The sequence below is a fragment of the Streptomyces sp. NPDC002088 genome, from assembly GCF_040296605.1.
GTDB lineage: Bacteria > Actinomycetota > Actinomycetes > Streptomycetales > Streptomycetaceae > Streptomyces.
In genome coordinates, this window is sequence record NZ_JBEOXO010000037.1 from 1 (window position 1) to 56,584 (window position 56,584).

The 56,584-nt window shown below is 70.7% G+C and carries 49 protein-coding genes, 1 tRNA gene and 1 rRNA gene (1 of these 51 cut by a window edge); 32 read left to right on the plus strand and 19 right to left on the minus strand.

The annotated features are described in order from the left end of the window. From rrf to ABT114_RS44360, 3 genes are all read left to right on the plus strand, one after another. A 5S ribosomal RNA gene (gene rrf / locus ABT114_RS44350) occupies positions 1-93 on the plus strand; the annotation flags it as partial. 114 nt (positions 94-207) lie between these two features. Further along, positions 208-870: a DegT/DnrJ/EryC1/StrS family aminotransferase gene (locus tag ABT114_RS44355; protein WP_351151399.1), complete on the plus strand. Its 663-nt coding sequence runs from the start codon at positions 208-210 to the stop codon at positions 868-870. A gap of 75 nt (positions 871-945) precedes the next feature. Then, a tRNA-Thr gene (locus tag ABT114_RS44360) sits at positions 946-1,021 on the plus strand. Positions 1,022-1,074: 53 nt separating this feature from the next. Here the strand turns inward: ABT114_RS44360 and ABT114_RS44365 are convergent. Further along, complete coding sequence (locus ABT114_RS44365) at positions 1,075-3,831, minus strand: SpoIIE family protein phosphatase (RefSeq protein ID WP_351151247.1); 2,757 nt, start codon at positions 3,829-3,831, stop codon at positions 1,075-1,077. A gap of 377 nt (positions 3,832-4,208) precedes the next feature. On the opposite strand from ABT114_RS44365, the gene ABT114_RS44370 reads away from it, so the two are divergent. From ABT114_RS44370 to ABT114_RS44415, 10 genes are all read left to right on the plus strand, one after another. Then, positions 4,209-9,680, plus strand: a complete 5,472-nt coding sequence (locus ABT114_RS44370; protein ID WP_351151250.1) for a HAMP domain-containing hybrid sensor histidine kinase/response regulator — start codon at positions 4,209-4,211, stop codon at positions 9,678-9,680. Between the two features lie 318 nt (positions 9,681-9,998). Further along, a complete protein-coding gene (locus ABT114_RS44375) occupies positions 9,999-10,682 on the plus strand; it encodes a response regulator (RefSeq protein ID WP_351151252.1) in 684 nt (227 codons plus the stop codon). 124 nt (positions 10,683-10,806) lie between these two features. Continuing rightward, positions 10,807-13,512, plus strand: a complete 2,706-nt coding sequence (locus ABT114_RS44380) for a DNA translocase FtsK (protein ID WP_351151254.1) — start codon at positions 10,807-10,809, stop codon at positions 13,510-13,512. Between the two features lie 266 nt (positions 13,513-13,778). Further along, positions 13,779-14,621 (plus strand): helix-turn-helix domain-containing protein, encoded by an 843-nt coding sequence (locus tag ABT114_RS44385; protein WP_351151257.1) that lies wholly within the window; start codon positions 13,779-13,781, stop codon positions 14,619-14,621. Positions 14,622-14,712: 91 nt separating this feature from the next. Further along, on the plus strand, positions 14,713-16,188 hold the full coding sequence (gene rimO / locus ABT114_RS44390; RefSeq protein WP_351151260.1) for a 30S ribosomal protein S12 methylthiotransferase RimO: 1,476 nt from the start codon (positions 14,713-14,715) through the stop codon (positions 16,186-16,188). Next, the gene (gene pgsA, locus ABT114_RS44395; RefSeq protein ID WP_351151263.1) at positions 16,185-16,940 is read left to right on the plus strand and encodes a CDP-diacylglycerol--glycerol-3-phosphate 3-phosphatidyltransferase; all 756 of its coding nucleotides are present in this window, start codon (positions 16,185-16,187) and stop codon (positions 16,938-16,940) included. The genes rimO and pgsA overlap by 4 nt, the downstream gene beginning before the upstream one ends. Continuing rightward, positions 16,937-17,482 (plus strand): CinA family protein, encoded by a 546-nt coding sequence (locus ABT114_RS44400; protein WP_351151266.1) that lies wholly within the window; start codon positions 16,937-16,939, stop codon positions 17,480-17,482. The genes pgsA and ABT114_RS44400 overlap by 4 nt, the downstream gene beginning before the upstream one ends. Positions 17,483-17,591: 109 nt before the next feature. Next, on the plus strand, positions 17,592-17,972 hold the full coding sequence (locus ABT114_RS44405) for a helix-turn-helix domain-containing protein (protein WP_351151269.1): 381 nt from the start codon (positions 17,592-17,594) through the stop codon (positions 17,970-17,972). Positions 17,973-18,167: 195 nt separating this feature from the next. Beyond that, positions 18,168-18,638 (plus strand): Dps family protein, encoded by a 471-nt coding sequence (locus ABT114_RS44410; protein WP_351151272.1) that lies wholly within the window; start codon positions 18,168-18,170, stop codon positions 18,636-18,638. 121 nt (positions 18,639-18,759) lie between these two features. Next, complete coding sequence (locus tag ABT114_RS44415) at positions 18,760-19,038, plus strand: hypothetical protein (protein ID WP_351151274.1); 279 nt, start codon at positions 18,760-18,762, stop codon at positions 19,036-19,038. Here the strand turns inward: ABT114_RS44415 and ABT114_RS44420 are convergent. From ABT114_RS44420 to ABT114_RS44430, 3 genes are all read right to left on the minus strand, one after another. After that, a complete protein-coding gene (locus ABT114_RS44420; protein ID WP_351151277.1) occupies positions 18,986-19,750 on the minus strand; it encodes an SDR family NAD(P)-dependent oxidoreductase in 765 nt (254 codons plus the stop codon). The two genes, ABT114_RS44415 and ABT114_RS44420, sit on opposite strands and share 53 nt — an antisense overlap. Before the next feature lie 32 nt (positions 19,751-19,782). Then, complete coding sequence (locus ABT114_RS44425; protein WP_351151279.1) at positions 19,783-20,625, minus strand: Fpg/Nei family DNA glycosylase; 843 nt, start codon at positions 20,623-20,625, stop codon at positions 19,783-19,785. 266 nt (positions 20,626-20,891) lie between these two features. Beyond that, the gene (locus ABT114_RS44430; RefSeq protein ID WP_351151281.1) at positions 20,892-25,880 is read right to left on the minus strand and encodes an ATP-dependent helicase; all 4,989 of its coding nucleotides are present in this window, start codon (positions 25,878-25,880) and stop codon (positions 20,892-20,894) included. A 108-nt stretch (positions 25,881-25,988) separates the two neighbouring features. Between ABT114_RS44430 and ABT114_RS44435 the strand changes: the two genes are divergently transcribed. From ABT114_RS44435 to ABT114_RS44445, 3 genes are read left to right on the plus strand one after another with little or no spacing between them, the layout of a single operon-like run. Further along, entirely contained in the window at positions 25,989-26,969 is a 981-nt protein-coding gene (locus ABT114_RS44435; protein ID WP_351151283.1) for an AraC family transcriptional regulator, read from the plus strand. Next, positions 26,870-27,616, plus strand: coding sequence for an AzlC family ABC transporter permease (locus ABT114_RS44440; RefSeq protein WP_351151286.1), 747 nt, complete (start codon positions 26,870-26,872; stop codon positions 27,614-27,616). The genes ABT114_RS44435 and ABT114_RS44440 overlap by 100 nt, the downstream gene beginning before the upstream one ends. Then, positions 27,613-27,921 (plus strand): AzlD domain-containing protein, encoded by a 309-nt coding sequence (locus tag ABT114_RS44445; RefSeq protein WP_351151289.1) that lies wholly within the window; start codon positions 27,613-27,615, stop codon positions 27,919-27,921. Before ABT114_RS44440 ends, ABT114_RS44445 begins: the two co-directional genes overlap by 4 nt. A 14-nt stretch (positions 27,922-27,935) precedes the next feature. Here the strand turns inward: ABT114_RS44445 and ABT114_RS44450 are convergent, their stop codons facing one another. Continuing rightward, positions 27,936-28,880, minus strand: a complete 945-nt coding sequence (locus ABT114_RS44450) for a hypothetical protein (protein ID WP_351151291.1) — start codon at positions 28,878-28,880, stop codon at positions 27,936-27,938. Positions 28,881-28,960: 80 nt separating this feature from the next. On the opposite strand from ABT114_RS44450, the gene ABT114_RS44455 reads away from it, so the two are divergent. Beyond that, entirely contained in the window at positions 28,961-29,152 is a 192-nt protein-coding gene (locus tag ABT114_RS44455) for a DUF3046 domain-containing protein (protein WP_351151294.1), read from the plus strand. A 60-nt stretch (positions 29,153-29,212) separates the two neighbouring features. Next, entirely contained in the window at positions 29,213-30,463 is a 1,251-nt protein-coding gene (locus ABT114_RS44460) for an AI-2E family transporter (RefSeq protein WP_351151297.1), read from the plus strand. Between the two features lie 95 nt (positions 30,464-30,558). On the opposite strand, the gene ABT114_RS44465 is transcribed toward ABT114_RS44460, so the two are convergent. After that, positions 30,559-31,383 (minus strand): hypothetical protein, encoded by an 825-nt coding sequence (locus ABT114_RS44465; protein WP_351151299.1) that lies wholly within the window; start codon positions 31,381-31,383, stop codon positions 30,559-30,561. 350 nt (positions 31,384-31,733) lie between these two features. Here ABT114_RS44465 and recA point away from each other — a divergent pair, with 350 nt between their 5' ends. Next, complete coding sequence (recA, locus tag ABT114_RS44470) at positions 31,734-32,867, plus strand: recombinase RecA (RefSeq protein WP_351151303.1); 1,134 nt, start codon at positions 31,734-31,736, stop codon at positions 32,865-32,867. Between the two features lie 3 nt (positions 32,868-32,870). After that, on the plus strand, positions 32,871-33,629 hold the full coding sequence (gene recX / locus ABT114_RS44475; RefSeq protein WP_351151306.1) for a recombination regulator RecX: 759 nt from the start codon (positions 32,871-32,873) through the stop codon (positions 33,627-33,629). A gap of 20 nt (positions 33,630-33,649) precedes the next feature. Here recX and ABT114_RS44480 read toward each other — a convergent pair whose 3' ends face one another. Beyond that, on the minus strand, positions 33,650-33,946 hold the full coding sequence (locus ABT114_RS44480; protein WP_351151309.1) for a hypothetical protein: 297 nt from the start codon (positions 33,944-33,946) through the stop codon (positions 33,650-33,652). 472 nt (positions 33,947-34,418) lie between these two features. Here ABT114_RS44480 and ABT114_RS44485 point away from each other — a divergent pair, with 472 nt between their 5' ends. Both ABT114_RS44485 and ABT114_RS44490 read left to right on the plus strand, forming a co-directional pair. Further along, entirely contained in the window at positions 34,419-36,971 is a 2,553-nt protein-coding gene (locus tag ABT114_RS44485; protein WP_351151312.1) for an FtsX-like permease family protein, read from the plus strand. 232 nt (positions 36,972-37,203) lie between these two features. Further along, the gene (locus tag ABT114_RS44490; RefSeq protein ID WP_351151315.1) at positions 37,204-38,175 is read left to right on the plus strand and encodes a sugar ABC transporter substrate-binding protein; all 972 of its coding nucleotides are present in this window, start codon (positions 37,204-37,206) and stop codon (positions 38,173-38,175) included. Between the two features lie 50 nt (positions 38,176-38,225). Here ABT114_RS44490 and ABT114_RS44495 read toward each other — a convergent pair whose 3' ends face one another. The 8 genes from ABT114_RS44495 to ABT114_RS44530 all read right to left on the minus strand — a co-directional run bounded on the left by ABT114_RS44495 (position 38,226) and on the right by ABT114_RS44530 (position 44,563). Continuing rightward, complete coding sequence (locus ABT114_RS44495; RefSeq protein ID WP_351151318.1) at positions 38,226-38,627, minus strand: rhodanese-like domain-containing protein; 402 nt, start codon at positions 38,625-38,627, stop codon at positions 38,226-38,228. After that, positions 38,624-39,160 carry a cupin domain-containing protein gene (locus tag ABT114_RS44500; protein WP_351151322.1) on the minus strand — a complete coding sequence of 179 codons (537 nt, stop codon included), beginning with the start codon at positions 39,158-39,160 and terminating at the stop codon, positions 38,624-38,626. Before ABT114_RS44500 ends, ABT114_RS44495 begins: the two co-directional genes overlap by 4 nt. 69 nt (positions 39,161-39,229) lie before the next feature. Beyond that, entirely contained in the window at positions 39,230-39,316 is an 87-nt protein-coding gene (locus ABT114_RS44505; RefSeq protein WP_351151402.1) for a putative leader peptide, read from the minus strand. Positions 39,317-39,395: 79 nt separating this feature from the next. Then, positions 39,396-40,997, minus strand: a complete 1,602-nt coding sequence (locus ABT114_RS44510; RefSeq protein ID WP_351151324.1) for an FAD-dependent monooxygenase — start codon at positions 40,995-40,997, stop codon at positions 39,396-39,398. Between the two features lie 175 nt (positions 40,998-41,172). Further along, positions 41,173-42,081: an amino acid ABC transporter permease gene (locus tag ABT114_RS44515; RefSeq protein WP_351151327.1), complete on the minus strand. Its 909-nt coding sequence runs from the start codon at positions 42,079-42,081 to the stop codon at positions 41,173-41,175. Beyond that, on the minus strand, positions 42,078-42,746 hold the full coding sequence (locus ABT114_RS44520; RefSeq protein ID WP_351151330.1) for an amino acid ABC transporter permease: 669 nt from the start codon (positions 42,744-42,746) through the stop codon (positions 42,078-42,080). The genes ABT114_RS44515 and ABT114_RS44520 overlap by 4 nt, the downstream gene beginning before the upstream one ends. Positions 42,747-42,863: 117 nt before the next feature. Continuing rightward, positions 42,864-43,706 (minus strand): glutamate ABC transporter substrate-binding protein, encoded by an 843-nt coding sequence (locus tag ABT114_RS44525; protein WP_351151333.1) that lies wholly within the window; start codon positions 43,704-43,706, stop codon positions 42,864-42,866. An 80-nt stretch (positions 43,707-43,786) separates the two neighbouring features. After that, complete coding sequence (locus ABT114_RS44530) at positions 43,787-44,563, minus strand: amino acid ABC transporter ATP-binding protein (protein WP_351151336.1); 777 nt, start codon at positions 44,561-44,563, stop codon at positions 43,787-43,789. Positions 44,564-44,892: 329 nt separating this feature from the next. Between ABT114_RS44530 and ABT114_RS44535 the strand changes: the two genes are divergently transcribed. Both ABT114_RS44535 and ABT114_RS44540 read left to right on the plus strand, forming a co-directional pair. After that, entirely contained in the window at positions 44,893-45,579 is a 687-nt protein-coding gene (locus ABT114_RS44535) for a response regulator transcription factor (protein ID WP_351151338.1), read from the plus strand. Positions 45,580-45,589: 10 nt separating this feature from the next. Beyond that, a complete protein-coding gene (locus ABT114_RS44540; RefSeq protein WP_351151341.1) occupies positions 45,590-46,996 on the plus strand; it encodes a sensor histidine kinase in 1,407 nt (468 codons plus the stop codon). Between the two features lie 203 nt (positions 46,997-47,199). Here the strand turns inward: ABT114_RS44540 and ABT114_RS44545 are convergent, their stop codons facing one another. Beyond that, positions 47,200-48,198, minus strand: coding sequence for a TAXI family TRAP transporter solute-binding subunit (locus tag ABT114_RS44545; protein WP_351151344.1), 999 nt, complete (start codon positions 48,196-48,198; stop codon positions 47,200-47,202). Positions 48,199-48,287: 89 nt separating this feature from the next. On the opposite strand from ABT114_RS44545, the gene ABT114_RS44550 reads away from it, so the two are divergent. Continuing rightward, the gene (locus ABT114_RS44550) at positions 48,288-48,728 is read left to right on the plus strand and encodes a pyrophosphohydrolase domain-containing protein (RefSeq protein ID WP_351151347.1); all 441 of its coding nucleotides are present in this window, start codon (positions 48,288-48,290) and stop codon (positions 48,726-48,728) included. A 123-nt stretch (positions 48,729-48,851) separates the two neighbouring features. Continuing rightward, positions 48,852-49,601 carry a PP2C family protein-serine/threonine phosphatase gene (locus ABT114_RS44555; RefSeq protein ID WP_351151350.1) on the plus strand — a complete coding sequence of 250 codons (750 nt, stop codon included), beginning with the start codon at positions 48,852-48,854 and terminating at the stop codon, positions 49,599-49,601. A 67-nt stretch (positions 49,602-49,668) separates the two neighbouring features. On the opposite strand, the gene ABT114_RS44560 is transcribed toward ABT114_RS44555, so the two are convergent. Next, positions 49,669-50,331, minus strand: a complete 663-nt coding sequence (locus ABT114_RS44560; protein WP_351151352.1) for a protein-L-isoaspartate O-methyltransferase family protein — start codon at positions 50,329-50,331, stop codon at positions 49,669-49,671. A gap of 114 nt (positions 50,332-50,445) precedes the next feature. On the opposite strand from ABT114_RS44560, the gene miaB reads away from it, so the two are divergent. Next, on the plus strand, positions 50,446-51,978 hold the full coding sequence (gene miaB / locus ABT114_RS44565) for a tRNA (N6-isopentenyl adenosine(37)-C2)-methylthiotransferase MiaB (protein WP_351151355.1): 1,533 nt from the start codon (positions 50,446-50,448) through the stop codon (positions 51,976-51,978). Positions 51,979-52,015: 37 nt separating this feature from the next. Then, complete coding sequence (locus tag ABT114_RS44570; RefSeq protein ID WP_351151357.1) at positions 52,016-52,729, plus strand: class III extradiol dioxygenase subunit B-like domain-containing protein; 714 nt, start codon at positions 52,016-52,018, stop codon at positions 52,727-52,729. Between the two features lie 199 nt (positions 52,730-52,928). Here the strand turns inward: ABT114_RS44570 and ABT114_RS44575 are convergent, their stop codons facing one another. Next, positions 52,929-53,198 (minus strand): antitoxin, encoded by a 270-nt coding sequence (locus ABT114_RS44575; RefSeq protein WP_351151360.1) that lies wholly within the window; start codon positions 53,196-53,198, stop codon positions 52,929-52,931. Between the two features lie 25 nt (positions 53,199-53,223). Next, positions 53,224-53,538, minus strand: a complete 315-nt coding sequence (locus ABT114_RS44580) for a hypothetical protein (RefSeq protein WP_351151362.1) — start codon at positions 53,536-53,538, stop codon at positions 53,224-53,226. Between the two features lie 183 nt (positions 53,539-53,721). Between ABT114_RS44580 and miaA the strand changes: the two genes are divergently transcribed. The 4 genes from miaA to ABT114_RS44600 all read left to right on the plus strand — a co-directional run. After that, entirely contained in the window at positions 53,722-54,660 is a 939-nt protein-coding gene (gene miaA / locus ABT114_RS44585; protein WP_351151365.1) for a tRNA (adenosine(37)-N6)-dimethylallyltransferase MiaA, read from the plus strand. A 108-nt stretch (positions 54,661-54,768) separates the two neighbouring features. After that, complete coding sequence (locus ABT114_RS44590; RefSeq protein WP_351151404.1) at positions 54,769-55,272, plus strand: hypothetical protein; 504 nt, start codon at positions 54,769-54,771, stop codon at positions 55,270-55,272. A 55-nt stretch (positions 55,273-55,327) separates the two neighbouring features. Then, positions 55,328-56,221, plus strand: a complete 894-nt coding sequence (dapF, locus tag ABT114_RS44595; protein WP_351151368.1) for a diaminopimelate epimerase — start codon at positions 55,328-55,330, stop codon at positions 56,219-56,221. Between the two features lie 298 nt (positions 56,222-56,519). Then, on the plus strand, positions 56,520-56,584 hold the start of the coding sequence (locus ABT114_RS44600) for a RelA/SpoT family protein (protein ID WP_351151407.1). The gene runs 2,221 nt beyond the window's last position; only the first 65 of its 2,286 coding nucleotides appear in the window; it begins with the start codon at positions 56,520-56,522; the stop codon falls past the right edge of the window.

Sequence of the window (56,584 nt, forward strand, 5' to 3'; positions counted from 1 at the left end):
ACGCCCGGTTACATTCCGAACCCGGAAGCTAAGCCTTACAGCGCCGATGGTACTGCAGGGGGGACCCTGTGGGAGAGTAGGACGCCGCCGAACAATTATTCAAAGGGTTGGATCCTGAACTTCGGTTCAGGGTCCAACCCTTTTTTGTTGAGCGTAACTTGAAGTTCATATTCCGCTACGAGCATCCACAGTATGGGTACTGCTGCAATGCTCAGGGCCGCCGGCATCGGAGTCGGTGACGAGGTCATCGTGCCGGCTTTCGGGAACGTGGAAGTTGCCGAAGCGGTGACCCTGGCCGGTGCGCTTCCGGTGTTCGCCGACATAGATGCGGTGACGTACTGCCTCGACGCGTGCGCTGTCGAGGCCTCCATAACTCCGCGGACGGCAGCCGTCGTTGCCGTACATCGCTTCGGCAGGCCGGCCGACATCGCGCGGCTGCACGGCGTCGGGCAGCGGCACGAACTGCTCGTGTTGGAGCAGGGCGAGTCCGAGGCGCCGTACGACGAGATCGCTCAGCGTCGGGAGCGGGCTGCCTATCTCGACGGGAGGCTGCGGGGGGTGCGGACGCCCGATGGTGGTGACGGGCATACATATCAGCAGTACGTGGTGCGGGTGCCGGGGAATGGTCGGCCCGACCGGGACGCCTTTGCGCGCGCCCTGCGGAGCAGGGGAGTTGACTGCCGGGTGCCGGTGAAGACGCCAGTGCACCGGTTGCCTGAGTTCCGGCGGTGTGTGTCACTGCCGGAGACGGAGCTGGCCGCCGACGAGACGCTCGCTCTGCCCGTGGAAGCGGCGCTGACGAAGCGGGACATGCAGCGGATCGTGTCCGCGTGCAATGCTCTCGGGGGGTTGCTCCAGCCCGCCTTCTGAGCGAGTTGGGAGCACGGGTCTGTTCGGGGTATGATCTATTCCGTTGCCGCGAGGGAAACCTCGAAAAGGCAACAGGCCCCTATAGCTCAGTCGGCAGAGCGTCTCCATGGTAAGGAGAAGGTCAACGGTTCGATTCCGTTTGGGGGCTCCACCAGAAAGGCCCCGCCCATTGGGCGGGGCCTTTTCCATGCCCTGGTCCTTGCCCTAGTCCGTGTGGAGGCCCGGGACCCGCATCGCCAGGATCGCCATGTCGTCCGACGGGGCGTCCGACGCGAAGCGTTCCACGGCGCGCATGATGCGGGCGGCGACCGCGCCGGCCGTCAGGCCCGTACAGGTCGTCAGGACGTCGGTGAGGCCGTCGTCGCCCAGCATGCGGGTGCCCTCGCGACGTTCGGTGACGCCGTCCGTGACGCACAGGAGGACGTCGCCCGGGTCGAGGGTGACCGTCTGCTCGTAGAGCTCCAGGTCCTCCATGACACCGAGGAGCGGCTGGGGTTCGGCGGCCGGCTCGACGGTGCCGTCCTGGCGCAGGCGGAGTGGGAGGGGGTGGCCGGCGCAGACCACCTTCAGCTCCGCGCTGCCGTCCTCCTGGGGGCGCATCTCGCCGTAGAGGAGGGTCAGGAAGCGGCTGCGGGCGCCTTCGTCGAGGATGGCTGAGTTCAGGCGCTCCAGTACCGCCGGGCCGCTGAGGCCCTCGCGGGCCAGCAGGCGCAGGGCGTGGCGGGCCAGGCCCGTGACCGCCGCCGCGTTCGGGCCCGTACCGCAGACGTCGCCGATGGCGAAACCGTACGCGCCGTCGCCGATCGGGAACAGGTCGTAGAAGTCGCCGCCGACCTCGTTGCCCTCGCCCGCCGCGCGGTAGATGACCTCGACCTCGACGCCCTCGATCGTCGGGAGTTCGGGCGGCAGGAGGCTGCGCTGGAGGGACTGGCTGATGGCCGTGCGCTCGGAGTAGAGGCGCGCGTTGTCCAGGGCCAGAGCAGCGCGGCGGCTCAAATCCTCGGCCAGTTCCAGGATTTCCTGGCGGAAGTGTTCGTCCGTCGGCTTGCCCAGCGTCAGCATGCCGATCACACGGTTGCGGGCGACCAGAGGGAGGACCACCGTCTCACCGCCGACCGCGGAGGCCGTGGCCAGGGTCGGGCCGATGCCCGACGCGACCTGGTGGATCGGGCCGCCGCTCAGGCCCAGGCTGCGCATGGAGCTGCGCAGGGCTGCCTGGTGGGCCACCTCGCCGGGGGCCGTCCAGACGCGGGCGCCCGGGGTGGGTACCGGGTCCGGCGGCGGGATCTTGGAGAGGAGCGACTTGATGCCGTCGATCAGCTCCTCGTCCTCGTGCAGGACGTAGGACAGATACGGGTCCGAAGCCTGGTCGGCGATGGTGTAGACGGCACACCAGGTGGCCAGCGTCGGGACCGTCATCTGGGCCATCAGGGCCAGGGTCTGGTCGCGGTCCAGGGTGCCGGCCAGGAGGTCGGAGGCCTCCACGAGGAAGCTCAAGGAGCCTCGGCGCAGGCGTTCCAGTTCGCCCAGGCGGGCTGATTCCACCGCCAGGGCGATGCGGTCCGCGGCGAACTGGAGGCGCAGCGCCTCCTCGTTGGAGTATCTGCCGGGGGCCTCCGCGGCGACGCCGAGCGAGCCCGTGAGGCGGCCCTCGACCTTCAGCGGGACCGTCACGACCGAGCGCATGCCGGTCGCGTTCAGGAGCGGGACGGCGCCGGGAACGGCCGCGAGGTCCTCGTGGACGGCGGGCATGCGGGCCGAGCCGTAGCGGCCGGGACCCGCCTCGACGGGGACGCGGGCGAAGCGCTGACGGGCGGAGGGCAGGCCGGTGGAGGCGCGGACCTCCAACTCCGTTTCGTCGTCGGTGGCGAGGAGCAGGAAGGCGGAGTCGCCGTCGAGCATGTCGCGTGCGCGTTCGACCGTGCGCTGGAGGAGGCCGTCGAGGTCGTCCGGGGCCGGGGAGCCGATGAACACCTCGAAGGGGTCGGCGCTCTGGGCGTCGGAGGAGGTGCCCGGGTCGGAGGCGGGGACGCGCAACGGCGTCTGGAGGACCGCGCGTTCGTGGTCGCGGACGAGGAGGCAGACCGTGGAGGGATCGCCGCCGGTGTCGCGGACGCGGAGGTGGGAGGCGTAGACCGGGGTCACGCGGCCGTTGGCGCCGCGGAGGCCGTAACTGCCCTCCCAGCGCGAGAGCTGGAGGGCTTCCGCGATGCCCGTGCTCGTGCCGGGGGTGTGCGGCCAGGCGGCGAGGTCGGTGAGGGGCTTGCCGGTGACCTGGTCGGCGGCGTAGCCGAAGAGCTCCTCGGCGTCCTCGTTCCACGCGGAGATGGCGCCGGTGCGGTCGATCTGGACGACCGCGACGCGGACGCGGCCGTCGGCGAGCGGCAGGAGGTCGGCGGGCAGTGCAGGGCCGGCGGCGCGGGTGCCCACCGGGCGCTCGGGGAGTACGAGTTGGAACCAGACGTTCTTGTGAGTGGGCGTGTACTCGACGCCCCAGCGGCCGGCCAGGGCCGCGCACAGTTGGAGGCCGCGGCCGCCCTCACGGTCGGGGCTGCCCATGTTGACGGCGGTGCCCTGGAGCGGGATCTCCCGCTCGGGGTAGCGGTCGGAGACCTCGATGCGTGCGCCGTCGTCGCTCCGTAGACACAGGACGTCCGCGGACGTGCCCGCGTGGACCACGGCGTTGGTCACCAGTTCGCTGGTGAGGACCACGGCGTCGTCGACGATGTCGGCGAAGCCCCAGCCCTGGAGGGTGTCACGGACGAAGGAGCGGGCGGTTGCTACGGATCGCCCGACGGGCTCGAAACTGGCGGCCGCGCGCGCGGTGATCACAGAACTCCTCGACCGGTCGTCGACATGCAGGGCTCCCGGGCCGACCGGCTCGCGCTGGGCCTGCAACGGCAGGCCGTCCGTCGGCCGGGGGTCCGGGGGCTGTTCCCCAGGGATCAGTCCGGTGGTCATGTGTGCGGCCGCCCCTCCGATGCCCGCTCGTACTCGTGCCACCGCCCAGGCCGGACGCACCGGCACGGCTGGACAGCCGCATGCAAGGTTACTTACCTTCCTCGCCCGTGCGGATGCCGGTCGGCAGTGTTTCCATCCGGAGGGTGTGCGGACGATGTGCGAAGCTGCCGAACTGTTATGGCCTGGTTCGGCAAGGGTGAAACACTGGGCAAGCTTCTGGTGAAGGTACGGGCAGGCTGAGTGTGTTCCGCGCACGGTGGGCAGCAGCCAGTGGTGTGGCCTGATGACATCGGGCAGAAATAGGCAGCATTAACCGGTACACCGAACAGGAGTACCGGGGCACAGCAGTAACGGTCGACCCCTGCGGGAGGGACACAGTGGAGTCTGGCGCAGCGACGCGGGCCACGAAGACGCGCGCGAAAGGCGGACAGTCCCTGAACAACCAGGGCAAAGGGCGCAATGGCACCACCGCGGTGGACACGGCTGCCCTGAACCGGCTGCTGGCCGCTCTCGTGTCCATGCGGGACGGGAATTTCCGTAAGCGGCTCACGGTGTCCGGGGACGGCGTGATGTCGGAGATCGCGGCGGTCTTCAACGAGGTCGCCGACCGTAATCTGCATCTGACGGGCGAGCTGTCGCGTGTGCGGCGCATGGTGGGGCGTGAGGGCAAGCTCACGGAGCGGCTGGAGACGGGCGCCTGTGAGGGCTCCTGGGTGACGGCGATCGACAACTCCAACGCGCTCGTGGACGATCTCGTACGGCCCGTCTCCGAGGTCGGCCGGGTGCTGTCGGCGGTGGCGGAGGGTGATCTGTCGCCGCGTATGGACCTGCGGACGCAGGGGCCGGACGGGCCCGGGCATCCGCTGCGCGGGGAGTTCCTGAAGGTCGGGCGGACCGTCAACAACCTGGTCGACCAGCTGTCGACGTTCACCGACGAGGTCACGCGGGTGGCCAGCGAGGTGGGCACGGAGGGCAAGCTGGGCGGGCAGGCCCAGGTGCGCGGAATGTCCGGTTCCTGGAAGGACCTGACAGATTCCGTCAACACGATGGCGTACCGGCTGACGGCCCAGGTGCGGGACATCGCCCTGGTGACGACGGCGGTCGCCAAGGGTGATCTGTCGCGGAAGGTCACGGTTCACGTGGCCGGCGAGATGCTGGAGCTGAAGAACACCGTCAACACGATGGTGGACCAGCTCTCCGCCTTCTCCTCCGAGGTGACCCGAGTCGCCCGTGAGGTGGGCACCGAGGGCATCCTGGGCGGTCAGGCGCGGGTGTCAGGCGTCGACGGTGTGTGGAAGGAACTCACCGATTCGGTGAACGGCATGGCCGGCAACCTCACGGCCCAGGTGCGCAACATCGCGGAGGTGACCACGGCGGTCGCCAGCGGTGACCTGTCGCGGAAGGTGACCGTGCAGGCGCGCGGCGAGGTCGCCAAGCTCGCCGACACGATCAACCAGATGACCGAGACGCTGCGGATCTTCGCGGACGAGGTCACGCGCGTGGCCAACGAGGTCGGTGCCGAGGGCCGGCTCGGCGGGCAGGCGAACGTGCCGGGTGCCGCGGGCACCTGGAAGGACCTGACGGACTCCGTCAACACCGTCTTCCGGAACCTGACCACGCAGGTCCGTGACATCGCCGCCGTGACGACGGCCGTGGCCAGTGGTGACCTGTCCCGCAAGGTCACGGTCGACGTGGCCGGCGAGATGCTGGAGCTGAAGAACACCGTCAACGGAATGGTGGACCAGCTGTCCGCCTTCGGCGCCGAGGTCACGCGCGTCGCCCGGGAGATCGGCAACGAGGGCGAACTGGGCGGTCAGGCCCAGGTTCCCGGAGTCGCGGGCGACTGGAAGGACCTCACCGACTCCGTCAACACGGCGTTCCGCAATCTCACCGGACAGGTGAGGAACATCGCCCAGGTGACGACGGCGGTCGCCAACGGTGACCTGTCCCAGAAGGTCACGGTGGACGTGGCCGGCGAGATGCTCCAGCTGAAGAACACCGTGAACACGATGGTGGACCAGCTGTCGTCGTTCGCCGACCAGGTCATTCAGATGGGTCGGGAGGTGGGTACGGAGGGCCGCCTCGGTGGGCAGGCGCAGGTACCCGGTGTGTCCGGTACGTGGAAGGAGCTCACTGACTCCGTCAACTCCATCACCGGCAACCTGACGGCCCAGGTGCGGCAGATCGCCCAGGTCACGACCGCTGTGGCGCGCGGTGACCTGTCGCAGAAGATCACGGTGGACGCGCGCGGCGAGATCCTCGAGCTGAAGATCACCATCAACACCATGGTCGACCAGTTGTCCGCCTTCGCCGACCAGGTCACCAAGGTGGCCCGCGAGGTGGGTACGGACGGCCGGCTCGGCGGTCAGGCGCAGGTGCCCGGTGTTGCCGGTGTGTGGCGCGACCTGACCGACTCGGTGAACGGCATGGCCGGCAACCTGACGGCCCAGGTGCGCAACATCGCACAGGTCGCCACGGCTGTGGCGCGCGGTGACCTGTCGCAGAAGATCACCGTGGACGCGCGCGGCGAGATCCTCGAGCTGAAGAACACCCTGAACACGATGGTGGACCAGCTGTCGTCGTTCGCCCAGGAGGTCACGCGCGTGGCCCGCGAGGTGGGCACCGAGGGCATGCTGGGCGGTCAGGCGGAGGTGCAGGGCGTCGCGGGCACCTGGAAGGACCTCACGCAGTCCGTGAACTTCATGGCGAACAACCTGACCATCCAGGTCCGCAACATCGCCGAGGTCACCACCGCGGTCGCCAAGGGCGACCTGTCGAAGAAGATCACCGTCGACGCCAAGGGCGAGATCCTCGAACTCGTCACCACCGTCAACACGATGGTCGACCAGCTGTCGTCCTTCGCCGAGCAGGTGACCCGGGTGGCCCGCGAGGTGGGCACCGAGGGCATCCTGGGCGGCCAGGCGCACGTGCAGGGCGCCACGGGCATCTGGAAGGACCTCAGCGACAACGTCAACCTGATGGCCAAGAACCTGACCATGCAGGTGCGCAACATCTCCCAGGTGGCCGCGGCCGTCGCCAACGGTGACCTGACGCGGACGGTGACGATCGAGGCGCGCGGCGAGGTCCAGCAGCTCGCCGACACCTTCAACACCATGGTGAAGACGCTGAGTTCGTTCGCCGAGCAGGTCACCAAGGTGGCCCGCGAGGTGGGCACGGACGGCATCCTGGGCGGTCAGGCGCATGTGCCGGGGGTGGCGGGCACCTGGAAGGACCTCACCGATTCGGTGAACGGCATGGCGTCCAACCTGACCGGGCAGGTGCGCAACATCGCCATGGTCACGACGGCCATTGCCAAGGGCGACCTGACGAAGAAGATCGACATCGACGCGCGCGGCGAGATCCTGGAGCTGAAGACCACCATCAACACGATGGTCGACCAGCTGTCCTCCTTCGCCGAGGAGGTCACGCGCGTGGCCCGCGAGGTGGGTACGGAGGGCCAGCTGGGCGGCCAGGCACGCGTGCGTGACGTCGACGGCACCTGGCGCGACCTCACCGAGTCGGTGAACGAGATGGCCGGGAACCTGACCCGGCAGGTGCGTGCCATCGCGCGTGTGGCGACCGCGGTGACCCGCGGCGACCTGAACCTGAAGATCGACGTGGATGCCTCCGGCGAGATCGAGGAGCTCCAGGACTCGGTCAACAAGATGATCGCCAACCTGCGCGACACCACGATCGCCAACAAGGAGCAGGACTGGCTCAAGGGCAACCTCGCCCGTATCTCCGCGCTGATGCAGGGCCGCCGCGACCTCGAGGACGTCGCCTCGCTGATCATGAGTGAGCTGACCCCGGTGGTCTCCGCGCAGCACGGCGCGTTCTTCGTCGCCCTGCCGCTGGTCGACGGCAGGGACGGGGGCGACGGCATGGACGACCGGTACGAGCTGCGCATGCTGGGCTCGTACGGCTACTCGATGGGCTCCATGCCTACGTCGTTCGGACCGGGCGAGGCCCTCGTCGGCACGGCGGCGGAGGAGAAGCGCACGATCCTCGTGGAGAACGCCCCGAGCGGCTATCTGAAGATCTCCTCCGGGCTCGGCGAGGCGCCGCCCGCGCAGGTGATCGTGCTGCCGGTGCTCTTCGAGGGCACCGTGCTCGGCATCATCGAGCTGGCATCGTTCACGCCGTTCACGCAGATCCAGAAGGACTTCCTCAACCAGATCGCGGAGATGATCGCGACCAGCGTCAACACCATCTCCGTCAACACCAAGACGGAGCAGCTGCTGAAGCAGTCGCAGGAGCTGACCGAGCAACTGCGTGAGCGGTCGGCCGAGTTGGAGCAGCGACAGAAGGCCCTCCAGGCGTCCAACGCCGAACTGGAGGAGAAGGCCGAGCTGCTGGCCCGGCAGAACCGCGACATCGAGGTGAAGAACACCGAGATCGAGGAGGCGCGGCAGGTCCTGGAGGAGCGCGCCGAGCAGCTCGCCGTGTCGATGCGATACAAGAGCGAGTTCCTCGCCAACATGTCGCACGAGCTGCGTACGCCGCTGAACTCGCTGCTGATCCTGGCCAAGCTGCTCGCCGACAACGCCGAGGGCAACCTCTCCCCGAAGCAGGTCGAGTTCGCCGAGACGATCCACGGGGCCGGTTCCGACCTGCTTCAGCTGATCAACGACATCCTCGACCTGTCGAAGGTCGAGGCGGGCAAGATGGACGTCTCCCCGACGCGCATCGCGCTCGTCCAGCTCGTCGACTACGTGGAGGCCACTTTCCGGCCGCTGACCGCGGAGAAGGGCCTCGACCTGTCCGTACGGGTGTCGCCGGAGCTGCCCGCCACGCTGCACACGGACGAGCAGCGGCTGCTTCAGGTGCTGCGCAACCTGCTGTCCAACGCGGTGAAGTTCACCGACTCCGGGTCGGTCGAGCTGGTGATCAGGCCCGCGCGCGCGGACGTGCCGGTGGCGATCCGGGAGCAGTTGCTGGAGACCGGTTCGCTCACCGATGCGGACGCGCCGCTGATCGCGTTCTCCGTGACCGACACGGGCATCGGGATCGCGGCCGGCAAGATGCGGGTGATCTTCGAGGCGTTCAAGCAGGCGGACGGTACGACGAGCCGTAAGTACGGCGGCACGGGCCTGGGCCTGTCCATCTCGCGGGAGATCGCCCAGCTGCTCGGCGGCGAGATCCACGCGCAGAGCGAGCCCGGACGCGGCTCGACCTTCACGCTGTACCTGCCGCTGCACCCGAGCGAGCTGCCCCCGCACGGCTACCAGCAGCCGGTGCCGGCGCTGGAGGCGGGCGAACTGTTGGCGTCGGAGGCGGACCTGTCGGGGCTCTCCGAGGTGGAGATCGAGACGCCGGCCGAGGTGAAGTCGTACCGGGAGACGCAGAACGGTCCGGCCGCGCTCTTCCGGCGCCGCCGCAGGGGCGCGCCCGCCGTCGAGCAGCGCAACGGACATCTGGAGCAGTGGCAGGTCGAGCAGGCGGCGGAACCGCGACCGGACCACGACTTCCGGTTCGGCGGCGACAAGGTGCTCATCGTCGACGACGACATCCGCAACGTGTTCGCGCTCACCAGCGTCCTGGAACAGCACGGACTGTCCGTGCTGTACGCCGAGAACGGGCGCGAGGGCATCGAGGTCCTGGAGCAGCACGACGACGTGGCGGTCGTCCTGATGGACATCATGATGCCCGAGATGGACGGATACGCTACGACCACAGCGATCCGCAGGATGCCGCAGTTCTCGGGGCTGCCGATCATCGCGCTGACCGCGAAGGCGATGAAGGGCGACCGGGAGAAGGCGATCGAGTCGGGCGCCTCCGACTACGTCACGAAGCCGGTCGATCCCGATCACCTGCTGGCGGTGATGGAGCAGTGGATGCGGGAGGAGTGACGGTAACGGTCGGAGCTCGTACAGGCTTGGTGCGGGTGTGGCGGGAACCTTCGGAGTGCACACGGCGTTGCTGACTCAGGGTGGCCGAAGCCGTGTAGAAGTGCGGGATTCGGGGAACCTTCTGGTCTCCCGCTACGTTTCTGCTACGTGCACAGTGACATCGCGGTGACAGGGTGTGGCGACGGGCGGGGTGCGGCTACCATGACCGGCACGAGGACGGGCGGCGCAAGGGAGTCGTCCCCTGGGGCGGCACCGGGCGGTGCTTCCCCAAGTCCTGCGGACTGGGGAGGCCCCATGCCGGGGCGAGGAGGGCGGGCCATGGTGCAGAAGGCCAAGATCCTCCTGGTCGATGACCGGCCGGAGAATCTGCTGGCGCTGGAGGCGATCCTCTCTGCGCTCGATCAGACGCTGGTGCGGGCATCGTCCGGGGAGGAAGCGCTCAAAGCGCTGCTGACGGACGACTTCGCGGTCATTCTGCTGGACGTCCAGATGCCGGGAATGGACGGTTTCGAAACGGCCGCGCACATCAAGCGGCGAGAACGGACCCGGGACATCCCGATCATCTTCCTCACCGCGATCAACCACGGTCCCCATCACACCTTCCGTGGGTACGCGGCGGGCGCCGTCGACTACATCTCGAAGCCTTTCGATCCGTGGGTGCTGCGCGCGAAGGTCTCCGTTTTCGTCGAGCTGTACATGAAGAACTGCCAGCTGAGGGAGCAGGCGGCGCTGCTGCGGCTGCAGTTGGAGGGCGGCGGCAAGGCGGCGGCCGGCGGGGCCAAGGAGTCGCCCGGTCTGCTCGCGGAGCTCTCCGCGCGGCTCGCTGCCGTCGAGGAGCAGGCCGAGGCGCTGTCCAAGCAGCTCGACGACGAGTCCGCGGACGCGGCGGCGGTGGCCACGGCGGCGCACCTCGAGCGCAAACTCACCGGCCTGCGCCGCGCGCTGGACGCCCTGGAACCGGGCACGGGCGGTGGCGCGGCCTCGGTGCCGTCGCAGAACTGACGCGCGGCGAGGCCGCAGTTGCGCATGAGCCCGCGTCAGTTCCGTGTCCCTGCAAGGACGACACGAACGGGTGAAGCATTGGGCACACGTGTCCGCTGTCGTCTCCACCGGTAACCTCACACCTATGGCCTCACGTCCCTCCGCAGCCAAGAAGCCGCCCGCGAAGAAGGCGGCCGCTTCAGTGAAGGCTCCGGCGAAGAAGGCCGCTGCCAAAAGTGCCCCCGCGAAGAAGGCGCCTGCCAAGAAGGCCGCGGCGAAGAAGCCCGCGCCCAAGCCGGCGCCCAGCCCGACCGGGGGCATCTACCGGCTCGTACGCGCCGTCTGGCTCGGCCTCGCGCACGCCGTCGGCGCCGTGTTCCGGGGCGTAGGGCAGGGCGCGAGGAACCTCGACCCGGCGCACCGCAAGGACGGCGTCGCGCTGCTGCTGTTCGGCGTCGCGCTGATCGTCGCCGCCGGCACCTGGGCCGACCTGCGCGGCCCCGTGGGCGATCTCGTCGAGATCCTGGTGACCGGGGCCTTCGGCCGCATCGACCTGCTCGTGCCGATACTGCTCGCGGTCATCGCCGTGCGCTTCATCCGGCATCCTGAGAAGCCGGAGGCCAACGGCCGCATCGTGATCGGCCTGTCCGCGCTCGTCATCGGCGTGCTCGGCCAGGTCCACATCGCCTGCGGCTCGCCCGCCCGCAGCGACGGCATGCAGGCGATAAGGGACGCCGGCGGCCTCATCGGCTGGGGCGCGGCGACCCCGCTGACGTACACCATGGGCGACGTTCTCGCCGTACCGCTGCTCCTGCTGCTCACGATCTTCGGTCTGCTCGTCGTCACGGCCACCCCGGTCAACGCCATCCCGCAGCGGCTGCGGCAGCTCGCCGTGCGGCTGGGCGTCCTGCACGACCCCGAGGCGGACGACCTCACCGACGACGACGAGCGCTACGACGAACAGTGGCGCGACGCGCTGCCCGCGCGCCCCCGCAGGCGCTCGGGCGCCCCCCGGTCGTACGACCCGGACGACGCCGAGCAGGAGGCCCTCTCCCAGCGTCGCGGCCGCCCCCGGCGCTCCGCCGTGCCGCAGCCGGACATGGGGCGGCAGCCGGACGCCGTGGACGTCGCCGCGGCCGCCGCTGCCGCGCTCGACGGCGCCGTCCTGCACGGCATGCCGCCCTCGCCGATCGTCGCCGACCTCACCCAGGGCGTGAGCGTCTTTGACCGCGAGCCGACGACGCCGACGCCCGTGCCGGCCGCGCGACCCAAGCAGGAGAAGCTCAAGGTCGGGACGGTGCCCGACCTGACCAAGGCGGCCCCCGAGGAGACCCGCGACCTGCCGCCGCGCGCCGAACAGCTCCAGCTGTCCGGCGACATCACCTACTCCCTGCCCTCGCTCGACCTCCTCGAACGAGGGGGCCCCGGCAAGGCGCGCAGCGCCGCCAACGACGCCGTCGTCGCCTCGCTCACGACCGTCTTCACCGAGTTCAAGGTCGACGCCGCCGTCACCGGCTTCACGCGCGGGCCGACGGTCACGCGCTACGAGGTCGAGCTCGGCCCCGCCGTGAAGGTCGAGCGGATCACCGCGCTCACCAAGAACATCGCGTACGCCGTCGCCAGCCCGGACGTGCGGATCATCAGCCCGATCCCCGGCAAGTCGGCGGTCGGCATCGAGATCCCGAACACCGACCGGGAGATGGTCAACCTCGGTGACGTGCTGCGGCTGGCGGACGCGGCCGAGGACGACCACCCGATGCTGGTCGCGCTCGGCAAGGACGTCGAGGGCGGCTATGTGATGGCCAACCTCGCGAAGATGCCGCACATGCTCGTCGCGGGCGCGACCGGCTCGGGCAAGTCGTCATGCATCAACTGTCTGATTACGTCGATCATGGTCCGCGCGACCCCCGAGGACGTCCGCATGGTCCTCGTCGACCCCAAGCGCGTCGAACTGACCGCGTACGAGGGCATCCCGCACCTGATCACGCCGATCATCACCAACCCCAAGCGGGCCGCCGAGGCGTTGCAGTGGGTCGTACGGGAGATGGATCTGCGCTACGACGACCTCGCGGCGTTCGGGTTCCGGCACATCGACGACTTCAACGAGGCCATCAGGAACGGCAAGGTCAAGCTGCCCGAGGGCAGCGAGCGCGAACTCAGTCCGTATCCGTATCTGCTGGTGATCGTCGACGAGCTCGCCGACCTGATGATGGTCGCGCCGCGCGACGTCGAGGACGCGATCGTGCGCATCACGCAGCTCGCGCGCGCGGCCGGCATCCACCTGGTGCTCGCCACGCAGCGGCCGTCGGTCGACGTGGTCACCGGTCTGATCAAGGCGAACGTGCCGTCGCGGCTCGCCTTCGCCACCTCCTCGCTCGCCGACAGCCGGGTCATCCTCGACCAGCCCGGTGCCGAGAAGCTGATCGGCAAGGGCGACGGGTTGTTCCTGCCGATGGGGGCCAACAAACCGACGCGTATGCAGGGCGCGTTCGTGACCGAGGACGAGGTCGCGGCGGTCGTCCAGCACTGCAAGGACCAGATGACGCCCGTCTTCCGGGACGACGTCGTGGTCGGCACCAAGCAGAAGAAGGAGATCGACGAGGACATCGGCGACGACCTGGATCTGCTGTGCCAGGCGGCCGAGCTGGTGGTCTCCACGCAGTTCGGGTCGACGTCCATGCTCCAGCGCAAGCTGCGCGTCGGCTTCGCCAAGGCCGGGCGGCTGATGGACCTCATGGAGTCCCGGGGCATCGTCGGACCGAGCGAGGGATCCAAGGCGCGTGACGTTCTTGTGAAGGCAGACGAACTGGATGGCGTGCTCGCGGTGATCCGCGGGGAGGCTGAAGAGTAGGGAAACAGGGGCGTGGTGGTCGGCTTCCGGGCGTTTCATGCGTCAAGATGATGTTCGATCGTGACTCACCCGTCGGGGATCATTGGGCAACCGTTTCCCGTCGGCGTACGTCAAGTTGAGGGGAGCGACAAGCTCGTGCCCCACCGTCGGGATGACCGGCCATTCCGACGGCGTACAAAGTCCTACGGCCCGGTTGCCCCACCCTTTCGTACCCCCCCTAGACTGAACCTCCAGCACAGGTGGCTACACGCTCGAAAGGCGCCCCCGTGTCCATCGGCAACTCCCCTGAAGACGAGCGTCCGTTCGAAGGCGATCGTGAGGATGCCTTCCCCTCCATCGGCCGCGCCCTTCAGCAGGCGCGCATCGCGGCGGGGCTGACCGTCGACGACGTCAGTAACGCCACCCGAGTCCGTAACGGCATCGTGCACGCCATCGAGGCGGACGACTTCGCCCCCTGCGGCGGAGACGTCTACGCCCGCGGCCACATCCGGACCCTGGCCAAGGCCGTCCACCTCGACCCCGAGCCGCTGCTCGCGCAGTTCTCGGCCGAGCGCGGCGGCCGCCCGGCGCCGACCCCCGCCGCACCCCTGTTCGAGGCGGAGCGCATCCGTCCCGAGCGGCGCGGGCCCAACTGGACCGCGGCCATGGTCGCCGCCATCGTCGCCGTGATCGGCTTCGTCGGCTTCACGGCGTTCAAGGGGGGCGACGACAGCGGAGCGCGGGACCAGGTGGCGGAGGGCTCGACGCCCTCGACGAGCAAGTCCGCCTCGGCCACGCCGAAGAAGGACAGCAAGCCCGCCGACACCGAGCCGGAGCCGTCCGACAGCGCCATCGCGGCCGCTCCCCAGGACAAGGTGACCGTCCAGGTGAGCGCCCCCGACGGCCGCAGCTGGATCTCCGCCAAGGACCACAACGGCCGGCTCCTCTTCGACGGGCTGCTCAAGCAGGGCGAGTCCAAGACCTTCCAGGACAGCTCGAAGATCAACCTGGTCCTCGGCGACGCCGGCGCGATCCAGCTGTATGTCAACGGCAAGAAGATCGAGGACGACTTCCGGCCGGGTGCCGTGGAGCGCCTGACGTATACGAAGGGTGACCCGCAGGTCGGGTGACGGGCTGAGCGGCTGAACAGGTAGGGGCTTGGCCAAGATCGGCCAACCCCGTCGACGTGGGGTGTCAGAGGGACGAAGTAGTCTTGAGCCCATGCCTGAACGCCGTACCGTCGCACTCGTCACCCTTGGCTGCGCCCGTAACGAGGTGGACTCGGAGGAGCTCGCAGGCCGCTTGGAGGCGGACGGCTGGGACCTCGTGGAGGACGCCGCGAACGCGGATGTGGCCGTCGTCAACACCTGCGGCTTCGTCGACGCCGCCAAGAAGGACTCCGTCGACGCCCTCCTGGAGGCCAACGATCTCAAGGGCCAGGGCAGAACCCAGGCCGTCGTGGCGGTCGGCTGCATGGCCGAGCGATACGGCAAGGAGCTCGCCGAGGCCCTCCCCGAGGCCGACGGCGTGCTTGGCTTCGACGACTACACCGACATCTCCGACCGCCTGCAGACCATCCTGTCCGGCGGCATCCACGCCGCACACACCCCGCGCGACCGGCGCAAGCTGCTGCCGATCAGCCCGGCCGAGCGGCAGGACGCGGGCGCGGACGTAGCCCTTCCCGGGCACGGTGCCCCCACGGATCTCCCGGCGGGCGTGGCTCCGGTGTCCGGACCCCGCGCGCCCCTGCGCCGCCGCCTGGACGGCTCCCCGGTCGCCTCGGTGAAGCTCGCCTCCGGCTGCGACCGGCGCTGCTCCTTCTGCGCCATCCCGTCCTTCCGCGGCTCCTTCATCTCGCGCCGCCCGAGCGACGTGCTCAACGAGACGCGCTGGCTGGCCGAGCAGGGCGTCAAGGAGATCATGCTGGTCTCCGAGAACAACACCTCCTACGGCAAGGACCTGGGCGACATCCGCCTGCTGGAGTCGCTGCTGCCCGAGCTCGCCGACGTCGACGGCATCGAGCGGGTGCGGGTCAGCTACCTCCAGCCGGCCGAGATGCGGCCCGGCCTGATCGACGTACTGACCTCGACCCCCAAGGTCGTGCCCTACTTCGATCTCTCCTTCCAGCACTCCGCGCCCGCGGTGCTGCGTGCGATGCGCCGCTTCGGCGACACCGACCGCTTCCTGGAGCTGCTCGACACGATCCGGAGCAAGGCGCCCGAGGCCGGCGTGCGCTCCAACTTCATCGTCGGCTTCCCGGGCGAGTCCGAGGCCGACCTGGCCGAGCTGGAGCGATTCCTCAACGGGGCGAGGCTGGACGCCATCGGCGTCTTCGGGTACTCCGACGAGGAGGGCACGGAAGCGGCGACGTACGAGAACAAGCTCGACGAGGACGTCGTCGCCGAGCGGCTGGCCCGGGTCTCCCGGCTGGCCGAGGAGCTTGTGTCGCAGCGGGCCGAGGAGCGTCTCGGTGAGACCGTGCGGGTCCTCGTGGAATCGGTGGACTCCGAGGAGGGTGCTTACGGCCGCGGGGCACACCAGGCTCCGGAGACCGACGGGCAGGTGCTGCTCACGAGCGGCGCGGGCCTGAGCGTCGGTCGTATGGTCGAGGCGAAGGTGGTCGGTACGGAAGGTGTCGACCTGGTGGCCGAGCCGCTCGAGGGCTCGTTCGCGTGTAGTGAGGAGGCGGGCAGATGACCGGTGTACCGGCATCCGCGGCGGGTGGCTCCTCGAGGGCGCATGCGGCAGGCGGCTCGTCGAAGAGCGACGGGACGGGCACGGTCGGTGCCGACTCCGGTGCAGGCCAGGGTGAGGGTACGAAGCCGGCACGCGGTGGGAAGCTGACGGCCGCGGCCGTCAATCAGGCCAGTGTCTGGAACATCGCCAACCTGCTGACCATGCTCCGGCTGATCCTGGTGCCGGGCTTCGTAGCTCTGATGCTCGCCGACGGCGGGTACGACCCGGCGTGGCGTTCGCTCGCCTGGGCGGCCTTCGCCATCGCGATGATCACCGACCTGTTCGACGGTCACCTTGCGCGTACGTACGACCTTGTCACCGACTTCGGGAAGATCGCCGACCCCATCGCCGACAAGGCGATCATGGGCGCGGCGCTGATCTGTCTCTCCTCGTTGGGCGACCTGCCGTGGTGGGTGACGGGGGTCATCCTCGGCCGGGAACTCGGGATCACGCTGCTGCGTTTCCTCGTCATCCGGTACGGCGTCATCCCGGCGAGCCGGGGCGGCAAGCTCAAGACGCTCACGCAGGGCGTGGCCGTCGGGATGTACGTCCTGGCGCTGACGGGGTGGCTGGCCACCCTGAGGTTCTGGGTGATGGCGGCGGCGGTCGTCCTGACCGTGGTCACCGGGCTCGACTATGTGAGACAGGCCATTGTGCTGCGCAGGCAGGGAATCGCCGAGCGCAAGGCCGCCTTGGAGGAGACGGAAGCGTGAAATCCCCGGCCGCCGAAGTGGTGCGACTACTCACAGTGAGAGGCGAGACGCTCGCCGTCGCCGAGTCGCTCACGGGTGGTCTGGTCGCGGCGGAGATCACGGCGGCCCCTGGGGCGTCCAAGGCGTTCCGGGGCTCGGTGACCGCCTACGCCACCGAACTCAAGCATGAGCTGCTCGGGGTCGACGCCACCCTGCTGGCCGAGCGTGGAGCGGTGGATCCGCAGGTCGCGGCCCAGATGGCGGCCGGAGTCCGCAAGGCGCTGGGCGCCGACTGGGGTCTCGCGACCACCGGCGTCGCCGGTCCCGAAGCGCAGGACGGCAAGCCCGTCGGGACGGTTTTCGTGGCCCTGGAAGGGCCCTTCGGGGGGCATTCCGGTTCCGCCGGTGGCGGAAAAGTAGAGGCACTGCGGTTGAACGGCGACCGCGCGGAAATCCGTATGGAGAGTGTACGGAGCGTACTCGCGCTGCTCCTGAGTGAGCTCGCGGGCGAACAGACCGGGAACGAGCGGGCACAGGATACGGAACAGAACGGGGGGTTTTGATGTTTGCAGCCCTGAGTGAACACGACATCGCTCCCCGCACGGCCGCGGCGCAAGGCGGTACGGTGGGGCGTGAAGGATGCGGCTACGCGGTCCGAGGAGGGAGCCACCGATGATTCTGCTCCGTCGCCTGCTGGGTGACGTGCTGCGTCGGCAGCGCCAACGCCAGGGCCGTACTCTGCGCGAAGTCTCCTCGTCCGCCCGAGTCTCACTCGGCTATCTCTCCGAGGTGGAGCGGGGGCAGAAGGAGGCTTCCTCCGAGCTGCTCTCCGCCATCTGCGACGCGCTGGACGTACGGATGTCCGAGCTCATGCGGGAAGTGAGTGACGAACTCGCCCTCGCCGAGCTGGCCCAGTCTGCTGCTGCGCCCCCCAGTGAGCCTGTACCCACGCCGGTTCGCCCGATGCTGGGTTCCGTTTCGGTGACCGGTGTGCCACCGGAACGTGTGACCATCAAGGCGCCCGCCGAGGCGGTGGACGTGGTCGCCGCGTGACACCCACGCCTGTGGGTGCGTGAGCTGACGCATTTGTGTGAGGCCCCGGCCGGGGCTTCTCCGGGTAGACCTCCCGGAGGAGCGCCGTCGGGGTTTTCGCGTTCCGGGGGATGCCCCTTTCGGGTCCGTTTGCCGGTGTCCGGTGTGGCGGTCATGGTGGAGGGACATGGCGAGGTGAGCCCACGGAGGAAGCCGATGAACGTCGTGAAGAGCCCGTTGCCCGACGCGGACCTGAAGACCGTGTCCGGGGCGCTGCAGGGCGCACTCGTCGACCTGATCGATCTGTCGCTCGTGGCGAAGCAGGTCCACTGGAACGTCGTGGGTGCCCGGTTCCGGTCCATCCACCTCCAGCTCGACGAGGTTGTGGGCAGCGCGCGCACGCATTCCGACACCGTCGCGGAGCGAGCCTCGGCACTGGGCGTGTCGCCCGACGGGCGCGCCGCCACGGTGGCCGGCGGCAGCGGTATCGGCGCCGTGCCCGAGGGCTGGATCAAGGACACGGACGCGGTGCGCACGCTTGTCGCGGCCCTGGGTGCCGTGATCACGCGGATGCGGGAGAGGGTGGCCTCGACCGGCGACGCCGATCCGGTCAGCCAGGACATCTTCATCGGGATCACGGCGGATCTCGAGAAGCATCATTGGATGTTCCAGGCCGAGAACGTCTGACGGGCGTGGTGCGCCCGTGTGCTGCCGATGCGCCCTCCCGGCGGTGAGGACGGCGTTCTAGCGTCGGCCCGGTCGGGGTCTGGACGGTTTTCTGGCGTCGGGCTGGAGGTGGTGGCGGGCCATGGCAGGGCGGATAGTGCGCTGGGGGGCTGCTCTCGGACTCGGGGTGGTGTGGTGGTGGGCTGTGCTGCGGCTCGCGCTCGTGCCGGACACGGGTGTGCTGGAGGGGGCGGTCGCGGCCGGGGGCTGGGGGCTGAGCCTGCTGCCGGTGCACTGCATGCCCAAGGCGCGGGCGGCGGGGGCGCTCGGGACGGGGCGATGGACTCAGGCCTGGCGGACGGCCCCGGCTACCAAGGCATCGCCACCCCGCCGTTCGGGCGCAGGATCTGGCCCGTCGTGAAGGACGACGCGTCGGAGGCCAGGTACAGCACGGCATGGGCGACGTCCTCCGGCGCGCCGACCCGGCCCAGTGGCGACATCCGGGACATGAGCGTCTCGGTGTGGGCCTGCGCCGCGGCGTCGTGGCGGTCGGTCATGGGCGTGCGGATCCAGCCCGGCGCGACCGCGTTGACGCGTATGCCGTGCCGGCCCAGCTCGGTCGCCAGCGTCTTCGTCAGCTGGACGACGGCCGCCTTGGCGGCGCCGTAGCAGAGCAGGCCGGGGCCGCCCGTGTCGACGGCGCCCGAGGCCATGGTGACGATGCTGCCCCTGACGTTCCGGGCGAGCATCAGGCGGGCCGCCTCCTGGCAGGCGTACAGCACGCCCTTGAAGTTGACGGCCATCACCCGGTCGAGGTCCTCGTCGCGGGTCTCCAGGACCGGGCTGCTGTGCATGATGCCGGCGATCGCGGCCATGACGTCCAGGCGCTCGCAGGACTCCACTGCCCGCTTGAGCTGGGCACGATCGGTGACGTCGAGGTGATGGATACGGGCGGTGCCGCCCTGCTCCTTGATCAGCGTCGCCGTCTCGTGCAGGCCCTGCGCGTCGAGGTCCGCGCAGTGCACGGCAGCGCCTGCCTCGGCGAGCAGGAGGGCGCCGGCCCGGCCGATGCCGCCGGCGGCGCCGGTGATGAATGCGGTGCGTCCGGTGAGGTCGTACGCCTTGACGGGCATGAAAAGACGGTACGAGCGTTTCTGACGGATCGTCAATTGGCTGTGCGGGACCGGAATATCCGGGTTGCAGAGGCGCCCGGTGCCGGTGCCGGGCCCGTCTGGCAGGTGGGGCACCAGTAGGTGGGGCGCTCGCGGGAGCCGTCGCCCTGGTCGGCCGCGCGGATCGGCGTGTGGCAACGCAGACAGGGACGGGGTGCCCGGCCGTACACGAACAGGTCCTGGCCGCGGCGGCCCGTGGTGCTGCGGACCGGGCGGTCACGGTTGGCCTCCAGGAGCCTCTTGGCGAGCGCGGGGAGCTGCGCCGCGCGCTCGGCGAGCAGGGCGCCGACGGGGAGCCACGGGGTCGCGCCGAGCAGGAAGCAGAGCTCGCTCTTGTAGACATTGCCGATGCCGGCCAGGTTGCGCTGGTCCAGCAGGGCCTCGCCGAGCGGGCGGGCGGGGTCTGCGAGGAGGTTGGCCAGAGCCTGTTCGGGGTCCCAGTCCGGGCCCAGCAGGTCGGGGCCCAGGTGGCCGACGGCACGGTGTTCGTCGGTGGTGCGGAGGAGTTCGAGCACCGGGAGGCGGTAGCCGACGGCCGTGTGCTCGGTGGTGCCCAGGATCGCGCGGATCTGGTGGGCCGGGCCGCCGGTCCAGCGCCGGCCCGTGGCGTACACCTTCCAGGAGCCGTCCATCCGCAGGTGCGAGTGGAGGGTCAGGCCGCCCTCGACGCGGGTGAGGAGGTGCTTGCCGCGCGGGGTGACATCCAGGACCCTGCGGCCAGTGAGGTCGGCCGTGGCGTACTTCGGTACCCGCAGGTCGGATCGGGTCAGCACCTGGCCCGCGAGGACGCCGTGCAGTCGCCTCGCGGTCTGCCAGACCGTGTCACCTTCGGGCATGGGTCAAGGGTGGCACGGCGGGGACGGGGGCGGGGCGGGGGTGGGGCGCGGGGCGCGGGTGCAGGTGTCGGGCGGTCGTGACGGGGTACCGGCGTCGGGCGGTTGCGATCGGGTGTCTGCGCTGCTTGGCGCGATGGCGTACCGGCCTCGGGCGGTTGCGACGGCGCGGGCCTTGGGCGGTCGTGACGGGGGACCTGTGGCGGGTGGCCGAGCCGGGCCGCGGGCGGGAGTTGTGTCTGCCGGGCGGCCGCGGTCCCGGTCCCGGTTCACGCCCGTAGCCGCAGGCCCCGGGGCGTGGCGATGAAACCTGCCCCTTCCAGGAGGGTGCCGATGGAGGAGGTCAGGGCCGAGGCGCCGTTGACGCGCTCCACCGTGACCGTACCGAGGGAACCCGCTCGGGCGGCCGCGGCGAGCGCCTCCGCGGCCTCTCGCAGACGGGGATCGTCGGTGGCTGTGCCGTCCGGGTCGGAGGGCCAGGCCAGCAGGGTCTTGCCGCCGCGCTCCATGTAGAGCGCCAGTTCGCCGTCGACGAGCACGACGAGGGAGCCCGCCTTGCGGCCCGGCTTGTGCCCGGCGCCGGTCGGGGGCTCGGGCCAGGGGAGGGCTGCGCCGTATGCGTTCGCGGGATCGGCGGCGGCCAGGATCACGGCTCGGGAGCCGGGGGCGGGAGCGGGGTGGGTACGGCGGTTAGGGAAGCCCGATCCGGAGCCGTACGGGAGGCTCGGGCCGCCTCGGGGGCCGCCTGCGCCCGGCGATGCGAAGTCACGCGGCGAGATGTAGTCGCCGGGTGCGGCGAAGGCGTCCGTTGTGGCGAAGGTGTCCGGTGCGTCGGGGCTGCCGTCGAGGCCGGGACCGTCGCCGTACCCGAAGCTGCCAGGCTGGGCTTGGTCGGCGGGTGCGTTGAAGGTGTCTGCGAAGTCGCCATGTGCGCCGAAGCCGTTGGAGGAGTCGCCGCGTGTGCCGAAGCCGTTGGAGGAGCCGTTCGTGAAGCCCGGGCCGGGCAGGCCCTCGCCCCGCTCGCGGGCGTTGGCGACCGCGCGCAGGCGGTCCACCGCGCCGTCCATCGCGAACTGGGCCGCGCCGAGCCCCTCGACGACGTAACCGCGTCGGGCCTGACCGCTGTCCTCGAAGGCGGACAGAATGCGGTACACCGCCGAGAACCCGCCCTCGACGCCCTCCGCGGAGACCGCGCCCCGGGTCACCACGCCGTGCCGGTCGAGGAGTGTGCGGGCCAGGGCGTGGGCGCGCACCGTGGGGTCCGGTTCGCGCTGCGGGAGCAGAGACCAGCGGCCGGCGACGGTCGGCGGCCCGCTGCGGGACGCGGGGCGGGCGGCGGCCGTCAGCGAGCCGTAACGCCCGCGCGGGACCGCGCGCTTGGCGCGGTGCGCGGTGGAGCCCGCGGTGCGTCCCGAGCCGAGGAGGGAGCGCATGGGTGCGAGCGTGTCGTTCGTGAGCCGGCCGGACCAGGCCAGGTCCCAGATCGCGTCGGCCAGTTGGGGGTCTGCGGCCTCGGGGTGGGTGGTGGCGCGGACCTGGTCGGCGATCTGACGGAAGAACAGGCCGTAGCCTCCGGAGAGGGCGTCCAGTACGGACTGGTGAAGCGCCGTCAGCTCCAGGGGGTGGGGCGGGGGCAGGAGCAGCGGGGCCGCGTCCGCCAGGTACAGGGAGATCCAGCCGTCCTTGCCGGGCAGCGCGCCCGCTCCGGCCCACACCACCTCGCCGGCCGCGGTGAGCTCGTCGAGCATGGCGGGCGTGTAGTGCGCGACGCGGGACGGCAGAATCAGCTTCTCCAGGGCGGACGCGGGCACGGACGCGCCCTGCAACTGCTCGACGGCACGCACCAGTCCGTCGATGCCACGCAGCCCGTGCCCCTTGCCGATGTGCTGCCACTGCGGGAGGAACTGGGCGAGCGCCGGTGGCGTCACCGGCTCCAGCTCGTGTCGCAGCGCCGCCAGGGAACGGCGGCGCAGTCGGCGCAGGACGGCCGCGTCGCACCACTCCTGGCCGATTCCGGCGGGGTGGAACTCCCCCTGCACGACCCGGCCTGCCGCCGCCAGCCGTTGGAGGGCGCCCTCGGTGACCGCCACACCCAGGCCGAATCGGGCCGCGGCTGTGACCGACGTGAACGGGCCGTGGGTGCGGGCGTACCGGGCGAGGAGGTCGCCCAGGGGGTCCTTGACCGGTTCCGTGAACGCTTCCGGGACGCCGACCGGCAGTGCCGTGCCCAGGGCGTCGCGCAGGCGGCCCGCGTCCTCGATCGCCGCCCAGTGGTCGGCGCCGGCGATGCGGACCCGGATCGCGCGGCGGGCGGCGGCCAGTTCCTGTGCCCAGTGCGGTTCGGCACCTCGTTCGGCCAGTTCGGCGCCGGTGAGCGGCCCGAGCAGGCGCAGGAGGTCCGCGACGCCTTCGGCGTCCTTGACGCGCCGGTCCTCGGTGAGCCACTGGAGCTCCCGCTCCAGCTCGGTGAGCACCTCGGCGTCGAGCAGCTCGCGCAGCTCCGCCTGGCCGAGCAGCTCGGCCAGCAGCCGCGAGTCCAGCGAGAGGGCGGCGGCGCGGCGCTCGGCGAGCGGTGAGTCGCCCTCGTAGAGGAACTGGGCGACGTATCCGAAGAGGAGGGAGCGGGCGAAGGGGGACGGCTCCGGGGTGGTGACCTCGACCAGGCGCACCTTGCGGGACTCCAGGTCGCCCATCAGCTCGACGAGTCCGGGGACGTCGAAGACGTCCTGGAGGCACTCGCGGACTGCCTCCAGGACGATCGGGAACGATCCGAACTCGCTGGCCACCTGGAGCAGTTGGGCGGCGCGCTGGCGTTGCTGCCAGAGCGGAGTGCGCTTGCCCGGGTTGCGGCGCGGCAGCAGCAGCGCGCGGGCCGCGCACTCGCGGAAACGGGACGCGAACAGGGCCGAGCCGCCCACCTGGTCGGTGACTACCTGGTCGACCTCGCCCTTGTCGAAGACGACGTCAGCCGCGCCGACGGGGGCCTGGTCGGCGTCGTACTCCGTGCCTGCCTTCTTGGGCGACTGGTCGAGCAGGTCCAGGCCCATGAGGTCGGCGTCCGGCAGGCGCAGCACGATGCCGTCGTCGGCGTGCATGACCTGTGCGTCCATGCCGTACCGCTCGGAGAGGCGGGCGCCGAGGGCGAGTGCCCATGGGGCGTGGACCTGGGCGCCGAAGGGGGAGTGCACGACGACCCGCCAGTCGCCGAGTTCGTCGCGGAAGCGCTCCACGACGATCGTGCGGTCGTCCGGTACATGGCCGCAGGCCTCGCGCTGTTCGTCCAGGTAGGACAGCACGTTGTCCGCGGCCCAGGCGTCCAGGCCGGCGGTGAGCAGGCGCAGGCGGGCGTCCTCCTTGGGCAGGGAGCCGACCTCGCGCAGGAACGCGCCCAGCGCGCGGCCCAGTTCGAGTGGCCGGCCCAGCTGGTCGCCCTTCCAGAAGGGCAGACGGCCCGGTACTCCGGGGGCGGGGGAGACCAGGACTCGGTCGCGTGTGATGTCCTCGATGCGCCAGGAGCTGGTGCCGAGCGTGAAGACGTCTCCGACGCGGGATTCGTAGACCATCTCCTCGTCGAGCTCGCCGACCCGGCCGCCGCCCTTCTTCGGGTCGGCGCCGGCGAGGAACACGCCGAAGAGGCCGCGGTCGGGGATCGTGCCGCCGGAGGTGACGGCGAGGCGCTGCGCGCCGGGGCGGCCGGTGATCGTGCCCGCGACCCGGTCCCACACCACGCGCGGGCGCAGCTCCGCGAACGCGTCGGACGGGTAGCGACCCGCGAGCATGTCCAGGACCGCGGTGAACGCCGACTCCGGGAGCGAGGCGAAGGGGGCGGTGCGGCGGACCGCGGCGAGCAGGTCGTCGACCTGCCAGGTGTCCATGGCCGTCATCGCGACCACCTGCTGGGCCAGGACGTCCAGGGGGTTGGCCGGGACCTTCAGGGACTCGATGGCGCCCACGCGCATCCGCTCGGTGACCACGGCGGCCTGGACGAGGTCGCCGCGGTACTTCGGGAAGACCACGCCGGTGGAGACCGCGCCCACCTGGTGTCCCGCGCGGCCCACGCGCTGGAGGCCGGAGGCGACGGAGGGCGGGGACTCGACCTGGACGACCAGGTCGACGGCGCCCATGTCGATGCCCAGCTCGAGGCTCGAGGTGGCGACCACGGCCGGCAGCCGGCCCGCCTTCAGGTCCTCCTCGACGAGGGAGCGCTGCTCCTTGGACACCGAGCCGTGGTGGGCACGCGCGATGACCGGCGGGGCACCCTGGGCCGCTCCCGAGCCGCCCATGAGTTCGGCGGGGGCGTGGTGTTCTTCGAGGGTTTCGCCGGTGGCCCGTTCGTACGCGATCTCGTTGAGCCGGTTGCAGAGCCGTTCCGCGAGGCGGCGGGAGTTGGCGAAGACGATCGTGGACCGGTGGGCCTGGACGAGGTCGGCGATCCGCTCCTCTACGTGCGGCCAGATCGACGGGCGTTCCGCGCCCTCGGAGCCGTCGGCGACCGGGGAGCCGCCCAGTTCGCCGAGATCCTCGACCGGGACGACGACCGAGAGGTCGAACTCCTTGCCTGACTTCGGCTGGACGATCTCCACCTTGCGGCGGGGGGAGAGATACCGCGCGACCTCGTCGACCGGACGGACGGTCGCCGAGAGACCGATGCGGCGGGCCGGCTTCGGCAGGAGCTCGTCCAGCCGCTCCAGGGAGAGCGCGAGGTGCGCGCCGCGCTTGGTGCCCGCGACCGCGTGCACCTCGTCGAGGATCACCGTGTCGATGCCGGTCAGCGCGTCGCGCGTGGTCGACGTCAGCATCAGGAACAGCGATTCGGGGGTGGTGATCAGGATGTCCGGAGGGCGCGTGGCCAGCGCGCGGCGCTCGGCGGGCGGGGTGTCGCCGGAGCGGATGCCGACCTTCACCTCCGGCTCGGGCAGGCCCAGGCGTACGGATTCGTGGCGGATGCCGGTCAGCGGGCTGCGCAGGTTGCGCTCGACGTCGACCGCGAGGGCCTTCAGCGGGGAGACGTACAGGACGCGGCAGCGCTTCCGGGGGTCGGCCGGGGGCGGGGTCGAGGCCAGCTGGTCAAGGGCGGCGAGAAAGGCGGCCAGGGTCTTTCCCGAGCCGGTCGGGGCGACCACCAGCACGTCCGAGCCTTCGCGGATGGCCTGCCACGCGCCCGCCTGGGCCGCGGTGGGCGCGGAGAACGCCCCCGTGAACCAGCCGCGGGTCGCGGGGGAGAAGCCGTCGAGGGCTCGGTGTGCGGAGCTGACCATGCGTCCATCCTGCACCCGGCCACTGACAATCACGCTGACCTGCGCGGATGCCGCCCGCAGGCGGTCCCGTCGGCTGCTGTGCGGCCGGCCGTGGCGGAGAATGAACTCATGGCAGGTTCGGGTGAGCGGGCGCGGCACTGGCAGTACGCGGAACTGCCGGGGGTCGATCTGCTGCAGGCCCGGTACGTGCGGAAGACCTTCGTGCGGCACACCCACGAGAACTTCGTGATCGCCGCCATCGCCGAGGGCGTGGAGGTCTTCCACCACGGCGGAGGTGATCAGTACGCGGGGGCCGGAGCGCTCGCCCTGGTCAACCCCGACACTCCGCACACCGGACGGGCGGGTGTGCCCGAGGGCTGGCGGTACGGCGCGGTGTACCCGTCGCCGGACGTCGTGGCGGAGATAGCGGCCGAGACGACCGTCATCCGGGGCACCCCGGGATTCGTCAGCCCCGTCCTCGACGACCCGTACACCGTCGGGCTCGTGCACCAGGTGCTGCGCGCCGCGGACGAGGGCAACGCGCTGGCCGCCGACACCCTGCTGAGGGTCGCCGTGACCCGGCTGCTCCGCCTGAACGGCGGGCCGCTGCCACGGCGGGAGGTGCGCACGGCCGGGGCGCGGACCGCGGCACGCGCGCGTGCCGTGCTGGAGGAGCGGATGTCCGGGCCGCCGACTCTGGAGCAGCTGGCCGCCGACCTCGGGACCAGCCCGTTCGCGTTGCTGCGTGCGTTCCGGGACGCCTACGGGATGCCGCCTCACGCCTGGCTGACGGATGCCCGGGTGCGCCGGGCACGGCGGCTGTTGGACGCGGGGACGGCGCCCGCGGAGGCGGCACTCACGGTGGGGTTCACCGACCAGCCGCACCTGAACCGCCACTTCGCGCGGATCGTGGGCGTGCCTCCGGGCGCCTACCAGCGCGAGCGTAAGAACGTACGCGAGCGCAAGAACGTACAAGACGCGCGGCGGCGCCTGCTCCTACCGTCCGAGACGTGGCAGAACAGACAGCTCTCGCAGACATACGCACCGAAGACGGAGGAAAGCCCGACGCCGCCGTCGTACGGGATGCCCTCGGAGTCGGGGTCGCCGTAGGACTCTCCGGGTTCGCCTTCGGGGTGACCTCGGCCGGCGGCGGGCTCACGCTGCCGCAGACCTGTGTGCTCAGCCTGATGGTGTTCACCGGGGCGTCCCAGTTCGCGCTCGTGGGGGCCCTCGCGGCGGGCGGCAACCCGTTCACGGCGGCCGCGGGCGCGTTCTTCCTGGGGGTGCGCAACGCGTTCTACGGGCTGCGTCTGTCCCAGCTGCTGGCTCTCCCGCGCGCGGTGCGCCCGTTCGCCGCCCAGTGGGTCATCGACGAGACGACCGCCGTCGCGCTGGCGCAGCCGACGCGGCGCGGCGCGCGCCTCGGGTTCACCGTCACCGGACTGAGTCTGTACGTGCTGTGGAACCTCACCACCCTCCTTGGTGCGCTGGGTGCCAAGGCCATCGGGGACACCGACGCCTGGGGCCTCGACGCGGCCGGACCCGCCGTCTTCCTGGCGCTGCTGGCTCCGATGCTGAAGACCACCACCGAGCGGACCGTCGCAGGCCTGGCGGTCCTGCTGGGTCTCGGTCTGCTGCCTGTGCTGCCCGCTGGTGTGCCGGTTCTGGTGGCCGCGCTCGCTGCGCCGGCCGTCCTCTACGCAGAGGGACGCGGCAGGGGCGGTGCGCGTGACCGTGTGGAGAAGGAGGATCGTTGAACACGTGGATCGCCATCGGCGCGACCGCCGTCGGCTGCTACGCCGTCAAGCTCGTCGGACTGCTCGTCCCCGCGGGGGTGCTGGAACGGCCTGTCGTCAGGCGGCTCGCCGCGCTGCTGCCCGTCGCCCTCCTCGCCGCCCTCACGGCCCAGCAGACCTTCGCCGACGGGCAGGCGCTCGTGCTGGACGCCAGGACCGCGGGGCTCGCCGCGGCGGCCGTGGCGCTGCTGCTGCGTGCGCCGTTCCTGGTCGTCGTCGGCGCGGCCGTGGTGGTGACGGCAGGGGTGCGGGCCCTTGGCGGCTGAGGAGCAGGCCCGGCTCAGCCGATGGAGCGGCCGTACGCCCTGAGAGTGCGCAGCGCCTCGATGGTCACCATCGGGCGGGCCTCCAGAGCGGTGCCCGGAGCCCACTGGCGCCACCGGACAGGCCAGCCGCCGTCCTCACACTGCTCGCTCGCGAGGAAGTCCAGGGAGCGGCTCATCTCCTCGTCCGTGAACCACGCGCGCGCGAGGGAGCGCGGGGTACGGGCATAGTCGTGCGGGAAGTGGTGCTCGCCCGGGGCGTAGCCCGGTGCGACGGGGAACGCGTCGAGGCGGTCCGGGTCCAGGGCTGCGAGACGGTCGTCGCGCACCAGACGGCCCAGACGGTCGGCGGCCGCCTCCGCACGGGGGCGGTCGGGAACGGAGTCCAGGAAGGCCACGGCGGCCTCGATCTCGTACGGGTGGGACTTCTCCAGGGATTCGACTTGCTGCCAGCAGAAGTCCGTGGCCCGGAACAGCCAGGCGTGCCACACCTCGTTACGGTGCAGCACGCCCACCACCGGCCCGGTGGCGAGGAGTTCGCTGGGAGGGTCGTCCACGATCGGGATGAAGGGGGCCGCCGGGTAGTCGCGCTGGCTGGGGTGGATGGCCGGCAGAGCGCCGTCCGGTGTGGAGACGGCCGTCAGGTAGCGGCATACGCGTTCCACACGCTGACCGCCGCAGCGCCCGACGGAGTCCAGGACGCGCAGGGCGTGCCCGGTGTGCAGCGGCTGGCTGACCGGGCCGCGCAGATCGGGTTCCAGTGCGTGGCCGTAACCGCCGTCCTGGTTGAGGTACGCGTCCAGCGCGGTCTCCACCGGGTCGGCGCCGCCGTTCAGGAAGTGGTGCGCGAAAAGGCGCTGCTCCAGCACGCGCGCGGTGAGCCAGACGAACTGCTCGGCGCGGAAGAGCGGGGAGCGCGCCGGGGGCGTCGGGGGGAGTGGGGAAGCTCCTGTTTCGGCCATGTGTCAGACCGTAGGGCGGAAAGCGGTCTCGGCAAGCGGTCCCGGCTCGGGCCCACTCTCAGGGGCGGGATACTGGAGTCATGCGGTTGACGGTCTTCTGGCAGCGGATGGCGGAGCACTTCGGTGCGGGCGCCGAAACCTTTGCGCGTGATCACGTGATGTCGGAGCTCGGCGGGCGTACGGTGCACGAGGCGCTGGCGGCCGGCTGGGCGGCCAAGGACGTGTGGCGTGTGGTCTGCACGGTGATGAGCGTTCCGCAGGAGAAGCGCTGACCGGTCACGAAGATCGCAGGGCGCTAACCGATTGTCGGTGGCGTGGGCGAGACTTGGTCCGTGGCACCCACTGACGAGTCCGGGCAGTCCGCCCAGCACGCATCCCCGTTCGGTACGACGCCGCCGGACCGGCCCCCGGCCGACGGCGCCGCCGGGCCGAACGTACGCATGCCGCGCTGGCTGCCGCGGGCCATGGTGCTCGCGCTCGCGCTCATCGCCGTGTTCCAGCTCGGCAGTTGGGCCTTCCACCAGCTGACCGGACTGCTGATCAACATCCTCATCGCGTTCTTCCTGGCGCTCGCCATAGAGCCCGCGGTGAGCTGGATGGCCGCCCACGGTATGCGCAGGGGGGTCGCCACCTTCCTGGTGTTCTTCGGCCTGCTGATCGCGATCGCAGGCTTCGTCACCCTGCTCGGCTCGATGCTCGCGGGCCAGATCATCAAGTTGATCGAGGGCTTCCCGGACTACCTCGACTCGGTCATCAACTGGATCAACACGACGTTCCACACCGAGCTCAGACGGGTGGACATCCAGGAGGGCCTGCTCCACTCCGACTGGCTGAGGAAGTACGCGCAGAACAGCGCCGCGGGCGTGCTGGACGTGTCCACGCAGGTGCTCGGCGGCCTCTTTCAGCTGCTGACGGTCGGACTGTTCTCGTTCTACTTCGCCGCCGACGGGCCCCGGCTGCGCCGCACCCTCTGCTCCGTGCTGCCGCCCTCACGACAGGCCGAGGTGCTGCGCGCGTGGGAGATCGCCGTCGACAAGACCGGCGGCTATATCTACTCACGCGGGCTGATGGCGCTGATCTCGGGCATCGCCCACTACATCCTGCTGGAGGCCCTGGGCATCCCGTACGCGCCCGTGCTCGGTCTGTGGGTGGGCGTGGTGTCGCAGTTCATCCCCACCATCGGCACGTATCTCGCGGGCGCCCTGCCCATGCTGATCGCCTTCACGGTGAACCCCTGGTACGTCTTGTGGGTGCTGATTTTCGTCGTGGTCTACCAGCAGTTCGAGAACTACGTGCTGCAGCCCAAGCTGACCTCGAAGACAGTCGACATCCATCCCGCCCTCGCCTTCGGGTCGGTCGTCGCCGGCACCGCCCTCCTCGGCGCGGTCGGCGCGCTGATCGCCATCCCCGCGGTCGCCACGTTGCAGGCCTTCCTCGGGGCGTACGTGAAGCGGTACGCCGTCACGGACGATCCCCGGGTGCACGGGCACCGCAGACGTGGCGCGGCCTCCAGCCTGGTCACGCGTGCGCTGCGCTTGGGGCGGCGGCTGCGGGACGCCCGGTCCGGCGCAGGTTCCGGCTGAAAGACGACCGAGTCGGTACGTGCCGAGAAACGGCCCCAGGCGCGTACGTGCTGATGGACGTCCGGATGCGTACACGCTGAGAGAGCCGGGTCAGGTCAGTACGTGAGGACGGCCCATACTCCGGCGGCGGCGACGGCGGTGGCGTAGCAGCCGACCGCCATGGCCAGGATCCGGCGCCGGGCCGACTCGCTCCAGGGTGTGCGGGACAGCAGCCAGGCCAGCGCGGGCAGGGCCAGGACCGCGTGCAGGCTGACCCCGTGCAGCGGCTTGAGCGGAGCCGTCGAACGGTACGCGGCCTCCTGGTGGCCGGTGCGGGTGAGGACGACCCCGCGCGCGATCATCGCGGCGCCCGAGGCCAGCGCGACGAGCAGGACCGCGAATCCGGAACGCACCGCCAGCGGCATGCCCGCGGGGCCGGTCGGCCGGTGCCGGAAGGACGCGACCGCGAACACGGTGAGCAGCACCACGAGGACACCGCCGCCCACCGCGAGCGTCATGGACACCGCCGTGTCGAAGGGTGTCTCCATGTTCAGGTGCGAGGGCACCCGGCGCCACGCCTGGAGCGTGATGCCGCCGACCTCGACCACGCAGTCCGCGGCGAAGACGGTCAGCAGCGTGGTGCGCAGCCGGCGATCCATCCGCAGATACGACGTGATCCAGGCGACCGTGATGAGCGTCACACCGAAGGACAGTCCGAAGGTCACCGGCTTGCGCCAGGAGACGGGGCCGTCCCACGGGCCGCCGTCGACGGCGAACACCAGGAGATGGACGAGGCCGGAGAGGACCAGGACCAGGCCGGTCACCTGGCAGAGGCGGTCCGCGACCGGGCTCGGGGGGTGGGGGACGGCGCCGGGGAGTGTGCTCCTCCTGCGGCGGCTGTCCCGAACGGTCCTGTGCTCAACGGTCCTGTCGCTGCTCATGGTCCGAGCCTCGCGGGAATGCCGCATGCCGTCGTCGTCCGGCCGAAGGCAGTCGGCGTACGTCGGGAGGAGTGGCCGGCGGAGGCTCCGGGGAGCCCGGCGCGGAATCCGGCCCCTTGCCGGGGCGCGAACGTAGGCTCGGAGGTGGCGCGTGATGCGCTTGACACGAAAATCGAACATCCATTCTTATGGAGGCTCCGGCGAGGCTCTCGGAAGGCATTTCAGCCCGGTTTGGTGGGATGAGTACCCGAGTTATCCACAGGCCGGACCAGCGTCGGGGCGCATTGTCAGTGGCAGGCGTTAGCGTCTTTGACGTGAAGCGATCGACTCAAGCAAACCGGGTGGAACCCATGGCAGGAACCGACCGCGAGAAGGCGCTCGACGCCGCGCTCGCACAGATTGAACGGCAATTCGGCAAGGGCGCGGTGATGCGCCTGGGCGAGCGGCCGAACGAGCCCATCGAGGTCATCCCCACCGGGTCGACCGCACTCGACGTCGCCCTCGGGGTCGGCGGCCTGCCGCGCGGCCGCGTGGTGGAGGTGTACGGCCCGGAGTCCTCCGGTAAGACGACCCTGACCCTGCACGCGGTGGCGAACGCACAGAAGGCCGGCGGCCAGGTCGCCTTCGTCGACGCGGAGCACGCCCTCGACCCCGAGTACGCGAAGAAGCTCGGCGTAGACATCGACAACCTGATCCTCTCCCAGCCGGACAACGGCGAGCAGGCGCTGGAGATCGTGGACATGCTGGTCCGCTCCGGCGCGCTCGACCTCATCGTCATCGACTCCGTCGCCGCGCTCGTCCCGCGCGCGGAGATCGAGGGCGAGATGGGCGACAGCCACGTGGGTCTGCAGGCCCGACTGATGAGCCAGGCACTGCGGAAGATCACCAGCGCGCTCAACCAGTCGAAGACCACCGCGATCTTCATCAACCAGCTCCGCGAGAAGATCGGCGTGATGTTCGGCTCCCCGGAGACCACGACCGGTGGCCGGGCGCTGAAGTTCTATGCCTCGGTGCGACTCGACATCCGCCGCATCGAGACCCTGAAGGACGGCACGGACGCGGTTGGCAACCGCACCCGCGTCAAGGTCGTCAAGAACAAGGTCGCGCCGCCGTTCAAGCAGGCGGAGTTCGACATCCTCTACGGCCAGGGCATCAGCCGCGAAGGCGGCCTGATCGACATGGGCGTGGAGCACGGCTTCGTCCGCAAGGCCGGTGCCTGGTACACGTACGAGGGTGACCAGCTCGGGCAGGGCAAGGAGAACGCCCGTAACTTCCTGAAGGACAACCCCGACCTCGCCAACGAGATCGAGAAGAAGATCAAGGAGAAGCTGGGCGTCGGCGTGCGTCCGGAGGAGCCCACCGCGGAGCCGGGCTCGGACGCGGCGGTCTCCGCGACCACGGCCACGGACGATGCCGCGAAGGCGGTGCCCGCCCCCGCCGCTGCCAAGGCCGCAAAGACCAAGGCCGCGGCCGCCAAGAGCTGACCCGTGACACGACGAACCGACTGGGCCGAGTACGACCGCCTCGATGCTCCGCAGGAGCGGGGGAGGGGAGGTCACGGCGGCCCCGAAGGGGCGGACGACGGCGCGTACGGGGGTGAGCTGTCGCGGGGCGAGCGCGGCTCACCAGGTCGTGGCGGGCGCGGTCGTCGCCGACGGCGCGGTTTTGGCGAGCCGCCCGGCGACGCACAGGACGGAGGTCCCTCCTCCTCGTCGAGGGCCGAGCCGGGGGAGTCCTCGGGGGACCCGGCTGAGCGGGCGCGGGCGATCTGTCTGCGCCTGCTCACCGGCACCCCGCGCACGCGGAAACAGCTTGCCGACGCCCTGCGCAAGCGGGAGATCCCGGACGAGGTCGCCGAGGAGGTGCTGTCGCGGTTCGAGGAGGTCGGGCTGATCGACGACGGCGCGTTCGCGGGCGCCTGGGTGGAGTCCCGGCACCACGGTCGGGGGCTGGCCCGGCGTGCGCTCGCCCAGGAGCTGCGGACCAAGGGCGTCGACTCCACGCTGATCGACGAGGCCGTCGCCCAGCTCGACTCGGAGCAGGAGGAGGCGACCGCGCGCGAGCTCGTCGCACGCAAGCTGCGCGCCACCCGCGGCCTCGACCGCGACAAACGGCTCCGCCGCCTCGCCGGCATGCTCGCCCGCAAGGGCTACTCCGAGGGCATGGCCCTGCGGGTGGTCCGGCAGGCGCTGGAGGAGGAGGGCGAGGAGACGGAGTTCCTCACTGACGGGGAGTACGAGGGCTAGCCACCCTCGGCTCTCGGCCCTCATCCACCACGCGTTTCTCCACCCGTGCCGCCACTGCCGCTGCCACCGTCACGGCCGTCGGAGTACCGAGCGCCGCCGTCGTCATCGGGGTCCGGGCGCTCACTGGTGTCGTCCTCATCCGCGTCCACGCACTGCAGCCGCCCCTGCTGCCGTTGTCCAGGGGCCGCGTTGCGTATGGCTTCCTGGTCCTCGAGGCTGGAGCCGACGGCGCCGCCGATGCGCGAGACCGACGCGCCGAACCAGGCCGGTCGCAGGCAGTCGGTCCCGTCGTACCGTTCCCGACCGCATCGGTCCACACCCCTGTGTTCAGCAGCAGCCGGACCACCTTGCCCAGAGCGGCGAACCGCGCCGCGTACAGGCGCACAGATACCGGCAGATACCGGTTTCCCGGCCGTGCGGTGGGGGGCTAACCCCCCACCGAAGACGCCGGATCACCGCAGTGCACAGATATCTGTGCACAGACGACCGTGTACGCATGTCGTCGTACCGTTCCTGGGCAGCGCGTGGGAGTGAGCCCGTACACGGGCACGCCCCGAACGGTCTTGGGCGCTCCCCCACTGCTTCAAGGGCGTGGGAGGTACGCCCAGGTCGTCCACTTTCGCAACCGGTTGGCGACACGGATCGTGTCCGTGGTCCGGTCCCGGAAGGGCGGAGTCCCTCACGACCTGGCCCTGTGGGTACGGCCAGAGGCGACGGGGAGGCCCTGAACCATCTCCCTCGTGGAGCAGGGGCCAACCCGCCCCGAAACAGAAAAGAGACCGATCCCTCATGATGCTGCGCTACGCCCTCAAGACCATCCGCGCCCGCAAGGCCGGCTTCCTCGGCGCGTTCCTGGCGTTGGCCTGCGCGGCCGCCCTCATCGCCGCCTGTGGCACGCTCCTCGAAACGGGCCTGCGCGGCACGATCCGTACCGAGCGCTACGCCGCGGCCCCCGTCGTGGTCTCCGCCGACCAGAACGTCCACCAGACCACGGTCAAGCACAAGAAGGGCAAGACCAAGGTCAAACACAAGGCCAAGCCCATCGCCGAGCGCGCCTGGCTCCCGGCGAGCCTGGAGCGCGCCATCGCGGACACCCCGGGCGTCGCCCGTGTCGTCCCCGAACTCGCCTTTCCAGCCCAGCCGTTGACCCGGTCCGGCACCGGTGGCCGTACTGCCTACGGCCACTCCTGGGACTCCGCCGCCCTGACCCCGTACCGGCTCACCGCCGGCACCGTCCCCAGGGCCGTCACCGACCTCGTCGTCGACAACTACCTTGCCGAGCGCGCCCATCTGAAGCCCGGCGACAGCCTCACCGTGCAGTCGACGCAGGCCCCGCGCAGCTACCGCATCACCGGAGTCGCCGCCCCCGTCACGGACGTACGCCACCAGACGTCCCTCTTCTTCTCGGCCGCCGAGGCCCGCCGCCTTGCCGCGCACGGCGGACAGGTCACCGCGTTCGGTGTGTTCCCGGCCGAGGGCACGGACCCGGACGGGCTGCGCGAGACGCTGGCCAAGGCGCTGCACGACGCCGTGCCCCCGCCGGCGTCCGGCACCACCCCCCAGGTCACCGTCGGCGACGACCGCGGACCCGTCGAGTTCCTGGACGCGGCCGCGGCCCGCACCCGGCTGGTCAGCATGGGCGGTGCGATGGGCGGCACCTCGCTGCTCGTGGCGGTCCTCGTGGTCGTCGGGACCTTCGTGCTCTCCGTCCAGCAGCGCCACCGCGAGCTGGCCCTGCTCCGTGCCATCGCCGCCACCACCGGGCAGATCCGCAAGCTGCTCGGCCGGGAGGCGCTGATCGTCGGAGCGGTCGCCGGCACGGTGGGTGGCCTCGCGGGGCTCCCGCTGGGCGGCTGGCTGCACGGCAGGTTCGTCGCCATGGGTGCTGTGCCCGCCACGCTTCAGCACACCGTCAGCGTCTTCCCGCTGTTCGCCGCCCTGGCGGCGACCGTGTTCGGCGCCTGGGCCGCCGCACGGGTCGCCTCCCGCCGTATCGCCCGGATCCGCCCGGCCGAAGCGCTCGCCGAGGCCCGGACCGAGCGCGACCGCCCCGCCTGGGGCCGCGTCCTGACCGGTCTGCTTCTGCTCGCCGGCGGTGCCGTTCTCGTCGCCGTGCTCAGCGGGCTGCGCACCGAGCCCGCATCAACTCCCGTGACTTTCCTGGCCGTTGTCGTCCTGTCCACCTCCGTCGCGCTGCTCGGCCCGTTCCTGGTCAGGGCGGCCGCTCTGCTGCTCGCCGGCCCGCTGCGGCTCACCGGTCCCGGAGGCAGGCTCGCCACCGCCAACCTCCGCGGCAACGCCGCCCGTATGGCCTCCGTCGTCACCCCCCTCACCCTCCTGATCGGCATGACCTGCACCGTCCTGTTCGTCCAGCCCACGCTCGGTGACGCGGCCCGCACGCAGGTCCGCGAGGGCGTCCGCGCCGACTGGGTCGTCGCCTCCCAGGGGCCGGGCGTCCCGGCCGCGGCCGCGCGCACGCTCCGTACACGGGACGACGTCGTCACCGAAGTCGTCCGTACCACTGTCCGGGTCGGCCTGGACAAGTACGCGGCGCAGGGCGTCACCCCCGCCGGCCTCGCCCGCACCTGGGACCCGGACGTCACCGCCGGCTCCCTCGACCGGCTCACCGAGCAGGCCGTGGCCGTCAGTGAACTGGCCGCGGACCAACTCCACCTGACGCCCGGCAGCACGCTGAAGCTCACGCTCGGCGACGGCACGCCCGCCACACTCACCGTCGCCGCCGTCTACGCCAAGGGCCTCGGCTTCGGGGACCTCACCTTCGCGCACGACCTGGTCGCACGGCACGTCGACAACCCGCTGGCCTCCTCCGTCCTCGTCAGCACGCACCGCACACAGACACAACTCGCGACTACGCTCCGTGAGTTCCCGGGCCTCCGGATTCTTTCCCCGGCGGCCGCCGACTCGCTCCAGGCCGAGCGACAGCAGGCGAACGCCGAGGTCAACTACCTCGCCATGGGACTCGTGCTGGCCTTCACGGCCATCGCCGTGGTCAACACGCTGGCCATGTCGGTCGCCGAACGCGTCCGGGAGTTCGCGCTGTTGCGCCTCGCCGGGGCGACCCGCCGCCAGGTACTACGCATGCTGCGCTCCGAAGCCTTCTCCGTCCTGCTCCTCGCCACGGCCCTCGGCAGCGCCATCGCCCTCTCCGTTCTGACCGCGTTCAGCGTGGGCATGACCGGCAGCGCGGCCCCGGCCGTCACACCCCTGCTGTACGTCGCGGTGATCGCCGTGGCCGGACTGCTCGCCCTCGTGGCCACGGACCTGCCGGGACGCGCGGCCCTCCGGATCCGTGCGGTGACTGTGGCGACGGCCAAAGAGTGACCCCGAAGGCACCTTCTGTCACAGCCACGCCGAGTCGTCCCACGTTAGAGGCTGCTGCGCCGCATGAGAGCCCTGTGGCGCGCAGCTTTACGTTGCGTTCCCGAAAGGGTGCCGTTCTTCCGCCCGGCTGTACCGTCTGCTGCCGTCAGCACGGCCCAGCGAACCTTGCCGCCGTACGTCCGGAAAGTCGCGAATCCTGCTCCCCCGTACGTCCCCGAAAGGCGGCCCCTACATGCCCGTGCCCGCTCGCCACCGAAGAACGCTGGTCGCCTCGGCCCTCGGTATCAGCCTGCTGCTCAGCGGATGCGGCCTGAACCAGGACGTGTCCTCGGACGCGGTCACCGGCACCATCACCTTCGGGTTCGTCAACGGAGGCACCACGAAGTTCCACACGTGTCTGCAGGATTCCATCGAGGCGGAGACCAAGAACTACCGCGCCAAGCTCTACACGGCCAACTCCGGCCAGGACGCCGCGACCGAGCTGGCCAACATCGAGGACATGATCGCGAAGAAGGTCGACGCGCTGATCGTGCAGACCGTCAACGTCGACGCTCTCAAGGACGACATCGCCAAGGCGAAGGCCTCGGGCATTCCGATCTTCCTGACCTCGGTCGCCCCCGACGACACGTCCGACCTCCTCGGCGCCGTCGTGGTCGACCTGAAGAAGGTCGGCAGCCTCGACGCCGACTGGATCAGCCAGGACGCGGGTGGGAAGGACGTCCGGGTCGGCATCGTCGCGGGTGCCCCCGGCGCCGCCTCCGACCTGCTCGTGGGCGGCTTCAAGGGCGCCCTGCCGGCGAACGCGAAGGTGGTCGCCAACGAGCCCGGAATGTACGACCCGGACAAGGCGCGGGACGTCGCCAAGAGCATGATCAAGGCCCACCCCGACCTGGACTACGCCTTCGTCGCGAACGAGGAGATGGCCTTCGGGGTCCGCAAGGCCTTCGACGCGGCCGGCCGCACGGACGTGAAGATCGTGACGGTCAACGGCACCGACGAGGCCCTGGCCGCCCTCAAGGACGGCCGCTTCTCCGCCACTGTTTCCAACTCGGCAGCGGACACCGGCACACTGGCGGTCACCAACGCCGTCGCCCTGCTGCGCAAGGAGAAGCGGGTCGACAGGATTGCCCAGGCACGCCTCCGCCTCGTCACCAAGGACAACGCGGACACGGCCCCGCTCTACTGCTCGTCGGACGGCCTCTGAGCCGGGAGCGGCGCAGTCCTGGTCCGAGGCCGGGAGCGGCGTAGTCCGGCCTACGACGTCACCGGCAGCCCCGCCGCCTTCCACGCCTGGAACCCGCCGATCAGGTCGGTGGCACGGTGCAGGCCCAGCTGATGCAGGGAGGCGGTGGCGAGGCTGGAGGCGTAGCCCTCGTTGCAGATCACGACGATGCGCAGGTCGTGGCTCGTGGCCTCGGGGGCGCGGTGGCTGCCCTGGGGGTCGAGGCGCCACTCCAGTTCGTTGCGTTCGACGACGAGCGCCCCCGGAATCACGCCGTCCCGGTCGCGCAGTGCCGCGTACCGGATGTCCACCAGCAGCACCTCGCCCGCCTGGGCGGCGTCGTACGCCGCCCGCGCCTCGATCCGCTCGTAGCCCTCGCGTACCCGTTCCAGCAGCGCGTCGATGCCGGTCGCTCGCTCGCCCGCGCCGCTCACTGCCAGTCCTCCGGACGCTCGACCTGCTCCAGGCGCAGCACCGGCCCCGTACGGCTGTAGCGGCGGATCTGCGGCAGCGGGGGGTAGTAGGCGTGCACGGAGACAGCGTGCTCCTCGGCGGACTCGTTGAGGACCTCGTGGACGTGGTGGCGGCCGAAGGAGCGCCCCCGCCCGGCCGGAAGCCGGCGTTCCCGGTCCACGCCGTCGGAGAGTTCCAGGGTCTTCCAACCGTCGGTGGGCAGCCGCGCGGCGAGCGAGTTCTCCTTGAGCTCGCCCTGCGCGGTGAGGAAGGCGCCGACCGAGTCGGCGTGGTCGTGCCAGCCGGTGCCCGTGCCGGGTGGCCAGCCGATCAGCCAGGCCTCGCTGCCGCCGGGCCCCTCCAGGCGCACCCAGGTACGGCCCTCGGGGTCGAGCGGGAGCGAGGCGATCAGCTCGGCGTCGGCGGCGGTGCGCCGTACGAAGTCGAGGAGGTCCGCCTGGGTGGGGACCTGTACAGGCGTGGGGACTGAGGGAGCGACAGACACGTGCACCATCCTGATCAGCGTTCGCGAGAGCGCGCGGAAGCACATGGGTGGCGCGCGCGGGTGGAGAGGGAGGCGAATTCAGCAGGACGGGCGACACACGCAGCCCGCGTAGCGGACGAGGTCCATGTGGACCCTCCGCCAGAGGTGCACGCAGGTGTCGGTCACGATCCGGAGTAGACCATGCCGGTGCAGCGTGGTCAACTCACCGTCACTATGTGGACCGCAGTGTGACGGTGGGTCGCGGTCACGTCGAAACGGAACCGGCCGTGGCCTCCGCGCGGGTCGGGCCGCCCAGCGTCGCCTCGGCCGCCGCGTACAGATCGGCCGGGCGCACCCCGTTCAGGGCGGTGACCAGATGGCCGTCGGGGCGGACGAGGAGCACGGTGTGGGCGGCCGCACCCGGGTAGCTCTCGGCCACCAGCAACTCGGCGGGGTGCGGCAGCGCGGTCACCGCGGCGGCGAGCCGGGGCATGATCCCGGCGGTCACCCAGTGCTTGCGCTCCCACACGCCGGTGCCCGGCGCGACCAGGACGACCAGCAGCGCGCCGCGGCCGAGCCGGTCCTGCAGCCGTACGAAGGAGCCGTCCTCCGCCGTCACCCGCACGTCCGCGACCTGCGCGCCGGGCGGGGTGTCCACGGGGACCTCCGCATCGAGGTGCGGGGGCGCGAGCGGCGAGTCGGCGTACGCCCCCGGCTCGCCCAGCGGGCCGCGCCCCAGGTGACCGTCCAGGAGCAGCGCGTCGTGGCCCCGGGCGGCGCCGGGGACGTAGGCGCGCAGGCCTCCGCCGCCGCGCAGCAGCGGCAGCACCTGGTCGGCGGCGCGCAGCCGGGCGGCGACGACGGCGCGCCGCTCCGCCTGGTAGCTGTCGAGCAGCGCCTCGTGCGGCCCGTGGTGCCAGGCCAGGGCCAGCTTCCAGGCGAGGTTGTCGGCGTCGCTCAGGCCCTCGTCCAGCCCCTGCGTGCCAAGCGCGCCGAGTAGATGCGCCGCGTCCCCCGCAAGGAAGACCCGGCCCGCGCGCCAGCGGCGGGCCAGCCGGTGGTGGACGGTGTGGACACCGGTGTCCAGCAGTTCGTACGGCGGTGTGGAGCTGCCCGTCCAGCCTGCGAGCGTCTCCCGGACGCGGGCCACCAGCAGCTCGGGCGTGACCAGGTCCTTGCCGGGCGGCAGCAGCCAGTCCAGCCGCCAGATCCCGTCCGGCAGCGGACGTCCGGTGACTTCCCCGGCGGAGGGACCGGACGTCCGCCACGGCGGCATCCGATGGAGCAACGCCTGGTCGGCCCACGGAAGTTCCGTGCGCAGCGCGGCCACGGCGTGTCGCTCCACCGCCGTACGGCCGGGGAAGCGGATGTCCTGGAGCTTGCGCACCGTCGAGCGGGGGCCGTCGCAGCCGACCAGGTAACTGCCGCGCCACCACATGCCCTTGGCGCCGCGGGTGTGGGCCGTGACGCCCGAGGGCTCCTGTTCGACGGTGTCGAGGCGGCTGTCCACGGCGACCTTGACGAGCCGCTCGCCGGCGAGCGCCGCGCGCAGGGCACCGGTCAGCACGTGCTGGGCGATGTGCAGCGGAGCGGGCTCGGTGTCCCCGAACGTGATCTCGGTCATCACCTGCTTGCGCCGCAACGACCGCCATCCGGCCCAGCGGACGCCGACCTCGGCGAGCGGCACCCCGGTCAGCCGTTCCACGAGCGCGGCGGTGTCCTCGCGCAGCACGACACTGCGCGCGAGGCGGGGTTCGTCCTTGCCCGGGCCCTCGTCGAGGACGACCGACGGAACCTCCTGGCGGGCCAGCGCCAGGGCGAGCGTGAGCCCCACGGGCCCCGCTCCGACGATGATCACCGGGTCCACGGCGCGGCGCCCCCTGCCTGCGGCGGCGTCCTCGGCGACATATGTGAACAGAAGGTTGGAGCAGGGTGCACGATCACAGAACGTATGCAACCCATTGCCGGTGCTTGCGTCAAGTGACGGAGGCAGTGGCGATCATGCCACTGCCTCCGTACCGGTCATGTCACTTGAGCGTGTGTCAGACGGTGCCGCCGGCAGCGGTGCCGAAGGTGCCCCCGACCTCGGCGGCGTTGAGCTCCTCGACGTCCTCGGCGCCGAGGACCGTGCCCGTGCCGCGCTTGCTGCGGCGCAGCCTGCCCTCCAGCCAGGAGGCGAAGGAGGTGAGGGCGAAGTTCACCACGATGAAGATGATTGCCACCACGATGAAGCTGGCGACGACGTTGGCGTAGTTGGCCGCGAGTGTGCCGCGCTCGCTGAGCAGTTCGGGGAACTGGAGCATCACGCCGCCCAGAGCGGTGTCCTTCACGATGACCACGAGCTGGCTGACGATGGCGGGCAGCATGACGGTGACGGCCTGCGGCAGCAGGATGCTGGACATCGTCTGGCTCTTGCGCAGACCGATCGCGTACGCGGCCTCCGTCTGCCCCTTGGGCAGGGCGAGGATGCCGGCCCGGACGACCTCGGCGAGGACCGAGGCGTTGTAGAGCACCAGGCCCGTGATGACCGCGTAGAGGGGCCGCTCCTCGCTGCCGACGCCGGTGGAGCGGACGTAGAACTCGTTGGCGAACAGCATCAGCAGCAGTACCGGGATCGCCCGGAAGAACTCGACCACGACACCGGCCGGAACGCGGATCCAGCGGTGGTCGGACATACGGGCGATGCCGAAGACCGCGCCCAGCGGAAGCGCGATGACCATGGAGAGCGCGGCGGCCTTGAGAGTGTTGCCGAGGCCGGGCAGCAGGTACGTGGTCCAGGCCTCGGAGGTGGTGAAGGGCTCCCACAGGGACCACTTCAGCTGGTCCTTGTCGTCCATCGTCTGCCAGATCCACCACAGGAACAGGGCCAGCAGCGCGAAGAAGGCTATCGAGAGGACGACGTTGCGCCGCTTGGCCCGCGGGCCGGGGGCGTCGTAGAGAACGGAGGTCATCGCTTCACCGCCAGTCGCTTGCCGACCCAGCCGAGGAGGAGGCCGGTGGGCAGGGTCAGTACCACGAACCCGAGGGCGAAGACCGCGCCGATGGCGAGCGTCTGGGCCTCGTTCTCGATCATCGTCTTCATCAGGCTGGCGGCCTCGGCCACACCGATCGCGGCCGCCACGGTGGTGTTCTTCGTCAGGGCGATCAGGACGTTCGCCAGCGGCGCGATCACCGAACGGAAGGCCTGCGGCAGCACGATCAGCCGCAGGGACTGGCTGAAGCTCAGCCCGATGGCACGGGCAGCCTCCGCCTGCCCCACGGGCACGGTGTTGATGCCGGAGCGGATCGCCTCGCAGACGAAGGCCGCGGTGTAGGCGGCGAGGCCGAGTACCGCCAGCCGGAAGCCCTGGAGCTTGAAGTCGTCGGACGCGCCCATGGTCATGCCGAAGATGTCGGCCAGGCCGAGCGAGGAGAAGACGATGATGACCGTCAGAGGGATGTTCCGCACGATGTTCACGTAGGCGGCGCCGAACCCGCGCATGAGCGGGACCGGGCTGACCCGCATCGCCGCCAGCAGGGTGCCCCAGACCAGGGAGCCGACGGCGGAGAGGGCGGTGAGTTTCACCGTCATCCAGAACGCCCCGAGGACGTCGTAACCTTCAAGAAAGTCGAACACGATCTCCCGCGCTTCCGGGTGTGTGGCGTACGTGGAGGGTGTGGCGCGCCGCCGCCGGTCAGGCGGCGGGCGGCGGCGCGCCCGGAGAACCCTGCGTTGCTCGGCCGGAGCCTCGCGTTACTTGACGATGTTGCCGATCGTCGGGGCCGGCTCGTTCTTGTAGCTGGCCGGGCCGAAGTTCGCCTCGACCGCCTTCTGCCAGGAGCCGTCGCTGACCATCTTCTTCAGGGCGTCGTTGATCTTGTTCACGGTCGCGGTGTCGCCCTTCTTGACGCCGATGCCGTAGTTCTCGTTGCTGAGCTTCAGACCCGCGAGCTTGAACTGGCCCTTGTACTTGTCCTGCGCGGCGAAGCCCGCGAGGATCGAGTCGTCGGTGGTCACGGCGTCCACGGCGCCGCTCTGCAGGGCGGCGATGCACTCCGAGTAGCCGCTGTTCTCACGCAGGTTGGCCTTCGGAGCGATGGACTTCTGGACGTTCTGCGCCGAGGTCGAGCCGGTCACGGAACACAGGTTCTTGCCGTTGAGGTCCGTGCCCTTGGAGATGGTGGAGTTCGCCTTGACCAGCAGGTCCTGGTGGGCCAGCAGGTAGGGGCCGGCGAAGTCGACCTTCTGCTTGCGCTCGTCGTTGATGGAGTAGGTGGCCGCGATGAACTTCACGTCGCCGCGGGCCAGCGCGTTCTCACGGTCGGCGCTCTTGGTCTCGACCCACTCGATCTTGTCGGGCGCGTAGCCGAGCTGCTTGGCCACGTAGGTCGCCACGTCCACGTCGAAGCCGGCGAAGGAGCCGTCGGGCTGCTTCAGGCCAAGGCCCGGCTGGTCGAACTTGATACCGATCTTGATCTTGCCGCCGCCGCTGGAGCCGCTGTTGTCGCTGTCCTTGTTGTCGCCGCCGCAGGCGGTGGCGCTCAGCGCCAGGGCGAGTACGGCGGCCGAGGCGGCGGTGACCTTGCGGAGCTTCATGGTGAACATCCTTTGGTGATGAGGAAAGCGGGCCGTCAGGGGGCGGGTGACGCAGGTCGTCAGGGGCGCTATGGGCGCGGTCAGTGGTGCAGGATCTTCGACAGGAAGTCCTTGGCCCGGTCGCTGCGTGGGTTGCTGAAGAACTGGTCGGGCGCAGCCTGTTCGACTATGCGACCGTCTGCCATGAAGACCACCCGGTTTGCAGCCGATCGTGCGAAGCCCATCTCATGGGTGACGACGATCATGGTCATGCCGTCGCGGGCGAGCTGCTGCATGACTTCCAGCACCTCGTTGATCATCTCCGGGTCGAGGGCCGACGTCGGCTCGTCGAAGAGCATGACCTTCGGGTCCATCGCCAGCGCCCGCGCGATGGCGACGCGCTGCTGCTGGCCGCCGGAGAGCTGTGCGGGGTACTTGTCGGCCTGGGTGCCCACGCCGACCCGGTCGAGCAGGGCCCGGGCCTTCTCCTCGGCCTGCTTCTTGTCCGCCTTGCGGACCTTGATCTGGCCCAGCATCACGTTCTCGAGCACGGTCTTGTGCGCGAAGAGATTGAAGGACTGGAAGACCATGCCGACGTCGGCCCGCAGCCGGGCCAGCGCCTTGCCCTCCTGGGGCAGCGGCTTGCCGTCGATCGCGATCGTGCCCGAGTCGATGGTCTCCAGGCGGTTGATGGTGCGGCACAGGGTGGACTTCCCGGACCCGGAGGGTCCGATGACCACGACGACCTCGCCGCGGGTGATCGTCAGATCGATGTCCTGGAGTACGTGCAACGCGCCGAAGTGCTTGTTGACGCTCTTCAGGACGACCAGCTCGCCGGTCGCGGCCACGTCTTCCTTGGCCACCGATACTTCGGTCATCGCTTTCAGGCTCCGTCCTCCTCGGTTTCGGAGGACAGTAGTGACGCCGCACGACCAGCGTCATTACATCTGAGGGGAATCTGAGCATCACGATCCGATAGCAATCGGACACGTGTCGTAGCAGTTGCCGCCTGGGCGCGTATCGGCCGGGTAACGGAAGGTGCGCGCAACCGGAACCCACTTGACGCCGTCGGCGTCCATCAGCGTGACTGCCATGATGCACGCGCGTGTGCACACGCCGTACCTCGCGTGCACACGCTGTACCTGTCGACATCTATCGACCTTGCATGTACCGATACCGCACGCCCGATGAACCGGAGGGAGCCGGGATGAGACTGCTTCTCGTCGAGGACGACAACCATGTCGCCGCCGCGCTGTCCGCGGTCCTGGCACGGCACGGTTTCGACGTCACGCACGCCCGCAGCGGCGAGGAGGCCCTCCAGGCGCTCGTCCCCGAGGGCCCCGGCTTCGGGGTCGTCCTGCTGGACCTGGGGCTGCCCGACCAGGACGGCTACGAGGTGTGCGGCAAGATCCGCAAGCGCACCAGCACACCGGTGATCATGGTCACCGCCCGCTCCGACGTGCGCTCGCGCATCCATGGCCTCAACCTCGGAGCCGACGACTACGTGGTGAAGCCCTACGACACGGGTGAGCTGCTCGCCCGGATCCACGCCGTCAGCCGGCGTACCGTCCACGAGGACGCCTCCGGCGGCGCCGACACAGCGCTGCGCCTGGGGCCCGTCCACATCGAGCTGCCCACCCGCCAGGTCACCGTGGACGGTTCGACCGTCCAACTGACCCGCAAGGAGTTCGACCTCCTCGCGCTGCTCGCCCAGCGTCCCGGTGTGGTCTTCCGTCGCGAGCAGATCATCAGCGAGGTCTGGCGCACCAGTTGGGAGGGCACCGGCCGCACCCTGGAGGTGCACGTGGCGTCCCTGCGCGCCAAGCTGCGCATGCCGGCTCTGATCGAGACCGTACGCGGCGTGGGCTACCGGCTCGTCGCCCCGGCCGCCTAGCGGGGACGGCTTGCGCACACGTCTGCTGCCGCTGCTCATCGTCCTGATGGCGGCCGTGCTGCTCGCGCTCGGCATCCCGCTCGGCATCAGCGTGGCCGCGGCCCAGCAGCAGAAGGTCGTCGTCGACCGCATCGACGACACGGCACGCTTCGCGGCCCTCGCCCAGTACGTCACCGAAGTGCCCGGCGGCTCCCGTCCCACGTCCCGGGACGAGCGCAAGGAGACGCTCCAGAGCGAACTCGCCAGCTACTACGAGGTCTACGGCATTCGTGCCGGCGTCTTCTACCGCACCGACACCCCCATGGCCCAGGCACCCGCCGACTGGTTCCTCCCCCAGACGGGGGAGGTACGGGAGGCCTTCGGTGAGGCGCTGCTCAGCCGCCGCAGTCACGACCCGCAGCAGGTCTGGCCCTGGCAGCGCCGGCACCTCGTCGTCGCGTCGCCGGTCATCCGGGACGGCGACGTCGTCGCGGTCGTGGTCACCGACTCGCCCACCGGGGCGATGCGTTCGCGGATCCTGCACGGCTGGCTGGTCATAGGCGTGGGCGAGATCGCCGCGATGCTGCTGGCCGTCGGTGCCGCCCTCCGGCTGACCGGCTGGGTCCTCAGGCCGGTACGGATCCTGGACGCCACCACGCACGACATCGCCACCGGACGTCTGAAGTCCCGGGTCGCGGCGGCCGGCGGGCCGCCGGAACTCAGGCGGCTCGCCCGATCGTTCAACGAGATGGCGGACAACGTCGAGGACGTGCTGGAGCAGCAGCGCGCCTTCGTCGCCGACGCCTCGCACCAGCTGCGCAACCCGCTTGCGGCGCTGCTGCTGCGCATCGAGCTGCTCGCCCTCGAACTTCCCGAGGGCAATGAGGAGATCGCCTCGGTCCGGACCGAGGGCAAACGCCTCGCGCAGGTTCTGGACGACCTGCTCGACCTGGCGCTCGCCGAGCACGCCGAGGCGGACCTGACGCTCACCGACATCGGCGCGCTGGCCGCCGAGCGTGTCGCGGCCTGGACACCGACGGCCGAGGCCAAGGGCGTACGGCTGGTGGGCGACTGCCCGCCCATCACGGCCTGGGCCGACCCGATCACCCTGTCCAGCGCGCTGGACGCGGTGATCGACAACGCGGTGAAGTTCACGCCCGAGGCCGAGAGCGTCGAGGTGACCGTCTCCTCCAACGGCGAGACGTCGACCGTCGTCGTCACCGACAGCGGCCCCGGCCTCACCGACGAGGAGCTGGGCCGCGTCGGCGACCGCTTCTGGCGCAGCGGCCGCCACCAGAACGTCAAGGGCTCCGGCCTCGGTCTGTCCATCTCCCGGGCGCTGCTCGAGGCGGGCGGCGGCTCGATCTCGTACGGCCACCATGAGCCGCACGGGCTGCGGGTGACGGTGACGGTGCCGAGGTCGAGGCCTGCGGCTTGAGGGCTTGAGGGCTTGAGGGCTTGAGGGCTTGAGGGCTTGAGGGCTTGAGGGCTTGAGGGCTTGAGGGCTTGACCGCTTGACGGCTCGACGGCTCGACGGCTCGGCGGGGCGAATCTGGGCAGGCCGGCGGTTTGTGGGTTCGACGGGCCGGCGGTTTGTGGGTGCGTGGGACCGGCGGTCTGTGGCTTCGACGGGCCGGCGGTCTACGGCTTGACCGACCGGTAGTAGCGCCGTGCGCCCTCGTGGAGCTGGAGCGGGTCGGTGTAGATCGCTGTGCGCAGGTCGACCAGTTGCGCCGAGTGGACGTGGGCGCCGATTCCGTCACGGCTCTTGATCACGGTGCGCGTCACCCACTCGGTGAGCCGGGGGTCCATGTCCGTGCGCGTGATCAGCAGGTTGGACACTGCCATCGTGGGCACGACCGACCCGTTCTGCACGGTCGGGTAGGCCGACTCCGGCATGTTGGTGGCGCGGTAGTAGCGGGTGGCGTCGCCCTCGCCGTGCAGCTTTGTCACGAGGTCGGGCTCGATCGGGACGAACCGGATGGAGAAGCCGTCGGCGAGCTTCTGCAGGCCGTCCGTCGGCAGGCCGCCCGACCAGAAGAACGCGTCGATCTCCCCCGACTTCAGCCGCCCGGGCGCGCTGCCGATGCCGTCGGGCTCCGGGGTGATGTCCTTGCGCGCGTCGATGCCGGCCGCCCCGAGCACCCGGTCGGCGATGAGCCGCACGCCGGACTCCGGCGGCCCTATGGCCACACGCTTGCCCTTCAGGTCCGCGACGGAGTCGATGCCCGAGTCGCGCGCGACGACGAGCTGTACGTAGTCGTCGTAGAGGCGGGCGACCCCACGCAGGCGGGCGGCACCCTTCCCGCCGTTCAGCTCGTACGTCTCCACCGCGTCGGCCGCGGCGATCGTGAAGTCGGCCTTGCCGGTCGCCACGCGCGCGACGTTCTCCTGCGACCCGTCGCTGGTCTGAAGCCGCACCGTCAGGTTGGGCATGTCCTTGTCCAGCTCGGCGCGCAGCAGCTTGCCGTATTCCTGGTAGACGCCGCTCGGTGTCCCGGTACTGACCGTGATCGTCCCGCCCGGCGGCTCCTCACCGAGGGGCAGCAGCCACCACAGCAGCAGCCCGAGGGCCACGAGACCGGCGGCCGCGCCCTGGAGGGCCCGGCGCCTGCCGATACGGGGGAACACCTTGGACATGGGCGCGATCCTGCCAGGACGGGTGCGGTGCTGGCCAGGGGGCCCGGATCTGGGCGGGGTTGTCAGCAGTGGCCAGTACAGTCGTGTGCATGAGTTCGTCGCCCGCCGATCTGGTCCGTGAGTTCCACCTCGCCTTCGGGCTGGACGCCCGCAGCACGCCGACGCAGGTGTCCCCGGAGCTCGCCGCGCACCGGGGCGAGCTGCTCGCGGAGGAGGCCGCCGAGGTGGCCGAGGTCTCGGTCGCGGGCCCGCTCGACAGACTCGCCCACGAGCTGGCCGACGTCGTCTACGTGGCGTACGGCACGGCCCTCGTCCACGGGATCGACCTCGACGCGGTGATCGCCGAGATCCACCGCTCCAACATGACCAAGCTGGGCCCCGACGGCCAGGTGGCCCGGCGTGAGGACGGCAAGGTCCTCAAGGGCGAGCACTACGAGGCACCGGACGTGTCGGCCGTGCTGCGCAGCCAGGGGTGGGTGCCGGGCGCGGTCCGAGGAGGGCACCAGGCGCCGATCACCTCACCCACGTAGGCGACGACCGCCTACCCTTGAGGCATGGCCAGGGTTGCACTTCGTTGTTCCCCTGGTCAGGAGAGCTTTTCTCCGCAGATGCCTGACTGGTCGTCAGGGCGCGCGGGAAGGCGGTGACGTTCCATGCCGTACGTGGCCGTGAGTGCGCTGAGTCATCCCGGGCTGCTCCGCGACCGGAACGAGGACAGCCTCGTCATCGGACCGTGGACCCTGTGCGCCACGGTCACCGAGAACGCGCAGACCCTGGTCTTCCCACTCGGGACGCCCCTCGTCGTCGCCGTCGCCGACGGGCTCGGCGGGCACCCCGGCGGCGAAGTGGCCAGCGCTCTGGTCGTCCGCCGGATCGCGTCGATCGGCCCCGCCCTGAGCAGCGAGGACGCCGTCCGCGACGCCATGAACGCTTGCAACCGCGCCGTGTACGAGGCAGCCGGCGGCGACGAGGGAAGCGAGCTCGCCACCATGGGTACGACGGCGGCCGGCGCTGTCGTACAGCCCGGCTCGGTGCTGGTGTTCAACGTGGGCGACAGCCGGGTCTTCGCGGCCACCCGTGACGGGCTGCGCCAGGTGAGCGTCGACGACAGCCCCCCGCTCGAACCCGGGCATCGCACCACGCACCTCGTCACCCAGTGCCTGGGCGGCACCCCCACGTACCGCGCCATACGCCCCCACGTGACGGCCGGGTCCCTGTCTCCCGGCGACCGCTACCTGATTTGCACCGACGGTTTGACCGATCCGGTGCCGACGGACGTGCTCGACGAGGTGATGCGGGAGCACGACGACGGCCGGGCGGCCTTCGAGCTGTGGAAGGCCGCCATCGCGGCGGGCGGCCCCGACAACATCACGCTGGCGGTCGTACGCGTCGCGGACGAGTAGGGAGGCCCCGCGCGTCGCCGAACGTCTCTTTCCCTCAAGGAACGCCTCCGCTCTCTCAAGGAACGCCTCAAAGAATGTCCGCATCGTCCGGCGGGAAGCCGTATCGCCCCTGCAGCCGGACAAAGCAGGCCGCGGTCAGAACCCGCAACTGCTCCAGCCCCGAGGTGGTGCGCTCGAAGCACACCACCTGCTCGTGCCCGCCCGGCCCGATCGGCTGCACCAGGCATCCGCCGGGCCGCACCTGCGCGACCAGCGGCGCGGGTACCTCGGGAAACGCGGCCGACATGAGGACCGCGTCGTACGGAGCCTCTTCCGGTACGCCGCCGCTGCCGTCGCCGACCCGCAGCTCCACGTTCCGTACGCCCTGCCGTGCGAGATTCGCGCGCGCCTGGCGGGCTATGCCCGGCCGTATCTCGATGCTGACCACATCGGCAGCCATCCGGGCGAGCAGCGCGGTCTGGAAGCCGAGACCCGTACCGACCTCCAGCACGTGCTCGCTCCCGCCGAGACGGAGGCTCTCGATCATCATGGCGGACAGCGAGGGCTGCGTGGTGACCTGCCCCTGCCCGATCGCAACGGGTATGTCCCGGTAGGCGACAGCCACCTGACCGGGCGGAACGAACTCGGCCCGGGGCGTCGTGCGCACGGCCTCGAGCAGTCGCTCGTCCCTGATCCCGGCGGCTGTGAGGGCTCGCACGAGATCGTCGGGCTCCGCGGGTACGGAGTTCACGGGCTGGTCACCACACCACCAGGCTAGGCAGTCGCGGGGCTGCGAGCTTCCAGGAGGCGCCCGCTCGGTGAAGCACTGAGTCAGGGGCTCCGAGGAAGCGCCTACCCTTGAGGAATGACCAGCAGCAGCGACCGGAGCCCGGCAGTGGATGTTCAATCATCTAAGACATACGAAGTTCGCACCTACGGGTGCCAGATGAACGTCCACGATTCCGAGCGATTGTCCGGACTGCTCGAAGACGCTGGTTACGTGCGCGCGCCCGAAGGCTCGGACGGCGACGCGGACGTCGTGGTCTTCAACACCTGCGCCGTCCGCGAGAACGCCGACAACCGGCTCTACGGCAACCTCGGCCGCCTCGCGCCGATGAAGACGAAGCGCCCCGGCATGCAGATCGCGGTCGGCGGCTGCCTCGCGCAGAAGGACCGCGACACCATCGTGAAGAAGGCGCCCTGGGTGGACGTCGTCTTCGGTACGCACAACATCGGCAAGCTGCCGGTCCTGCTGGAGCGCGCCCGCGTACAGGAAGAGGCGCAGGTCGAGATCGCCGAGTCGCTGGAGGCGTTCCCCTCCACGCTGCCGACCCGGCGCGAGAGCGCCTACGCGGCCTGGGTGTCGATCTCCGTCGGCTGCAACAACACCTGCACCTTCTGTATCGTCCCGGCGCTGCGCGGCAAGGAGAAGGACCGCCGCACCGGCGACATTCTCGCCGAGATCGAGGCGCTGGTCGGCGAGGGCGTCTCCGAGATCACGCTGCTGGGCCAGAACGTAAACGCTTACGGGAGCGACATCGGCGACCGCGAGGCGTTCAGCAAGCTGCTGCGGGCCTGCGGCACCATCGAGGGCCTGGAGCGCGTCCGCTTCACCTCCCCGCACCCGCGCGACTTCACGGACGACGTCATCGCCGCCATGGCCGAGACACCGAACGTGATGCCCCAGCTGCACATGCCGCTCCAGTCCGGTTCGGACACGGTCCTGAAGGCGATGCGTCGCTCCTACCGCCAGGACCGCTACCTGGGGATCATCGAGAAGGTGCGCGCCGCCATCCCGCACGCGGCCATCACCACCGACATCATCGTGGGCTTCCCCGGCGAGACCGAGGACGACTTCGAGCAGACCCTCCAGGTGGTGCGCGAGGCCCGCTTCGCGCAGGCGTTCACCTTCCAGTACTCCAAGCGCCCCGGTACCCCGGCCGCGACCATGGACGACCAGATCCCCAAGGAGGTCGTCCAGGCACGCTACGAGCGGCTCGTCGCCCTCCAGGAGGAGATCTCCTGGGACGAGAACAAGAAGCAGGTCGGCCGCACTCTGGAGCTGATGGTCGCCGAGGGCGAGGGCCGCAAGGACGGCGCCACCCACCGCCTCTCCGGCCGTGCCCCTGACAATCGCCTGGTCCACTTCACCAAGCCGGAGCAGGAGGTGCGCCCCGGCGACGTGGTCACGGTCGAGGTGACCTACGCGGCCCCGCACCACCTCCTCGCCGAGGGCCCGGTCCTCGACGTGCGCCCCACGCGCGCGGGGGACGCCTGGGAGAAGCGCAACGTCGAGAAAGCGGCGGCCAAGTCGGCCGGCGTCATGCTCGGCCTGCCGAAGATCGGCGCACCGGCCCCGCTGCCGGTGGCCACGGGCAGCGGCTGCGGCTGCGACTGACCGGGCGGCCGACGAACGCTGGGCTACCCTGCCGATCATGCTTGTCGCCGCTGCCGTATGCCCCTGCCCGCCCCTGCTCGTGCCCGAGGTCGCCGCGGGCGCCGCGCCCGAGCTGGACGCCGCCCGTACCGCCTGCGTGGACGCCCTGAGCGTGCTCGCCGCCGCCCGGCCGGACCGCCTCGTGGTCGTCGGGCCGGCCGAACAGAGCGGGCGCGGCCCGTATCCGGAGGGTACGCAGGGGTCGTTCCGCGGCTTCGGCGTGGATCTCGGCGTGACGCTGGGTCGGGACAAGGGCGCGCCGTCCGAGCGCGCGCTGCCGCCCTCGCTCGCCGTCGCCGCATGGCTGCTGGAGCGGACCGGGTGGTCGGCCGCTCCGATCGAGGGACTCGGCGTGGGAGAACCCCTGGCGGCCGAGCGGTGTATCGAAGTAGGACGGGACGTCGCCGCGCGGGCCGAGCGGGTGGCGCTGTTGGTGATGGGCGACGCCAGCGCGTGCCGGACGCTGAAGGCGCCGGGCTATCTCGACGAGCGGGCGGAGCCGTTCGACGCGGAGGTCGCGCGTGCGCTGGGGGCGGCGGACGTCGCGGCCATCGAGGCGCTGGACGCGGAGCTGGCGTACGAGCTCAAGGCCTCCGGCCGGGGCGTCTGGCAGGTGCTGGCCGGCGCGGCCGAGGGCGCGGGTCTCTCCGGCGCGCTGCTGTACGAGGACGCGCCGTACGGCGTGGGGTACGTGGTCGCGGCCTGGTCGTAGCGGCTGTTTCCGTCGTTTCCGTCGTTTCCGTCGTAGCCCTCGTAGCCCTCGTAGCCCTCGTAGCCGTCGAACCCGTCGATTCCGTCGTAGCGACCGGGCGCCGGGTCACCTTCGGCGGCGCTCTCCCCGCGGACACAACGGCGGACGGCCGCGAGCGCCGATACGCCACGGCCGTCCGCCGATCGTTGTGCCGTGCTGTTCAGGAGGCCGGCGGAGGTGTCTCCGGCGGGGTGGCGGTGCCGCCGCCCGCTGCGGGGCCCTCCTTGTGCGCGAGCCGGTCCACGGCGCCCTTGGCCTTGCCGGTGCCCGTCTGGATCTTGTCGCTGTATTTGTGCTTGGTCTTCTCGTCGACCACCTTCGCGGCCTTGTCCAGGCCGTGCTGGACCTTGTCCCCGTGCTGCTGCGCGAAGTCTGAGACCTTGTCCTTGGCCGGGGCGAGCTTGGCCTTCAAATTGTCCATCAGACCCATGGGGTCACCTTCCCTGGCGGGGCAGTTACGTGCGGGCGTCCTCGCCGGCCTCGCGGTCGGCCGCCTCCTCGGCGGACTGCTGCTTGGGGATCTCGACGCCGTCGGCGGCGGTGACCCCGTCGTCCCCGTCCGCCTCCGCCGCGTCGTCGACGACGCCTTCCGTCTCCTTCGCGGCGTCCCGGGTCTCCTCCGACCCCGCCACCTCAGCACTCTCCGTCACCTCGGGTACGGCCGCGGGTGCGTCGGCCTGCTCCTCGGTGGCTGCCGACTCCTTGCCGGCCTCCTCGGTGGCCTCCTCCGTGGCCTTCGACCTCCGAAGAAGTCGCGCAAAAACGCCCATATCCACTCCATACGTTACTCGTGCGAGCGAAATCCCGCGTCACCCGGTGCGTCCGTTTGCGCCGCCCGGGGCGCCGCCTTCCTTGAACCGGCGGCCGGAACCTCGCAACGGGCAACGACGCCGCGCGAGCGCCGTCACGTAACTCGTTCGAGGGCGGGCCATGAGGTTTGCGAGACTGGTGCGGTGAGCAGCGCATCCCCCGCCCCCCGCGTCATCGCCGTCGTCGGACCCACCGCGGCCGGAAAGTCCGATCTGGGTGTTTTCCTGGCCCAGCAGCTCGGAGGCGAGGTCGTCAACGCCGACTCCATGCAGCTCTACCGAGGGATGGACATCGGTACCGCCAAGCTGACGCCGGAGGAGCGCGGCGGCATCCCGCACCACCTCCTCGACATCTGGGACGTGACCGTCACGGCCTCGGTCGCCGAGTACCAGCGGCTCGCCCGGCAGCGGATCGACGCGCTGCTCGCCGACGGGCGCTGGCCGATCCTGGTCGGCGGCTCCGGCCTGTATGTCCGCGGGGCCGTCGACAACCTGGAGTTCCCCGGCACCGACCCCGAGGTCAGGGCCCGGCTGGAGGAGGAGCTCACCCTGCGCGGCTCCGGTGCGCTGCACGCCCGCCTGGCCGCCGCCGACCCCGAGGCCGCCCAGGCGATCCTGCCCAGCAACGGCCGCCGTATCGTGCGGGCCCTGGAAGTGATCGAGATCACCGGCCAGCCCTTCACTGCCAACCTCCCCGGTCACGACTCCGTCTACGACACCCTGCAGATCGGCGTCGACGTGGCCCGCCCCGAACTCGACGAGCGCATCGCGCGCCGGGTCGACCGGATGTGGGAGGCGGGGCTCGTGGACGAGGTGCGCGCGCTGGAGGCGCAAGGGCTGCGCGCGGGGCGTACGGCGTCGCGCGCGCTCGGCTACCAGCAGGTGCTCGCGGCGCTCACGGGGGAGTGCACCCAGGACGAGGCGCGCGCGGAGACCGTCCGGGCCACCAAGCGCTTCGCGCGCCGTCAGGATTCGTGGTTCAGGCGCGATCCGCGGGTGCACTGGTTGAGTGGGGCTGCCGCGGATCTCACAGGACTTCCGCAGCTTGCGCTGGCGTTGGTCGAACGACCGGTTACAGCCTGATCACGTCATGGCATCGGGACGCCCAGGCCGTCATCCGGGCCCGTTGTGCCATGCCATCATCGAGCTTCGATCGACCAAGTTGAGTCCGAGTTGGGAGGGCGCGTGGCGATGGAGGCCGGCCCTCGCGACACCGCACAAGGCACCGAGCCCGTCACTACCGACAGTGGTGAGGCGGAGCAGGACGGGGACCGCCTGAGTCCCGACGGTCCCGACGAGACCCAGGGCGGTGTGACCGCCGACGGGCCCGAGCCCGAGGAGATGTTCGCGGGCGGACCCGAGGTCGAGGTCGAGCTGCGGCCGCAGCGCCGGCTACGGATCTGGCAGCTGGCGCCCATCGTGGCGCTGGCGGCGACCGGCTCCCTGATGTTCGCCTTCCCGCTGGCCTTCGACTTCGGCGACAGCGGCGCGGTGATCGCCATGCTCGGCCTGCTGATCAGCTCCTGCGCGGCCGGCTGGGGCATGATGGCCGCGCGCCGGGTCGGATACACCTGGCCCGGACTGCCCCCACGCGGTTCCGGGCGCCGGCCCGACTGGCGGGTGGTTTTCGGCTATGTCGTGCTCGTCGCCGCGGTCGTGGTCCTCGCCGTCTGGCGCGTCGCCCGGCTGCGCTGACGGTCCCGTCCACATCGAGCCGTCCAGTGTCGTACGCACCCCGTACGATCGAGGAATGAGCACACGGATCGCCTTCCTCAAGGGGCACGGCGCCGAGAACGACTTCGTGATCGTCCCGGACCCCGAGAACGTCATCGACCTGCCCCCGGCCGCCGTCGCCGCCCTGTGCGACCGCCGCGCGGGCATCGGCGGTGACGGCCTGCTGCACGTGGTGCGGTCCGCCGCGCACCCCGAGGCCATGACGATGGCGGCCGAGGCGGAGTGGTTCATGGACTACCGCAACGGCGACGGCTCGATCGCCGAAATGTGCGGCAACGGCGTACGGGTGTTCGCGCGCTATCTCCAGCACACCGGTCTCGTCACCGAAGGCGACATCGCCGTCGCCACGCGCGGAGGCGTGAAGGCCGTGCACCTCGCCAAGGCCGCGCCCAATGGCGGCTCCGCCGCGGGTGACATCACCGTCGGCATGGGCAAGGCGGTCCTCCCCGAGGGGGACGTCACGGTGACCGTCGGCGAGCGCAACTGGCCCGCGCGGAACGTGAACATGGGCAACCCGCACGCGGTCGCCTTCGTCGACGACCTCGCGCACGCCGGTGACCTGTTCGCCCCGCCGCCGTTCCGTCCGGCCGCCGCCTACCCGGACGGGGTGAACGTCGAGTTCGTGGTCGACCGGGGCCCGCGGCACGTGGCGATGCGGGTGTACGAGCGCGGTGCAGGCGAGACCCGCGCGTGCGGCACAGGTGCGTGCGCCGTCGCCGTGGCGGCCGCCCGCAGGGACGGCGCCGACCCGGCCGCCACCGGAACTCCCGCGACATACACCGTCGATCTGCCGGGCGGACGGCTGGTGATCACCGAGCGGCCCGACGGCGAAATCGAGATGACCGGTCCTGCGGTGATCGTGGCCGAAGGCGAGATCGACCAGGAGTGGCTGGAAAACGCGGTTCGCTGAGGAGGCGACGGGCTTGGCATCCCAGCCATGGGAAGCCGGGCGCACCCGACGTGCGTCTGTGAGCGGCAGACGCACGTGCGAAACCATGGCCGGCCTCCCCTCACCTGGCGCGAAACCGTAAACCTCATCGCCATCGCCCGAATGGGTGATCCGTTTCACGCTGGGCGAGAGGCGGTCGGTCGCGCGGGGCGGGCTCGGTAGCATCAAGCACCGGCTCGGACGGGGGATCGTCGCCATCCCCTGGGCCGTGTCCGCCATGGGGCACCCCGTCCGCCGGTCCATGCAGCCGGAGGTGCCCATGAGTGCGGAGGCCACGAACCCCGCGACCGCAGGCCCAGTGACGCCGACAGTCGCCGGTCCCAC

What these genes read in the sequence shown, in the direction of transcription:
- ABT114_RS44355 (WP_351151399.1), top strand. Translation starts at nt 208, where the DNA reads ATGCTCAGGGCCGCCGGCATCGGAGTCGGTGACGAGGTCATCGTGCCG.
- ABT114_RS44365 (WP_351151247.1), bottom strand. Translation starts at nt 3,831, where the DNA reads ATGACCACCGGACTGATCCCTGGGGAACAGCCCCCGGACCCCCGGCCG.
- ABT114_RS44375 (WP_351151252.1), top strand. Translation starts at nt 9,999, where the DNA reads ATGGTGCAGAAGGCCAAGATCCTCCTGGTCGATGACCGGCCGGAGAAT.
- ABT114_RS44380 (WP_351151254.1), top strand. Translation starts at nt 10,807, where the DNA reads ATGGCCTCACGTCCCTCCGCAGCCAAGAAGCCGCCCGCGAAGAAGGCG.
- rimO (WP_351151260.1), top strand. Translation starts at nt 14,713, where the DNA reads ATGCCTGAACGCCGTACCGTCGCACTCGTCACCCTTGGCTGCGCCCGT.
- pgsA (WP_351151263.1), top strand. Translation starts at nt 16,185, where the DNA reads ATGACCGGTGTACCGGCATCCGCGGCGGGTGGCTCCTCGAGGGCGCAT.
- ABT114_RS44405 (WP_351151269.1), top strand. Translation starts at nt 17,592, where the DNA reads ATGATTCTGCTCCGTCGCCTGCTGGGTGACGTGCTGCGTCGGCAGCGC.
- ABT114_RS44410 (WP_351151272.1), top strand. Translation starts at nt 18,168, where the DNA reads ATGAACGTCGTGAAGAGCCCGTTGCCCGACGCGGACCTGAAGACCGTG.
- ABT114_RS44415 (WP_351151274.1), top strand. Translation starts at nt 18,760, where the DNA reads ATGGCAGGGCGGATAGTGCGCTGGGGGGCTGCTCTCGGACTCGGGGTG.
- ABT114_RS44420 (WP_351151277.1), bottom strand. Translation starts at nt 19,750, where the DNA reads ATGCCCGTCAAGGCGTACGACCTCACCGGACGCACCGCATTCATCACC.
- ABT114_RS44425 (WP_351151279.1), bottom strand. Translation starts at nt 20,625, where the DNA reads ATGCCCGAAGGTGACACGGTCTGGCAGACCGCGAGGCGACTGCACGGC.
- ABT114_RS44430 (WP_351151281.1), bottom strand. Translation starts at nt 25,880, where the DNA reads ATGGTCAGCTCCGCACACCGAGCCCTCGACGGCTTCTCCCCCGCGACC.
- ABT114_RS44435 (WP_351151283.1), top strand. Translation starts at nt 25,989, where the DNA reads ATGGCAGGTTCGGGTGAGCGGGCGCGGCACTGGCAGTACGCGGAACTG.
- ABT114_RS44450 (WP_351151291.1), bottom strand. Translation starts at nt 28,880, where the DNA reads ATGGCCGAAACAGGAGCTTCCCCACTCCCCCCGACGCCCCCGGCGCGC.
- ABT114_RS44455 (WP_351151294.1), top strand. Translation starts at nt 28,961, where the DNA reads ATGCGGTTGACGGTCTTCTGGCAGCGGATGGCGGAGCACTTCGGTGCG.
- ABT114_RS44465 (WP_351151299.1), bottom strand. Translation starts at nt 31,383, where the DNA reads ATGAGCAGCGACAGGACCGTTGAGCACAGGACCGTTCGGGACAGCCGC.
- recA (WP_351151303.1), top strand. Translation starts at nt 31,734, where the DNA reads ATGGCAGGAACCGACCGCGAGAAGGCGCTCGACGCCGCGCTCGCACAG.
- ABT114_RS44485 (WP_351151312.1), top strand. Translation starts at nt 34,419, where the DNA reads ATGATGCTGCGCTACGCCCTCAAGACCATCCGCGCCCGCAAGGCCGGC.
- ABT114_RS44490 (WP_351151315.1), top strand. Translation starts at nt 37,204, where the DNA reads ATGCCCGTGCCCGCTCGCCACCGAAGAACGCTGGTCGCCTCGGCCCTC.
- ABT114_RS44500 (WP_351151322.1), bottom strand. Translation starts at nt 39,160, where the DNA reads ATGGTGCACGTGTCTGTCGCTCCCTCAGTCCCCACGCCTGTACAGGTC.
- ABT114_RS44515 (WP_351151327.1), bottom strand. Translation starts at nt 42,081, where the DNA reads ATGACCTCCGTTCTCTACGACGCCCCCGGCCCGCGGGCCAAGCGGCGC.
- ABT114_RS44525 (WP_351151333.1), bottom strand. Translation starts at nt 43,706, where the DNA reads ATGAAGCTCCGCAAGGTCACCGCCGCCTCGGCCGCCGTACTCGCCCTG.
- ABT114_RS44530 (WP_351151336.1), bottom strand. Translation starts at nt 44,563, where the DNA reads ATGACCGAAGTATCGGTGGCCAAGGAAGACGTGGCCGCGACCGGCGAG.
- ABT114_RS44535 (WP_351151338.1), top strand. Translation starts at nt 44,893, where the DNA reads ATGAGACTGCTTCTCGTCGAGGACGACAACCATGTCGCCGCCGCGCTG.
- ABT114_RS44545 (WP_351151344.1), bottom strand. Translation starts at nt 48,198, where the DNA reads ATGTCCAAGGTGTTCCCCCGTATCGGCAGGCGCCGGGCCCTCCAGGGC.
- ABT114_RS44550 (WP_351151347.1), top strand. Translation starts at nt 48,288, where the DNA reads ATGAGTTCGTCGCCCGCCGATCTGGTCCGTGAGTTCCACCTCGCCTTC.
- ABT114_RS44555 (WP_351151350.1), top strand. Translation starts at nt 48,852, where the DNA reads ATGCCGTACGTGGCCGTGAGTGCGCTGAGTCATCCCGGGCTGCTCCGC.
- miaB (WP_351151355.1), top strand. Translation starts at nt 50,446, where the DNA reads ATGACCAGCAGCAGCGACCGGAGCCCGGCAGTGGATGTTCAATCATCT.
- ABT114_RS44570 (WP_351151357.1), top strand. Translation starts at nt 52,016, where the DNA reads ATGCTTGTCGCCGCTGCCGTATGCCCCTGCCCGCCCCTGCTCGTGCCC.
- ABT114_RS44575 (WP_351151360.1), bottom strand. Translation starts at nt 53,198, where the DNA reads ATGGGTCTGATGGACAATTTGAAGGCCAAGCTCGCCCCGGCCAAGGAC.
- ABT114_RS44580 (WP_351151362.1), bottom strand. Translation starts at nt 53,538, where the DNA reads ATGGGCGTTTTTGCGCGACTTCTTCGGAGGTCGAAGGCCACGGAGGAG.
- ABT114_RS44590 (WP_351151404.1), top strand. Translation starts at nt 54,769, where the DNA reads ATGGAGGCCGGCCCTCGCGACACCGCACAAGGCACCGAGCCCGTCACT.
- dapF (WP_351151368.1), top strand. Translation starts at nt 55,328, where the DNA reads ATGAGCACACGGATCGCCTTCCTCAAGGGGCACGGCGCCGAGAACGAC.